At 62.5% G+C, this 57109-nt stretch carries 53 protein-coding genes (2 of these 53 only partly in view); 30 read left to right on the forward strand and 23 right to left on the reverse strand.

What is annotated here, in order from left to right:
- The 5 genes from ACN50D_RS06600 to ACN50D_RS06620 form a co-directional block, all read right to left on the reverse strand.
- A protein-coding gene (locus tag ACN50D_RS06600) for an MMPL family transporter (protein WP_211920949.1) crosses the window boundary here: on the reverse strand, positions 1–1971 show its 5' portion. It extends 255 nt beyond the left edge of the window; the window shows 1971 of its 2226 coding nt (coding positions 1–1971); the start codon lies at positions 1969–1971; its stop codon lies beyond the left edge, outside the window.
- A gap of 102 nt (positions 1972–2073) precedes the next feature.
- The gene (locus tag ACN50D_RS06605) at positions 2074–3624 is read right to left on the reverse strand and encodes a bifunctional 3'-5' exonuclease/DNA polymerase (RefSeq protein ID WP_211920947.1); all 1551 of its coding nucleotides are present in this window, start codon (positions 3622–3624) and stop codon (positions 2074–2076) included.
- 46 nt (positions 3625–3670) lie between these two features.
- Positions 3671–4534, reverse strand: coding sequence for a biotin-dependent carboxyltransferase family protein (locus tag ACN50D_RS06610; protein WP_058037623.1), 864 nt, complete (start codon positions 4532–4534; stop codon positions 3671–3673).
- On the reverse strand, positions 4531–5163 hold the full coding sequence (locus ACN50D_RS06615; protein WP_003940006.1) for a 5-oxoprolinase subunit B family protein: 633 nt from the start codon (positions 5161–5163) through the stop codon (positions 4531–4533). Before ACN50D_RS06615 ends, ACN50D_RS06610 begins: the two co-directional genes overlap by 4 nt.
- On the reverse strand, positions 5160–5639 hold the full coding sequence (locus ACN50D_RS06620) for a MarR family winged helix-turn-helix transcriptional regulator (protein ID WP_083056610.1): 480 nt from the start codon (positions 5637–5639) through the stop codon (positions 5160–5162). The genes ACN50D_RS06615 and ACN50D_RS06620 overlap by 4 nt, the downstream gene beginning before the upstream one ends.
- A 249-nt stretch (positions 5640–5888) precedes the next feature.
- Between ACN50D_RS06620 and ACN50D_RS06625 the strand changes: the two genes are divergently transcribed.
- On the forward strand, positions 5889–6548 hold the full coding sequence (locus tag ACN50D_RS06625; protein ID WP_249342803.1) for an alpha/beta fold hydrolase: 660 nt from the start codon (positions 5889–5891) through the stop codon (positions 6546–6548).
- A gap of 4 nt (positions 6549–6552) precedes the next feature.
- On the opposite strand, the gene ACN50D_RS06630 is transcribed toward ACN50D_RS06625, so the two are convergent.
- Positions 6553–6996: a hypothetical protein gene (locus ACN50D_RS06630; RefSeq protein WP_064074241.1), complete on the reverse strand. Its 444-nt coding sequence runs from the start codon at positions 6994–6996 to the stop codon at positions 6553–6555.
- Positions 6997–7045: 49 nt separating this feature from the next.
- On the opposite strand from ACN50D_RS06630, the gene ACN50D_RS06635 reads away from it, so the two are divergent.
- Positions 7046–7324, forward strand: coding sequence for a hypothetical protein (locus ACN50D_RS06635; protein WP_003939940.1), 279 nt, complete (start codon positions 7046–7048; stop codon positions 7322–7324).
- 118 nt (positions 7325–7442) lie between these two features.
- Here the strand turns inward: ACN50D_RS06635 and ACN50D_RS06640 are convergent, their stop codons facing one another.
- Entirely contained in the window at positions 7443–8819 is a 1377-nt protein-coding gene (locus ACN50D_RS06640; RefSeq protein WP_211920945.1) for an NAD-dependent succinate-semialdehyde dehydrogenase, read from the reverse strand.
- A gap of 99 nt (positions 8820–8918) precedes the next feature.
- Positions 8919–10232: a YhgE/Pip domain-containing protein gene (locus tag ACN50D_RS06645; RefSeq protein ID WP_030537210.1), complete on the reverse strand. Its 1314-nt coding sequence runs from the start codon at positions 10230–10232 to the stop codon at positions 8919–8921.
- A gap of 171 nt (positions 10233–10403) precedes the next feature.
- On the opposite strand from ACN50D_RS06645, the gene ACN50D_RS06650 reads away from it, so the two are divergent.
- The 9 genes from ACN50D_RS06650 (at position 10404) to ACN50D_RS06690 (ending at position 20311) form a co-directional block, all read left to right on the forward strand.
- Positions 10404–11036: a DUF4178 domain-containing protein gene (locus tag ACN50D_RS06650; RefSeq protein WP_050654601.1), complete on the forward strand. Its 633-nt coding sequence runs from the start codon at positions 10404–10406 to the stop codon at positions 11034–11036.
- Positions 11033–11533: a DUF2617 family protein gene (locus tag ACN50D_RS06655; protein WP_211920943.1), complete on the forward strand. Its 501-nt coding sequence runs from the start codon at positions 11033–11035 to the stop codon at positions 11531–11533. Before ACN50D_RS06650 ends, ACN50D_RS06655 begins: the two co-directional genes overlap by 4 nt.
- A 26-nt stretch (positions 11534–11559) precedes the next feature.
- A complete protein-coding gene (locus ACN50D_RS06660; protein WP_044480673.1) occupies positions 11560–11937 on the forward strand; it encodes a DUF4247 domain-containing protein in 378 nt (125 codons plus the stop codon).
- Positions 11934–12437: a DUF350 domain-containing protein gene (locus tag ACN50D_RS06665; protein ID WP_042448576.1), complete on the forward strand. Its 504-nt coding sequence runs from the start codon at positions 11934–11936 to the stop codon at positions 12435–12437. The genes ACN50D_RS06660 and ACN50D_RS06665 overlap by 4 nt, the downstream gene beginning before the upstream one ends.
- Positions 12437–14011 carry a polyamine aminopropyltransferase gene (locus ACN50D_RS06670; RefSeq protein WP_211920941.1) on the forward strand — a complete coding sequence of 525 codons (1575 nt, stop codon included), beginning with the start codon at positions 12437–12439 and terminating at the stop codon, positions 14009–14011. Before ACN50D_RS06665 ends, ACN50D_RS06670 begins: the two co-directional genes overlap by 1 nt.
- Before the next feature lie 150 nt (positions 14012–14161).
- Positions 14162–15715: an acetolactate synthase large subunit gene (locus ACN50D_RS06675; RefSeq protein ID WP_249342802.1), complete on the forward strand. Its 1554-nt coding sequence runs from the start codon at positions 14162–14164 to the stop codon at positions 15713–15715.
- Positions 15716–15764: 49 nt separating this feature from the next.
- Entirely contained in the window at positions 15765–16442 is a 678-nt protein-coding gene (locus ACN50D_RS06680; RefSeq protein WP_030537205.1) for a GAP family protein, read from the forward strand.
- Between the two features lie 18 nt (positions 16443–16460).
- Positions 16461–18353 (forward strand): SEC-C domain-containing protein, encoded by a 1893-nt coding sequence (locus ACN50D_RS06685; RefSeq protein ID WP_211920938.1) that lies wholly within the window; start codon positions 16461–16463, stop codon positions 18351–18353.
- A gap of 35 nt (positions 18354–18388) precedes the next feature.
- Positions 18389–20311 (forward strand): SEC-C domain-containing protein, encoded by a 1923-nt coding sequence (locus tag ACN50D_RS06690; RefSeq protein ID WP_307850431.1) that lies wholly within the window; start codon positions 18389–18391, stop codon positions 20309–20311.
- A gap of 36 nt (positions 20312–20347) precedes the next feature.
- Here the strand turns inward: ACN50D_RS06690 and ACN50D_RS06695 are convergent, their stop codons facing one another.
- Positions 20348–21778: a coniferyl aldehyde dehydrogenase gene (locus tag ACN50D_RS06695; protein ID WP_007729546.1), complete on the reverse strand. Its 1431-nt coding sequence runs from the start codon at positions 21776–21778 to the stop codon at positions 20348–20350.
- Between the two features lie 109 nt (positions 21779–21887).
- On the opposite strand from ACN50D_RS06695, the gene ACN50D_RS06700 reads away from it, so the two are divergent.
- The 5 genes from ACN50D_RS06700 to ACN50D_RS06720 all read left to right on the forward strand — a co-directional run bounded on the left by ACN50D_RS06700 (position 21888) and on the right by ACN50D_RS06720 (position 27590).
- Positions 21888–22685, forward strand: coding sequence for an enoyl-CoA hydratase (locus ACN50D_RS06700; RefSeq protein ID WP_003939812.1), 798 nt, complete (start codon positions 21888–21890; stop codon positions 22683–22685).
- Between the two features lie 45 nt (positions 22686–22730).
- Positions 22731–24251, forward strand: a complete 1521-nt coding sequence (locus tag ACN50D_RS06705; protein WP_211920936.1) for an acyl-CoA synthetase — start codon at positions 22731–22733, stop codon at positions 24249–24251.
- Positions 24252–24371: 120 nt separating this feature from the next.
- Complete coding sequence (locus ACN50D_RS06710; RefSeq protein ID WP_007729538.1) at positions 24372–25538, forward strand: acyl-CoA dehydrogenase family protein; 1167 nt, start codon at positions 24372–24374, stop codon at positions 25536–25538.
- 42 nt (positions 25539–25580) lie between these two features.
- On the forward strand, positions 25581–26321 hold the full coding sequence (fabG, locus tag ACN50D_RS06715) for a 3-oxoacyl-ACP reductase FabG (protein WP_003940214.1): 741 nt from the start codon (positions 25581–25583) through the stop codon (positions 26319–26321).
- 72 nt (positions 26322–26393) lie between these two features.
- Positions 26394–27590 (forward strand): CaiB/BaiF CoA transferase family protein, encoded by a 1197-nt coding sequence (locus ACN50D_RS06720; protein ID WP_007729534.1) that lies wholly within the window; start codon positions 26394–26396, stop codon positions 27588–27590.
- Positions 27591–27595: 5 nt separating this feature from the next.
- Here the strand turns inward: ACN50D_RS06720 and ACN50D_RS06725 are convergent, their stop codons facing one another.
- The gene (locus ACN50D_RS06725; protein WP_211920934.1) at positions 27596–28816 is read right to left on the reverse strand and encodes an acetyl-CoA C-acetyltransferase; all 1221 of its coding nucleotides are present in this window, start codon (positions 28814–28816) and stop codon (positions 27596–27598) included.
- 310 nt (positions 28817–29126) lie between these two features.
- Between ACN50D_RS06725 and ACN50D_RS06730 the strand changes: the two genes are divergently transcribed.
- Positions 29127–30317: an acyl-CoA dehydrogenase family protein gene (locus ACN50D_RS06730; protein WP_007729528.1), complete on the forward strand. Its 1191-nt coding sequence runs from the start codon at positions 29127–29129 to the stop codon at positions 30315–30317.
- 50 nt (positions 30318–30367) lie between these two features.
- Here ACN50D_RS06730 and ACN50D_RS06735 read toward each other — a convergent pair whose 3' ends face one another.
- Positions 30368–32038 (reverse strand): chitobiase/beta-hexosaminidase C-terminal domain-containing protein, encoded by a 1671-nt coding sequence (locus ACN50D_RS06735; RefSeq protein ID WP_211920932.1) that lies wholly within the window; start codon positions 32036–32038, stop codon positions 30368–30370.
- A gap of 182 nt (positions 32039–32220) precedes the next feature.
- Between ACN50D_RS06735 and ACN50D_RS06740 the strand changes: the two genes are divergently transcribed.
- On the forward strand, positions 32221–33111 hold the full coding sequence (locus ACN50D_RS06740; RefSeq protein WP_007729523.1) for a LysR family transcriptional regulator: 891 nt from the start codon (positions 32221–32223) through the stop codon (positions 33109–33111).
- Here ACN50D_RS06740 and ACN50D_RS06745 read toward each other — a convergent pair.
- Positions 33045–33989 (reverse strand): LysR family transcriptional regulator, encoded by a 945-nt coding sequence (locus ACN50D_RS06745; RefSeq protein ID WP_052416969.1) that lies wholly within the window; start codon positions 33987–33989, stop codon positions 33045–33047. The genes ACN50D_RS06740 and ACN50D_RS06745 overlap by 67 nt on opposite strands.
- Positions 33990–34176: 187 nt before the next feature.
- Between ACN50D_RS06745 and ACN50D_RS06750 the strand changes: the two genes are divergently transcribed.
- Genes ACN50D_RS06750 through ACN50D_RS06775 form a run of 6 tightly spaced genes read left to right on the forward strand, consistent with a single transcriptional unit; the run spans position 34177 to position 40220 of the window.
- A complete protein-coding gene (locus ACN50D_RS06750) occupies positions 34177–35736 on the forward strand; it encodes a long-chain-fatty-acid--CoA ligase (protein ID WP_211920930.1) in 1560 nt (519 codons plus the stop codon).
- Positions 35733–36779 carry an MBL fold metallo-hydrolase gene (locus ACN50D_RS06755; protein ID WP_042448546.1) on the forward strand — a complete coding sequence of 349 codons (1047 nt, stop codon included), beginning with the start codon at positions 35733–35735 and terminating at the stop codon, positions 36777–36779. Before ACN50D_RS06750 ends, ACN50D_RS06755 begins: the two co-directional genes overlap by 4 nt.
- Before the next feature lie 37 nt (positions 36780–36816).
- Positions 36817–37578, forward strand: coding sequence for a crotonase/enoyl-CoA hydratase family protein (locus ACN50D_RS06760; protein WP_047272107.1), 762 nt, complete (start codon positions 36817–36819; stop codon positions 37576–37578).
- Positions 37575–38387, forward strand: a complete 813-nt coding sequence (locus ACN50D_RS06765) for an enoyl-CoA hydratase/isomerase family protein (RefSeq protein ID WP_030537193.1) — start codon at positions 37575–37577, stop codon at positions 38385–38387. Before ACN50D_RS06760 ends, ACN50D_RS06765 begins: the two co-directional genes overlap by 4 nt.
- A 30-nt stretch (positions 38388–38417) precedes the next feature.
- The gene (locus ACN50D_RS06770; RefSeq protein ID WP_007729501.1) at positions 38418–39320 is read left to right on the forward strand and encodes a LysR family transcriptional regulator; all 903 of its coding nucleotides are present in this window, start codon (positions 38418–38420) and stop codon (positions 39318–39320) included.
- 3 nt (positions 39321–39323) lie between these two features.
- Positions 39324–40220, forward strand: a complete 897-nt coding sequence (locus ACN50D_RS06775; protein WP_003939949.1) for a LysR family transcriptional regulator — start codon at positions 39324–39326, stop codon at positions 40218–40220.
- Here ACN50D_RS06775 and ACN50D_RS06780 read toward each other — a convergent pair.
- The 5 genes from ACN50D_RS06780 to ACN50D_RS06800 all read right to left on the reverse strand — a co-directional run bounded on the left by ACN50D_RS06780 (position 40217) and on the right by ACN50D_RS06800 (position 46420).
- Entirely contained in the window at positions 40217–41122 is a 906-nt protein-coding gene (locus ACN50D_RS06780) for an NAD(P)H-dependent flavin oxidoreductase (RefSeq protein WP_202427117.1), read from the reverse strand. The genes ACN50D_RS06775 and ACN50D_RS06780 overlap by 4 nt on opposite strands.
- A gap of 53 nt (positions 41123–41175) precedes the next feature.
- On the reverse strand, positions 41176–42831 hold the full coding sequence (locus tag ACN50D_RS06785) for a class I adenylate-forming enzyme family protein (RefSeq protein ID WP_166503000.1): 1656 nt from the start codon (positions 42829–42831) through the stop codon (positions 41176–41178).
- Between the two features lie 41 nt (positions 42832–42872).
- Positions 42873–43637 (reverse strand): SDR family NAD(P)-dependent oxidoreductase, encoded by a 765-nt coding sequence (locus ACN50D_RS06790; protein ID WP_003939944.1) that lies wholly within the window; start codon positions 43635–43637, stop codon positions 42873–42875.
- 54 nt (positions 43638–43691) lie between these two features.
- On the reverse strand, positions 43692–44822 hold the full coding sequence (locus ACN50D_RS06795; protein WP_211920928.1) for a thiolase family protein: 1131 nt from the start codon (positions 44820–44822) through the stop codon (positions 43692–43694).
- A gap of 134 nt (positions 44823–44956) precedes the next feature.
- The gene (locus ACN50D_RS06800; RefSeq protein ID WP_174519483.1) at positions 44957–46420 is read right to left on the reverse strand and encodes an MFS transporter; all 1464 of its coding nucleotides are present in this window, start codon (positions 46418–46420) and stop codon (positions 44957–44959) included.
- Between the two features lie 195 nt (positions 46421–46615).
- Here ACN50D_RS06800 and ACN50D_RS06805 point away from each other — a divergent pair, with 195 nt between their 5' ends.
- Entirely contained in the window at positions 46616–47773 is a 1158-nt protein-coding gene (locus ACN50D_RS06805; RefSeq protein WP_003940617.1) for an acyl-CoA dehydrogenase family protein, read from the forward strand.
- A 66-nt stretch (positions 47774–47839) separates the two neighbouring features.
- Here the strand turns inward: ACN50D_RS06805 and ACN50D_RS06810 are convergent, their stop codons facing one another.
- Genes ACN50D_RS06810 through ACN50D_RS06820 form a run of 3 tightly spaced genes read right to left on the reverse strand, consistent with a single transcriptional unit; the run spans position 47840 to position 50962 of the window.
- A complete protein-coding gene (locus ACN50D_RS06810; RefSeq protein ID WP_054188392.1) occupies positions 47840–49060 on the reverse strand; it encodes a CoA transferase in 1221 nt (406 codons plus the stop codon).
- A 31-nt stretch (positions 49061–49091) separates the two neighbouring features.
- A complete protein-coding gene (locus tag ACN50D_RS06815) occupies positions 49092–50090 on the reverse strand; it encodes a MaoC family dehydratase (protein ID WP_042923986.1) in 999 nt (332 codons plus the stop codon).
- Positions 50087–50962 (reverse strand): HpcH/HpaI aldolase/citrate lyase family protein, encoded by an 876-nt coding sequence (locus ACN50D_RS06820; protein ID WP_030537187.1) that lies wholly within the window; start codon positions 50960–50962, stop codon positions 50087–50089. Before ACN50D_RS06820 ends, ACN50D_RS06815 begins: the two co-directional genes overlap by 4 nt.
- 200 nt (positions 50963–51162) lie before the next feature.
- Between ACN50D_RS06820 and ACN50D_RS06825 the strand changes: the two genes are divergently transcribed.
- From ACN50D_RS06825 to ACN50D_RS06845, 5 genes are all read left to right on the forward strand, one after another.
- A complete protein-coding gene (locus tag ACN50D_RS06825) occupies positions 51163–52314 on the forward strand; it encodes an acyl-CoA dehydrogenase family protein (RefSeq protein WP_003940468.1) in 1152 nt (383 codons plus the stop codon).
- Between the two features lie 31 nt (positions 52315–52345).
- Positions 52346–53092 (forward strand): GntR family transcriptional regulator, encoded by a 747-nt coding sequence (locus ACN50D_RS06830; RefSeq protein ID WP_042448526.1) that lies wholly within the window; start codon positions 52346–52348, stop codon positions 53090–53092.
- 67 nt (positions 53093–53159) lie between these two features.
- Positions 53160–53612: a MaoC family dehydratase gene (locus ACN50D_RS06835; protein WP_003940415.1), complete on the forward strand. Its 453-nt coding sequence runs from the start codon at positions 53160–53162 to the stop codon at positions 53610–53612.
- 40 nt (positions 53613–53652) lie between these two features.
- The gene (locus ACN50D_RS06840) at positions 53653–54849 is read left to right on the forward strand and encodes an acetyl-CoA C-acetyltransferase (RefSeq protein WP_063315757.1); all 1197 of its coding nucleotides are present in this window, start codon (positions 53653–53655) and stop codon (positions 54847–54849) included.
- Positions 54850–54909: 60 nt separating this feature from the next.
- Positions 54910–55299 carry an ArsR/SmtB family transcription factor gene (locus tag ACN50D_RS06845; RefSeq protein ID WP_003940184.1) on the forward strand — a complete coding sequence of 130 codons (390 nt, stop codon included), beginning with the start codon at positions 54910–54912 and terminating at the stop codon, positions 55297–55299.
- A gap of 7 nt (positions 55300–55306) precedes the next feature.
- Here ACN50D_RS06845 and ACN50D_RS06850 read toward each other — a convergent pair whose 3' ends face one another.
- The 3 genes from ACN50D_RS06850 to ACN50D_RS06860 form a co-directional block, all read right to left on the reverse strand.
- On the reverse strand, positions 55307–55804 hold the full coding sequence (locus tag ACN50D_RS06850) for a hypothetical protein (RefSeq protein ID WP_003940625.1): 498 nt from the start codon (positions 55802–55804) through the stop codon (positions 55307–55309).
- A gap of 111 nt (positions 55805–55915) precedes the next feature.
- Positions 55916–56566, reverse strand: coding sequence for a pyridoxamine 5'-phosphate oxidase family protein (locus ACN50D_RS06855; protein ID WP_003940212.1), 651 nt, complete (start codon positions 56564–56566; stop codon positions 55916–55918).
- A 17-nt stretch (positions 56567–56583) separates the two neighbouring features.
- Positions 56584–57109 carry the 3' portion of a DNA-3-methyladenine glycosylase family protein gene (locus tag ACN50D_RS06860; protein WP_193594923.1) on the reverse strand. It continues 428 nt past the right edge of the window, so only the last 526 of its 954 coding nucleotides appear in the window; its start codon lies beyond the right edge, outside the window; it ends in the stop codon at positions 56584–56586.

Below are 57109 nucleotides of genomic sequence, written 5' to 3' on the forward strand. Positions count from 1 at the left end.
GAATTCTCCGGTCTCCTCCCGGACTCTGGTCATCAGGAAGATGTTGTAGTCGATACCCAGCGCGACGAGGAAGACGAAGGCGAACAGCGGGAACGATTGATCCGCCCCGGCGAACCCGAATACGTGTGTGAAGAAGAATCCGCTCACACCGAGGGTCGCCGCGAATGAAAGCACCACGGTGACAATGAGAATCACCGGGATCAGCAGAGCACGGAGCAAAGCGGCCAGAACCAGGAAGATCACCACCAGCACGATCGGGATGATCAGGTTTCTGTCGCGGACCGAGGCCGCCTGGACATCAAGGGTGGTGGCCGTGCTGCCGCCGACGAGCGCGTCGGCGCCGGGCACGTCGTGGACGGCAGTCCGCAGTTGCTTGACAGTTTCGAGTGCCTCCGGCGAATCGTAGGAGTCGGCGAGGGTTGCATTGATCATGGTTCGGCCGTCGATCGGTGCAACGGTGAAAGCCGCAGGGGCGCAACCCGCAGCGGCGGCTTGTGCGACGGCAGCGGGGTTGGTCTTGATCAAATCGCTGACCTTCGCGACGTCCACCTGGGTGCAGACGGCGCCGGGATCCTGCGAGATACCTTCGACGCCGCTGGCTGCTTTGATGACGGCGTCGGCCTGGTCGGCGTTTGCGGTGATCACGGCCGGTGCGCCGGCTCCGGGATCGAACTTCGAGTCGTAGAGTTCTTGTCCGACAACGGCGTCGGGACGATTGGTGAAGCTTTCGGTGGATGTCAGGCCATCGGTTTTGAGACTGCCGATCCCGGCCGCGAACAGGATGATCAACAACACTGTGGCGCCGATCCACAGTGGGCGGTCCTTGCTACCGACGGCCTCGGCGATCTTGCCCCACATCCCGTGCGTCGTAAGGTCTGCGGCGTGATCGACCTTGGGCTTGCGCGGCCAGAAGACCCACCGTCCGGTGGCGGCCAGAGCGACCGGCATGAACGTCATCATCACCAGATAGGTGCAGGCGATCCCGATGGCGGCGACGGGTCCGAGGCTCTTGTTGGAGTTGAGTTGAGAGAACGTCAGGCAAAGCAGACCGAGAATCACGGTGACAGCCGAAGCGGTGATGGCCGGCGCAGACTCGCGCCAGGCCTTGATCATCGCGTCGAAGCGGTTGGGATACGTGTGCAATTCTTCGCGATAGCGAGAGATCAAGAGTAGGGCGTAGTCGGTACCGGCACCGATCACCAACACGAAAAGGATGCCTTGAGACTGTCCGGTCAGAGTGAGTAATTCGGCTTTCGCGAGAAAATAGATCACCATCGACGACAAACCGATGGCGAGGAGCGCGGAGAACAGCGGGAAGAACCACAACACCGGCGATCGGTACACGACAAGCAGGATGAGGATCACGACCAGGAGTGCCGCGCCAAGGAGCGCTCCGTCCAGACCGGCAAAGGCGTCGATGAACGCAACGAGTAGCCCACCTGGCCCGGCTGGGAGTACCTCGACATCACCAGCTGCTTGTTTTGCTGCGTCGATGACGTTCTGCTCGGTGGTCGCCAGGACATCGCCTGCCACGGATGTGTCTCCGTCCTTGGCGACGAGTGGCACGAAGATCGACGCAGTTGTGCCGTCGGCGGAGTACTGAGTGGGCTGCATACCGTCGGCGTCTACCCCGGAGATGCCGGCAATGGCGCCGTAGGCCGAGTTGATTGCAGATTTGTCCGCCTCGGTGAGGGCCGAATCTCTATGGAACAGAACAAATCCAGGGATCGTCTCGACTGCGAGGAAGTTCGCGGATTGGTTGCTGACGATTGTCGATTCGGCGGAACTCGGGAGGTACGAGGCGTTGTCGTTCTTTTGAACCTCGGCGAGTTTGCCCTGGAAAGAACCGCCGAATCCGCCTGCGACGAAGGCGAAGATCGCAAGGGCGATCACGGTGAAGATCGGCACGCGAAGGCGCTTCACGGCTCCGCTGTCGTTCCGTTCTGCGTCAGTTGTGTCCAGCTTGGTCATGGTTCTCCTCGAACGCAGTCGACCAGCACCAACAAAGCAACGTTTTCCAGTAGAACACGCAATACGGGCGCGGTGGAACCACTTGGCGTGGAATTGACGACGCTACGAAGTGCCTTTGCCGTAAGTCTCGCGGGCTGCGACGTCCATGGGAAAACGGACGACTGTGTCGCCGAACAACAATCGAGTTGCCGAAGCCGCGGCGGCCAGCACGTGGGCGGTACCTGACTCGGGATTTCGGGTATGCACGACTACCTCGTCGTGCTGGAAGAAGACCAACTCGCCGTCCGGATCTTCGGCGAGGCGGCGCCTGAGGTCGGCCAGGAGGCACAGCGCCCACTCGGACGCAGTGGCCTGCACGACGAAGTTGCGCGTGAAACGACCGCGGGCGTGAGCGTCGCCGTGGGAGTAGAAGTCGGGAGACGGTGGGGGACAGGCCCGGCCGAGCAGTGACTTCACCACCTCGCCGCGCTCACCTGCCTTGGCAGCTTGCTCGACGTACTCGACGGCGACCGGGAATCGCTTCCGCAACAAGACGAGCAGTGCTTTGGCTTCACCCGCCGTCGCCCCGTACAGGACTCCGAGGATTGCGACCTTGGCTTTTGCGCGATCCCCGCCGAAGGCTTCTGCACCGACAAGTGCGTACAGATCGTCGTCGCCGGCGGCAGCCATCATGCGGCGGTCGCCGGACATGGCGGCCAGAATTCGGGGTTCGAGCTGACCGGCGTCGGCGACGACGAACACGTGGCCCGGATCTGCGACGACGCTCGAGCGCATGGTCTTAGGAATCTGGAGGGCCCCGCCGCCCCGGCTCGCCCACCTGCCGGACACGACACCACCGGGAACGTAGATCGGGCGGAATCGATCGCCCCGCACCCAACTGTCCATCCACTGCCAACCGTTGGTGCTGTACAGCTTGGCGAGTTCGCGGTGACGTAGGAGCAGCGGCACAGCCGGATGATCGATTTCCTGCAGAAACCACTTGCGCGTCGACGGTAGTTCGATGCCCTGACGTCCGAACGCCTCGGTGATCTCCACCGAAGACGAAGGATTGACGGTGCGCCCGAAGACCTCACTGATCTGTGCGGCAAGTTCCTGCATGCGTGCGGGGAGGTCGTATCCCGTCGGCCGCGGCCCCAGCCGTTCTTCGAGGAGTTCGCGATGCTTCTGCGTCGAGAACGGAAGGCCCGTGTGCGTCATCTCGGCGGCGCTGAGAGCGCCGGCCGATTCTGCTGCGATCAACAAGTCCAGTCGAGCGTCCGCGCCGATGGTTGCGCGCTGCTCGGCGAATTCGGTGACGACGGCGAGGGGATCGAGAACGGGTGCAGTGTCGAAGAGTCCGAGTCGATCGTCGTCGAACTCGTCGGCGGGCGGTGACGGTTTGCCGGCGCGCATTCCGAGTATCGCGCGGGTCAGGGAGATGTCGTGGCACCGTTGAACCCGTACGCCTGCCCGCAGTAGAGGTGGGTACACGGTCGCCGTACTCGGCCACACCCACCGCGGGTGCTCGGCTTCCTCGATGGTGCGTACCGCTGCGATCAGGTCGGGGTATTCGACGGGATCGGCGAGCGGCGTTCCAGCGGGATCGGTCCGTAGGACAGTTGCCGTCACAGCTCCCGTGGACGTCGTACTACCGGGGACCAGGACAACTCGCACGACATCAGTGTGACGGCTGGGTCCGACACGCCATCGCTCGGCGTGCTCAGGCCCTGACGAACCGGATGTGTTGACCCGGGCGGGCTTGGCCGAGTCGGTCGATATCTGCGTCCGCGACCACTCCCACCACCGGATAGCCGCCGGTGATGGGGTGATCGGCGAGGAACACGACAGGTTGGCCGCTGGGTGGGACCTGGATCGATCCGAGTGCCACGCCTTCGGTGGGCAGTTCGGTGTCGTCTGTTCTTCGAAGTAGTTCGTCGGCGCCGACGCGATCGACGCGTGCGCCGATTCGGTCCGAGTCGGTCGAGATCGCCCATCGGCCATGGAGGAGTGTTTCGGGGTTGGTGAATCGATCTGCGCGAGGACCGAACACCACTCGAATGGCGAGAGTCTCGTTTGCCATCGGCGGCACCGGTGCGAGGTCGACGGCTGAGAACGTGGTCGGCGATGGCCCGATCGGGAGAAAAACACCAGGCTCGAGAGGCGCCGGACCGATCCCGGACATCGTGTCGGTGCTGCGCGATCCCAGGATCTCGGGAACCACAATGCCGCCTCGGACGGTCAGATACGTCCGCAGTCCACTCGGTGCGTAGTCCAGGCGGACGGTCTGCCCAGCCCGCAGATCGATCACGCTCGAATGCCCGACCGGAATGCCGTCGCGGTAGGCCTGTGCAGGCGCACCGGTGAACGCGATCGTTGTCGGTTGCTGCGCCCGAAGACTCAGCCCGCCCAGGAGGACCTCGACACCGGCTGCGCCCTCGTTGTTGCCGACGAGCCGATTGCCAAGCCTGAGAGATCGCCTGTCTGCCGCACCGGAAACCCCGACACCCGAGCGAAGATGACCTATCCGTCCGAGGTCCTGGATCAGGCTCAGCGGCCCGGTGTCGAGTATCTCGAGGCCGTTCATCGTTGTTCCTCGTTCACGAAGCGCACGCGTCTGCCGGGCTGAACGGTGGCCGGTGGTGTGGCGTTCAGATCCCACATCACGGCATCGGTGCTCCCGATGATCTGCCAGCCACCCGGTGATGCACGCGGGTAGACCGCGCTGTATCCAGCGGCCAGGGCGACGGAACCGGCAGGCACAGCGGTTCGTGATTGCGTTCGACGCGGAACGTCGAGCCGAGTGTCGCCTGAAGTCAGGTAGGCGAAGCCGGGTGCGAATCCGATGAAGGCGCAACGCCACATTGCCCCGGTGTGGGCCGCAACCACCTCGGATCGGCTCATACCAAGTGACTGTGCGACGTCGTCGAGGTCGGGCCCGTCGTACCTGACGGCGATGGTGAGTGCATCCGTCTCGAAATGCTCGTCTGTGGTCGCGGCAGAATCGGTCTGCTCGAGATCGTTCAAGCGCTTCCGGACGTACGTGAGATCTGCCGCCGGGGTGCACGTGACCAGGACCGTGCGAGCTGCGGGGAGGAAGTCTTCGACCCCGACCGGGGTGTTACGCGTCAGTGCTTCGGTGAACGCGAGAACGCCAGCTTCGGAATCGAAGTCCACGAGCAATGCGCGTTCTCCCGCGGGAAGTATGCGAGTCACCGGGAGGGCTCCCTATCGACTCGAGTCCGCTCCACGTCCGTTCGCATCGCGGCGATGAAACTCGCGATGGTGGCTCGCTCTGTGGCGGTGTAATTGCCGAGGGTGCTCACCGCCCGTGAAATGAGTGGGCCGAAGTAACTCTCGCCGAGTGCGGCTGCGGTTGGTGTGACCTGCAAGAGCACCCGCCTGCGGTCTGCTGAGTCTCGCTCCCGAGCTACGTGGCCCGCTTTGACCATCCGGTCGACGAGCGCGGTCACCGACGCCGAGTTGATACCCAGCTGTGCGCCGAGCCAGCCTGGTGTCGCCGGTGTGTCCGAGCGCTCGGCATCGAGAAGGCAGATCAACGCGCGCACGTCGGTGGAGTGCATTTTGTACTTGTTCGCAAAGCCGGAAACCGCCACGTTCAAGTCGACGGTAAGTGCGCGAAGCGAGTGGACGATCGCCATCGCTTCGTCTTCTGCATCGCCGACGCTCAAGGATGCCTCCAGCCCTGGTGTGTTGTCTCTCGATTGTCTACTATCTCGATAATCGAGAGAAATGGGGGTGGGGGATGGACTTCAATCGCGCATACGACGCTGTACTGACCAAATGGCCGCAGAAACCGCTGGGTGTGGATCTCGCGGGGCGGTTCGGTAGCACTCACGTGAACGTCTGTGGACCTGCAGACTCGCGGCCGTTGATCCTTCTGCCTGGGGGAGGTGCCACTTCGACGGTGTGGTTCGACAATGTTTGGGGCGCTGTCGAAATCCCGGCGTGTTTTTGCCGTCGACACGCTGGGTGATGCCGGACTCAGCATTCCGAATGGTGATCGGATGAAGTCCGTCGACGATCTGATCGAGTGGATGGACTCGATAGTTGATTGCACCGGGGCCGACACCGTCGATGTGATCGGACATTCCTACGGCGCGATGATTGCGTTGGCCTTTGCGCTGCATCGACCTGATCGTCTCGGCAAACTTGTTCTGCTCGACCCTAATTCGAGTTTCTCCGGCATGAAGGCGGGCTACCTTCTGCGTGCGCTTCCGCTGTTGCTCTCCCCGTCGCGAGCGCGCCGACGGCGACTGTTGGATTGGGAGACAGGTGAGTTGAGTATCGACTCCGACTGGCTGTCTCTTGTGGAAGTGGGCACTTCGGATCTACCGCGACCCGATCTCGTAGTGCCTCGACGTCCTTCGAAGGAGGCCTTGAGCGCACTGGATGTCGAGTTGCTGGTGGTCCTCGCACAAGACGGACGGGTGCATGATGCGGAATCCGTGTCGAAGTCAGTGCGGGAGAGGGTTCCCGCAGCGCGTGTCGAGGTGCTGAAAGCTTCTTCGCATCACAGCATTCCGATGGTTCCCGCCGATGAAATCAACCGGGTGCTCGTCGACTTCTTGGAGGGCTAGCGGATCAGGGTGCGACGACGCACCCCGGACCGATCGGTGTCGCCGGATTGACATCGACCGTTGTGACCGGCCCGCCCGCGGACGTCTGGTAGGCCATCAGAGAGTGTTCGCCCGGTGCAGTCGGAGTCCACAGCGTGACGGCGTGGCCGAGTACGACCGGCAAGGTGAAGTAGGGATTGACGGTGTCCCAGATCAGTTCCTGCGGGAACATGGTCGACGCCCGGTTCATGTCGACAATCGAGACGTTCGGCTCGTTCAACGCTGCTGTCCTGGCAACCACCAGATACGTGCAGCCCGCTCCGTACGGCGTCGTCGGTCCGCTGCTGAGACCCGGAAGGATCGTGACGTCGACTACGTCCGCGGAAGCTGACGTCGCGGAACAGATGGCTGCGCCCGCGCAGAGGGCGGCGGCGATCACGGAAGTGCGAGCGATACGTGAAAGTGTCATACCAGCAGGTCGGTTTTATCTGGGTGGGTGTTACAGGCAGACTGACCGGATGCGCGCACTTCACGTTCTGCTGGCCGGCTTCGGCTTCCTGCTGGGGTTCCTGATTATTGTTGTCTCCGGCCTGATCGAGTGGGCGTCCTTCGCCTCCCGAACCGATTTCGCCTTCGTCGGTGACTCCGCCGTGTCGGTTGGTGTTTCCAACGAGGCGATCTACACCGCCGTCGCTGCTCCACTGGTGGGTGCACTGTTGGGCTGGGTGTCAGCTGTCATCGCGACGAGGTTCGGGTGGAGCCTCACTCGTGGGGGTGCCACGCCGGCAAGCGAGTGACCAGGCAGCGGACCCGCTTGCTGGTCCGTGGGTTATGAGGAAAGGCCCCGACCTCCATCGAGGTCAGGGCCTTCCTTTGCGCCGAGCTACTTCTGTGTCGAGCTACTTCTGTGTCGAACTACTTCTTCGAGACGCGGAGCAGCTTCTTGTTGACGAACTCGTCCATTCCCCATGGACCCAGCTCGCGGCCGACTCCGGAGCGCTTGACTCCGCCGAAGGGCAGACCGGGCAACGTCGTTCCGTGCTCGTTGACGAACGCCATTCCCACGTCGAGATCTGCAGCGACCGACCGGGCGGAATCGAGATCGCTACTCCAGACGGATCCGCTCAGGCCGTAGACCGACGAATTGGCAAGTTCCACAGCCTCGCTGGCCGACTTGACCTTGTAGACGACTCCGGCAGGTCCGAACAGTTCTTCGCTGTAGGCCCGCATGTCCGGTGTCACGTCTGCGAGCAATGTCGGTTGAACGTAGGCGCCCGGGCCGTCGATCTTCTTTCCACCGGTCAGCAGCGTGGCACCCTTGGACACAGCGTCGTCGATCTGCTCGATCAGAGTGTCTGCCGCGCTCTGCGAAGAGAGCGGACCCAAGACTGTGGATTCGTCCAACGGGTCACCGGCAGTGACGGATTCGAAGGACGTCGCCAACTTGTCGGTGAAGTCGTCGTAGAAATCTTCGGTGACGATGAAACGCTTGGCCGCGTTGCAGGCCTGGCCGGCATTGGACAGACGTGCCTTGGTTGCGGACTTGACGGTGGCATCCATGTCGTCGGAATCGAGGACGATGAACACGTCTGATCCGCCGAGTTCGAGGACGACCTTCTTGAGATTGCGTCCGGCAGTTTCGGCGACGCTGGTTCCGGCGCGTTCGCTGCCGGTCAGTGACACACCTTGAACTCGGGGATCGGCGATCATGTCCGCGATCTGCTCGTTGGTCGCGAAGACGTTGACGTAGGCGTCGTCCGGCAATCCGGCTTCTCGCAGAATCTCTTCCATCAGCAGCGCCGACTGCGGACAGTTCGATGCGTGCTTGAGAATGATCGTGTTACCGAGCATCAGATTCGGTGCCGCGAAGCGGGCGACTTGGTAGTACGGGAAGTTCCACGGCATGACGCCGATGAGAGCGCCGATCGGTCGCCGGTACACAACCGACTCCTCGGCCCCGGGAACGTCGAGTCGTTCTTCCTCGAGCAGTGCCGGACCGTGGTCTGCATACCACTGATAGATCGCGGCCGAGAGTTGTACTTCGCCCTTGGCCTCGCGGACCGGCTTACCCATCTCCAAGGAGATCATTCGGGCCAGTTCGTCTGCGCGCTCTGTGTACAGTTCGGCGGTCTTGCTCAGGACTGCCGCACGCTGCTGTGGCGCACTGTTGCGCCAGGTCAAGTAGCCGCGATGCGTGTTCGCAAGTGCGGCTTCAACTCCGGCGTCATCCAAAGTATCGAATTCCCTGACGGTTTCACCTGTCGCGGGATTGACTGTTTTGTAATTAGCCATAGTTGTACAACGTGCGGAAGGGGCTCGAAGATTCCCGAAACGCGCAATCACATTGAATCGGCTCAACAGGTTTCGATCAAATCCCGGCTGGGTACCATGTCACGCCACCTTGCGGCGATGGGTGCGCTCGTAGCCCTTGCGGTCGTAGAAACGGGTGGTCACGATGCCGAGTACGACGCCGATCAGTAGACCCACCAACGTCATCCAGACGGCATGCAGCAGGCCTGCCTCACCGCGTGCGCCGAAGAACAGGATCGATCGCGTGCCCATGTAGATCTGGTGCATCGGCTCGAATTGCGCCAGCCAGGCATACAACCTGGGGCTGGCTTCGAGGGGGATGGTGCCACCGGACGAGGGCAGCGCGAGAATGACGAACACGAACAGGTTGATCAACATGCCCAACGAGCCGAACGCGGCCATCACCGACATCGCCGTGATGCCCACCGCTGTGATGACCAGCGCGCCGTACTCCCACAATGCAAGCCCGTGAGTGACCGGCATTCCGAGGGCGCGACTGATCCACTGGAACAACGCGGAGACTATGCCGGACAACACGATCATGAATGCCCATTTGACGAGCAGCGTTCGAAACCTGTTGATACCCACAACGTCGTTCTGAACGAAGAGTGGACCGAATTCGGTAGGCGCGTATCCGAGCATGCCGTCCACCAAGGAATTGACCACGGTTGCTCCGGTGAATCCCGCAAGGACCAACAGCAGCGCGAAATAGAATGCCACCAAACCGAATCCGGTTCCGTCGGGAAGTGGATCGTGGGCAACCGTGAGTACGTTCACCGGGTTTTCGAGCAGCAGGCGGCTCGCTCCGGAGATCTGGGTTCCGGTGCCTCCCGCTTCCAACTGCGCGGTGACAAGGGCGGTGAGTTGCTCGCCCATGTTCTTGTTGACTGAGGCGAGGGCTGTGGTTCCGATCGACTGGACCAGCGATGCCGAGACGGAACCGGCGCGAGGATTGGTGTAGATCGTGATGATCGGTTGCTCTACGTCACCGGCGACGACGCTGGCCTCCGCCAGGATGATCGTCCTCTTCGTGAAATCACTGGGAATCACGATCGCGCCGTACAGCGTGCCGGAGTTCAACCGCGATTGGGCTTCGGCGATACCGATCTGCTGCAGGTCGATCTTCTGGTGGTCGATTCCGCTTTCGAGGCCGGCGACGATGTCGTTTCCGAAGTTCTTGCGGTCGGCGGGGTCGCCACCGGGGAGGGTGTCGCCCTCGTCCTGGTTGACCAGGGCGATCGGGAACTGGTCCAGGTGTTTCTTGGGGTCGAGTATCCCGCCCATGTACAACGCTGCCAGCGCAGACATCAAGAGGGTGACCACTATCAATGGTGTCAACCAGAATCGTGGTGTGTGCATGACGGTGCGGGCAGACGGCTCCGTGTTCTTGCTCATCGTCAGTCGACCGGCTTTCGTTCGCGCGGAGTTCCTCGGGCTGAGCGTAAACGCAAAGGTGCGCCGGGGCAGTCTTTCGATCTGCCCGCGGCGCTGGAGACCTGTCCGGTCGGCGACAGGCCGGATTGCCGGCAGTCTCATCCGAAAAGGCTGAGAACGGATCGGTAGGGTATGGCCCGCGGCAACCCTGCCGAGACGATTTCGGAGAAACCGTTGACCAACGTGCTGATAGTTGTCCTGATACTCGTAGTGATCGCTGCCGTCGTGTTTGTGGTCCTGCGTGGACGCCAGGGCAAGCCGAATGCTCGCGTCGACCCGCTCGCCGACTATCCCGAGGTGTACGACCCCCACAAGATCGGGGTCGGCGACATCATCACGTACGCGGGTATCGACCATGTTGTTCGAGGGACCATCACGCTCGACGAAGAGGGGTACATCTGGCGTGAGCACCTTCTCGACGGTTCGACCGGTCGTCGTTGGCTGACGGTCGAGGACGACGAGGGCGAATTGGAGATGACTCTCTGGATGCGTCGAGAAGGAACCAACCTGGTCCCGAACGGCGACGTCATTCTCGACGACAAGGTTCACCGCAAGATCGAAAGTGGAACGGCGAAGTTCACGGCCGAGGGTACGACGGGTACGGCCCCTTCCGGCTCGATGGAATACGCGGACTATGCGACCGCAGACAAGACCGGCCTGATTGCATTCGAGAAGTGGGCGCGCGGACAGTCGTGGGAGGTTTCCACGGGACGGGCGGTCACTCGCAGCGAACTCACTGTCATCCACTCGGGCCCCCCGGAATGAGCCTGTATCTACTCGACGTGGAGCCGACCGACGTGGATGCCTCGGCACTGGGGTTGGTACTGGGAGCTCCTGCGCCACCGACCCTCGCCGAGTTGGTGATCGGAACTTCCGACGCGACGCTGACCCTCGGAGTGCTGGGGGCTTCGCACGTGGTGACGGCCTGGGCGTCGGGAAAGAAACTGACCGAACAGGTTTCGTGCGATGCTCTTGCAGTCGGCGGTGAACCACTGCCGGCAGTGGAGTCCACGGAAAACTACCGGTTCGAGTCTTCCTCGCTGATCCTGGACCGAGTCGAATTCGATTCGGAAGCTGCATCGTTGAGAGAGTCCGCCGGCCAGGACGGTTGGATCTGCGGATCCTTTCCCGGCGACGACACAGCGTTGACCGCGTTGTGTGGCGTGCGAGACCGCCAGGGGTGGAGTTGGCAGAGTTGGCATTTGTACCCGGGGGAGGGGACAGGAGTGATCGTGAAGACGCGCAGTAGGTGGCGCCCGTGAGGGGGCGGACGTGGTTTGCTCCGGTGATGGTGGCGGCCGCAATTATGTTGTCGGCGTGCGGTGGTGGAGCCAAAGACTTCATCGCGGACAACTATTCCAAGACGTCCCAGGATGGCGACGTCGTGTTGTACTCGTCGAAAGATCCAGTGGGCACGACCGTCTCACGGATTGTCGACGCGGACGAACCAGCGGCGCGAAGTGCTGACGGCGGCAACGAATACCTGCGCTACGACGACGACATCGTCACTGTCAGTTCGGCTTCGGGCGGTGGCAGCACCATCAAGGTAGAGGACATCGACGGCACGTATCGCAGCGGCGGATACGCGTACCTGGGACCGGGTTTCAACCCGGGATCCCCGGCGGGTGGAAGCAGTGGCAGCGGCGGTTCGGGTAGTGCCAAATGACGGTAATGCTCAATGAGAAGGAGAACGGCGTGACGAACATCTTTGCATCCACTTCCGTCGAGATCGGGACGGTGGATCCGGCATTGCTCGTCGGTGGCGTTCTCGGCACCCTCGCCTACTTCGTCGTCGGTGCAGCGGTTCTGGCGACGGGATTCCTGGTCCTCGACCTCATGACACCCGGAAATCTCCGCCATCAGGTTTACGTCGACAAGAATCCGAACGCCGCGATTCTGTTGGCCTCCAATCATCTTGCGCTGGCGATCATCGTGGTGACGGCAATCCTGACCAGTTCGGACGGCTTTGCTCAGGGACTCGCCGACTCCGCGGTGTACGGACTGTTCGCGATCGTGTTGCAAGCGATCGCGCTGCGATTGATGAACGCATTCCTTCCCGGCAAGCTGGTTGCGCTGGTGCAGGATCCGAAGATGTGTGGCGCCGCGTGGGCTGTGGGTGTGAGCTTGCTGTCCATCGGTTTGGTGAACGCCGCAGCGCTCACCTGATGGTTGCCGCTGATCCCGATGTGACAGTTGACGAGCGTTCGACGATGCTCGGCCCGCGCGCACGCGTCCTTCTCCTTGCGGCGGTTGCGGCGTGCGCTGCGTGTGGCCTGATCTACGAGCTGGCCCTGTTGACACTCAGCGTGAGTCTGACCGGCGGCGGCATCACCCAGACGTCGTTGATCGTCGCGGGATTTGTTGCGGCTCTGGGTATCGGAGCGCTGGCCGCCAAACCTCTGCTGGGACACGCTGCCGCTTCGTTCGTGACGGTCGAGATACTGCTCGGGCTGATCGGCGGATTCAGTGCCGTCACGCTGTACGTGACCTTCACGTTCTTCGGTTCCAGCGCAGCAGTTCTGGTGGCGGCGACCGCGCTGATCGGCATCCTCGTCGGTGCCGAAGTGCCTCTGCTGATGACGCTCTTGCAGTCCGGTCGCAGCGACAACGACGCACAGAGCACCGGAAAGGTACTGGCCAACCTCAATGCCGCCGACTACCTCGGCGCATTGATCGGTGGTCTGCTGTGGCCGTTCGTACTGTTGCCGTGGGCGGGAATGATTCGCGGTGCCGCACTCACCGGCATGATCAATCTCGTGGCTGCGGCAGTGGTCGCGCTGATACTCCTTCGGTGGCAGCTCAGCCTGCGCGCACGATCGATCGCCGTCGTCGCAATGCTGTTGGCAGCAAGTTTGATCGGATGGTTGCTGATCGCAGCGTCGGACATCGAGACCACATCGAGGCAGCGGCTCTACACCGATCCCGTGGTGGCCGCCGAGCGATCGGTGTACCAGGAAATCGTCGTCACCGAGCGGGGGAACGACGTGCGCCTGTTCCTCGACGGAGACCTGCAGTTCTCCAGTGTCGACGAGCATCGGTACACGGAGTCGCTGGTGTATCCGGCCCTGGTGAACGACCCCCGGCGCGTGCTGATTCTGGGCGGCGGTGACGGCCTCGCTGCACGGGAAGTGCTGCGAATGAACAGCGTCGAGCAAATCGTTCAAGTGGAACTCGATCCGGCAGTCATCGAGTTGGCCAACACGCGTCTTCGTGATCTGAACGAGGGAGCGCTCGAGGATCCACGGGTGGACGTCGTACTCGACGACGCGTTTCGGTGGCTGCGAGAGCGTCCGGAACCGGGTTTCGATGCGGTGATCGTCGACCTCCCGGATCCCGACACCCCCGCACTCGGCCGCTTGTATTCGATGGAGTTCTACGGACTTGCCGCTGCCGCGATGAATCCGGGCGGGCTGATGGTCGTCCAATCCGGCAGCCCGTACTCGACGCCGGATGCGTACTGGCGAACGGTGTCGACGGTATCGGCTGTCGGACTGAGTGTCTCGCCCTATCACGTTTTCGTGCCGAGCTTCGGTGACTGGGGATACGTGCTCGCGCAAAGAGGTTCCACGCCGGCGGAGCTTCGTCTGCCCGCTGATGTGCCGAATCTGAGGTTCCTCGACGAGCCCACCCTGGCGTCGGCCTCGGTGTTTCCTCGCGATCGCCCGAGGCGGGAGTTGGAGCCGTCAACACTCGACCGGCCGCGCATCGTCGACGATATGCGCAAGGGCTATGAACGCTGAACTCCCGACCGAGTAGCTTGAATCGAGACTCTCGGCCACGACGGAGGTACGGATGACTGTTCGGATCGAGGAGCACGCACCGGGAGTTCGGTTGCTCACGATGAAGCGCAGGAAGCATTCGCAGCTTTTCATGAAGAAGAGGTGATCGAAATGAACGGTGCACAGTCGCTCATCCAAAGCCTGGTCGACTCGGGCGTCGAGGTGTGCTTCGGCAATCCAGGAACGTCCGAGATGCATTTTGTCGCCGCACTCGATTCCGTTCCGCAGATGCGTGCGGTACTCGGCTTGTTCGAGGGCGCCGTCACCGGTGCCGCGGACGGGTACGCGCGTATCGCCGGAAAGCCTGCCGCGACGCTGCTTCATCTCGGCCCCGGAATGGCGAACGGACTGGCGAACCTTCACAACGCGCGCCGCGCCCACACCCCCATCGTGAACATCGTCGGGGACCATGCGACCTACCACCACGGTTTCGACGCTCCACTCGAATCGAATATCGACGCGCTGACCGAGTGGCTGGAGGGGTGGAGTCGACGTTCCGAATCCACCGCGACCGTCGGTAGCGACGCGGCCGACGCCGTTGCCGCCTCGATGAATCCGCCCGGGCACATTGCCACACTTGTCCTCCCTGCCGACGTCTCGTGGGGCGAAGGTGGAGTTCTTGCGGGTCCTCGGGACATACCGCCGCGGGCGGAAGTTTCTGCAACACAGATCGACTCGGTGGTGGGCGCGCTCAATGCCGAGGGTCGCGCCACGCTACTGCTGGGCGGCGCAGCCTGTTCCGAAGCTGGGCTGCGCGCCGCTTCCCGAATTGCGGTCGCGACCGGTGCACAGATTCTGATCGAGACTTTTCCAGCCAGGCTTCAACGAGGCGCGGGGCTACCGTCATTCGAGCGCTTGGGATACTTCGCCGAGCACGCCACCGAACAACTTCGCGGAACAACTCAGCTGGTTCTGGCCGGAGCGGTTTCGCCGGTCTCGTTCTTTGCGTATCCCGGAAAACCGAGCGATCTGGCACCGGAGGGTGCTGCGGTGACAACGCTGGCAAGCGTCGGCGACGATGTTGCCGGTGCACTGGAGACAGTGGCCGAACTCGTGGCACCGGGAGTCGAACCTGTTGTGCAGGAAGCGAATCGGCCGGCGCTGCCGAGCGGGCCTCTGGACGTTCGAAATTGGGCCGACGTGATCGGCGCCCTGCTGCCAGGCGACGCCATCATCTCCGACGAGGCGGCGACTTCCGGTTGGGCGATCCCGATTGCCCTTGCCGGAGCGCCGCGCCACGACGTGCTCACGCTCACCGGAGGTGCCATCGGCCAGGGCATCCCGGTGGCGACGGGCGCCGCTGTGGCAGCGCCGGAGCGACCGGTGATCAATCTCGAAGCCGACGGAAGCGCGATGTACACCATCACGGCGTTGTGGACGCAGGCGCGAGAGATGTTGAACGTCACGACGATTCTGCTCAACAATCGCGCATACGCCATCCTGCGTGGCGAACTGCAACGAGTCGGCGCAGAAGGTGGCGGCGTCGTCGCACAGTCGATGTTGGATCTGTCATCTCCGAACATGGACTACGTCAAGATCTCCGAGGGGTTGGGAGTGCCCGCGTCGCGGGCGAACACAGCGGAGGAGTTGGCCGAACAGTTTGCCGCAGCGCTGGCGGAACCCGGCCCGCATCTCATCGAGGTCATGCTGCCTCCGACGTCGTGATTTCGACCTCGAATCGATCGTCGATCGTGCATTCAACTGGAGGTTTTCGGTGCTAGCTGCGATCGGTCTGTCTCTTCCGATTGCCCTCGGCCTGCTTTTCGTCTCGATGCCCATGGCGGTGATCGTGCTCGTCATGATCACCGCTGGAGCACATCGAGGGGCGGCATCTTTTCTACTCGGGTGGGTCCTCGGAATCTCGGCAGTCGTCGCGGTGACCATCGTGATCGCGGACTATTCGTTTGCGGAGTCGGAGTCGTCGCAGACTTCGGTGTGGTCGAGCGTCGTACGAATCGTGTTGGGTCTTGTCCTGTTCGGCTTGGCATACAAGCAGTGGCGCGCGCGTCCGCGAAACGGGAGTGAGCCGACAGTTCCGAAGTGGATGAAGAGCGTCGACGGGTTGACTCCGCGGAAGGCGTTCGGGTTGGCGTTCTTGTCCGCGGCGGTCAATCCCAAGAATGCAGCGCTGGCGGTATCCGGTGCGGCCACTATCGCGGTCGCCACGAATGTCGTTGCCCAACAGATTGTTGCCGCGGTGATCTTCACGGTCATCGCGAGCGTCGGCATCGCGTCGCCGATCCTGGTGAAGGTGTTCTCCGGCAAGCGTGCCGACGAGATCCTCGCGTCCGCGAAGGCATGGATGACCGCCAACAACGCGGTGATGATGACGGTCATCCTGACGATCCTCGGTGCGACCGTGCTGGGCGAGGGGCTCAGTGGGCTGCAATAGGTCGCCTACCATTGGCGGGTGACTGATTTCGACGACGACGCTGCCGGTTCCATTGCCTCCGCTGCTTTGGCTGTTCTGCGCGAGCAAGGCCCGCTGAGTCTCGAAGAGTGGGCGACCCATCTCGAGGAGTACGGAACTGCGACCGAGTTGGCCGATGTACTCGAGTACCTGTCCGAACCGATGCTCGGGTACCTGCCCAACGGAAAGTACGTCGCTCTCGACACGGTCCTCGAAGGGCTCGTGTTCACTCACCGGCTCAGCGAAGTCGAAATTGCGTCGGACATCCTTGACGCGAGCCCCGACCTGGAACCGATCTTGGCATTCGGCGACGACGACGGGGCGATCCGGGTGGCCCTGGCGGAAGAAGCAGCCTCCGAACGCGGAGCTGCTCCCTTCCGGAGTCGACGAGTTGTGGTACTTCCGGCCGGAACCCTCGGCGAGTGCGCCGACGGTGATCTCGTCGGCTTGGCTGTCGAAGACGGAACACTTGCGTTTCGTCTGGTCGAGATCGAGGACGAACCCGATCTTGCTCCGGCGCTCGGCGAACTCTTCGAGGAGGACGGAGTCGAGGCCCTGGATTCTGTGTGCTGGCAACTCCTGATCGAGGATCCGTCACTCTTCACGGTTCCTGTTGCGCCGCTGGGTGAGATCTTCGAGGTGGCAGGTTACGAGCACGAGCGTGAGCTACTGGCTCGGCGGGGATTCGACTTCGACGCCTACGACCTGCAGATTCGGACAGCCTTGGTGGCCAGTACCTACGACCTGACCCACGACGAGGCAGTCTCTGCCGTTGCGTTTGTCGATCTGGCGGACCGCGGATACACCGACGCGGTCATCGCCGACTTCGATATCGCGGACTGGGCCCACCGTCATGTGAGCGCTGCTCCGGACTCTTTTGTCTCACTGGCAGATCCGGGTGCTGCAGTGGCCGTGTTCGATCTCGGATTTCGGAATCAGGACCCGGTGACCGACGCAATCCTCGAAGCGCTTGCCTCCGAACTGGCCGAGCGAGGGCCACGGTCGGTCAGGGCGGCGGCTCATTGGCTCGCCGGTAAGGCCGTCGATCGGCTGGGGCGCGTCCTCGAAGCGGAGGCGCACTACGAGAAAGCTGTCCTTGCCGAATCCGGTTGGGGTCCGGCTTTGTTCGAGCTGGCTCAGTTCGCGTCGGACCGCGGCGATGCGACCCGGGCGCTGTCACTGCTCGGGCGGATCGACGGCGGAACCGAAGAGAATCTCTACGCCGTACTGCAGGACTTCGTCCCAGCCGATCACCCGGAACTCGGACGAAACGACAAGTGTTGGTGCGGTTCCGGCCGCAAGTACAAGGTCTGCCACCTCGGAAAGGCCGATGAATCCGTCAAGGCGGACGGTCGGTGGCTGTACAAGAAGGCATGCCTGTTTGCGTTCGCCTCCGAATTCGTCGACATCGTGACCGGGCTCGACGATCTCGAAAACGAAAATCTCTCCGAGGACGAACTGATCGCGGCCACGATCTTCGACGGCTCGGCACTGGACGTCGCTCTGTTCGAGGGTGGAATCTTTGCCGAATTCTTGGCCAGACGCAGCGAACTACTTCCGGAGGCGGAAGTTGTGACAGCCGCACAGTGGCTCGGAATCCGGAGGTCGGTGTACGAGGTGATCGAAACGTCCGACACCGGCGTCGTGCTGCTCGATCGTGGGTCCAAGGAGACCGTCACGGTTGCTCACTCGGTCGAAGGCAAGCCAGGTGATGTGATCAGTGCTCGGGTCCTGACGGCCCCCACTGGAGCGTTTGCGGTGGGTGTTGTGGTCATGGCAATGGAATCGCAGGCTGCGAGGGTGCTCGAGGTTCTCGCTTCCGAAGATCTCGAGGCCGAAGAACTGGTGCGCGAGTTGCGTGGAGGCGCCGATCACTCGACCGATGACCGGTGACGATGTATCGAGTCGACCCCGTTAAAGTTGGATAGGTGAACGAACCGATGGATGCCAATGACTTGATCGCCGAAGCCGCGATGGAGTTGTTGCGTGAGCACGGCCCGCAGACAGCGGCGGACTGGGGCACCCTGTTGGCTGACGCCGGGCACGGTACAGCCGAGGACATGACCGAATTCGTCGAGTACGTCGAGGACCCGTTGCTCGGATACTTGAGTGAGGAGCGGTACGCCGCACTCGACACGTTGTTCGAGCATCGAGTGTTGACCCATCGCCTCACCGAAGCGGAGATCAAGTCCGGCGTTCTCGACGCGAACCCCGATCTGATGATGCTGCGGGTTTTCCTCGATCGTGACGACGACGAAATCCACGGCATCAGCGTCGTGCACCGCGGGACCGACGACGATCTTTTGGCTGATCGTGGGATCGAAGATCCGGAGTTCCCACACGACGAAGGCTTTCTGCTCGACACCGACACCCTTGCCGAGTGCTCGGTAGGTGACTTGATCGGATTGTTCGTCGCTGACCGTGAGCTGACACTCTGCACCATCCCCGAGGTACTGGATCCCGCACCCGGATTCGGCGAGAGTCTGGGGACGGTCCTCGCAGACACCGGTGCTGACACCCTCGATGCCATTGTCTGGCAATTGATGCTCGACGAGCCGTCGCTGTTCCGTCAGCCGACCGCACCGCTGGGCGAAATGCTCGAGGCGGCAGGTTACGTCCGCGACGGTGATTACGTTGCGGTCGACGGATTCGATTTCGAGGCGTACCACCTGGCGAACCGGGCTCGCATGCTCGAGGTCCGCGAGAATCTGCACCCCGAAGAAGCCGCGTCGGTGATCGCCTTCGTCGATGTGGTCATGGCCGCGAAAGCCGAAGGCGTCGACGATGTCTCGGACTGGGCGCGCAAGAAGATCAAGGAGGATCCGCAGGCCTTCGCAGGCCTCGCCGAGCCGCCCGCGGCTGCGGCAGCGTTGGAGCTGTTGTCCGAACTCGACGATCATGATTCCGTATTGCATTCTGTTGCAACTGCTCTCGCCGAAAAAGGGTCGCGTCGTGTCAAGCCGGCAGCGCACTGGCTGGCGGGCAAGGCTTCGGATCGTCTCGGCAAGATCCTGGCCGCTGAGGCGTCGTACGAATCAGCGCACGATCTCGATCCCGACTGGACTCCCGCGATCTTCGATCTGGCGCTACTGGCCGCCGATCGAAGCGATGTGACGCGCGCGCTGGCTTTGCTGGGCCGAATCGAGGGTGGCGAGTCCGAGGTTCTGCACGAGGTTCTTCAGCGCTACGCCCCGGCCGAGCACCCCGAACTCGGACGAAATGACAAGTGCTGGTGCGGTTCCGGTCGAAAGTTCAAGGTTTGCCATCTCGGTAAGTCCGAGGTGACGTTCGACGACCGGGCCAGCTGGCTCTACGTCAAGGCTCAGTTGTTCTCGCGCACGCCGGAGTACTTCGACGCCGTGTTCGATCTTGCGCTCATCCGTGCCGAGCAGTTCAACAGCGAAGAAGCACTGACGCTGGCCGTCGAAGGTGGTTTGGCCGTCGACGCTGCCTTGTTCGATGCGGGTATTTTCGCAGCTTTTGTCGAGCGCCGCGGAGAACTGCTGCCTGCCGACGAACGCGAACTGGCCGATCAGTGGTTGTCGATTCCGCGCTCGGTGTACAAGGTCGCCTCGACGGAGCCGGGACAGTTGGTGACCCTCAGCGACGTCCGCAACGGGCATCTGGTGAAGGTCACGGACGAGTGGGGCTCGCTGAACCTCGAGCCAGGCACACTCGTGTGTGCTCGTGTTCTTCCGGCCGGGTCCACGATGCGCACGTTCGGTGGCATCGAACCGCTTGCGGTAGAAGACAAGAAGGAGGTGATCCAACTGATCGAGTCTGAGGACACCGAGCCGGGTCAGCTGGTGGAGTTCCTCAGCCGCGGCCTTGCCGGTGCGCCTTTCCGGTAGCGCGAACTACCAAAAAGGCGCACGGGGCCGGAGGCCCTAGGGCGTTACCTGAGCCAACATCATCTGCTCGAAACCCTCACCGTACGGCGGGAGCATTCCCCATTCACCGCGTGGGTCATGCTGCGCTGCTTCGAATACCGTTCGCGCGTGACTGAACTCCAGGAAACCCTCACGGCCGTGGTAGTGCCCGATGCCCGAAGCCCCGACGCCGCCGAAGGGTGCGTCGCTCAGCCCGGGGTGAGACATCGCGTCGTTGATGGTGACGCCGCCCGAGACGGTGCGTTCGAGTACGGATTCCTTCTCGTCCAGATCGGTTCCGAAGTAGTACAGCGCCAACGGTTTCGGTCGTGAATTGATGTCGGCGACGACGTTGTCGAGTTGGTCGTACGGCAAGACGACGACGGCCGGCCCGAAGATCTCCTCCTTCATGATCTGCGCGTCGGTCGGAGGGTCGACCACGATTCGCAGTGGGCGACGACGAGTGTCTGCGGAGAGTTCTTCGTCGGGAACGGTGATGATTCGTGCCCCACGTTCTTCGGCGTCCGCGATGTACCCCTCGATGCGTGCGAGGTGACGATCGCTGACTATCGAGACCATGTCTTTGTTGTCGGCAATCGTGGGAAACAGTCCCGTGAACTGGTCGGTGAACGCGTCGATGAATGCTTCCGTGTTCTCGCGCGGAACGTAGATCAGATCGGGAGAGACACAGAGTTGACCGGCGTTGGTGGACTTCGCGATAGCCAAACGCGAAGCAGCAGAGCTGATATCGGCACTGCGGCTCAAGACGCTCGGTGACTTGCCGCCGAGTTCGAGGGTGACCGGCACCAGGTTCTTCGCAGCATTGGCCATGACCAGCTTTCCGACGGTCGTGCTGCCGGTGAAGACGAGGTGGTCGAAAGGCAGCGACGTCAGCAGATCAGCGACTTCCGGGCCGCCGGTCACCACCGCGACCTCCACGGGGTCGAGAGTTCGACGCGCCGCCTCGGCCAGGACGGCCGCAGTATTGGGCACGATCTCCGACGGTTTGAGAACGGCGCGATTTCCTGCTCCGAGGGCGCAGGCGAGCGGGCTCAGGAGAGTGAACAGGGGAGCATTCCAGGTTCCGATGATGCCGATCGAACCCTTCGGCTGGTACGACACGTACGCCGTGGCACCCAACTGGTCCTGCATCGCTCCGGTAGCTCTCGGTGAGCGAATCATCCACTCTTCGAGCGAATCACGAACGTGCTTGAGTGAAACCATCGACCCGAGAACGTCATTCATCACCGAGTAGGCCGGGATTCGGCCGCCGAAGTCTTCGTTGATCGCCTCGGTCAGATCCTTGTGGTTTGCCACCAGGAGATCGACGACGCGTTGAATGCGCTCGCGTCGTGTCTGCGCGGACGGAAGACCAGCGGCTCGAGTTGCTTCCTGCTGAGCGCGCAGAATCTCTTCGAGATCAGTGGTGACGGCGGCATCGGTGCTCATGGGCACTCCTCGTAGTGGCGAAGTATTGACCGGACCGTATCGACGCGGTGCGAGTGGATGCCCTTTTCGTCTCGTTGACCGGGACGGATTCGATTGGTAGAGAGAACACATGTCGCAGACACAGGTAGAAGACACTGCAGTGAAGATTTCCGTCGAGGAATCGGTGGGACTCGGTTTCCTGACGCTCGATCGGCCGGCGCGGCGCAATCCGCTCTCGGCGGAGACCATGCGTGAGGTGACGGCTGCCCTTGTCGAATTGTCTGTAGACGAGCGCGTGCGGGTAGTGATCGTGCGCGCCGAAGGCCCGGTGTTCTCCGCCGGACACGATCTGACGGAGATGATCGGGAGAACCCTCGAGGACGAGCGGGCGATCTTCGACGGCTGTACCGAGATGATGGAGACCGTACAGCGGATTCCGCAGCCGGTGATTGCCGCAGTACAGGGCCCGGCTATCGCGGCGGGCTGCCAACTGGCCGCGTCGTGTGATCTGGTTGTTGCTGCGTCGAATGCTGTCTTCGGCACGCCGGGCGTCAAGATCGGACTGTTCTGCTCGACGCCCATGGTGGCGCTGAGCAGGGCAGTAGGGCGCAAGCGCTCGATGCAGATGTTGCTCACCGGGCAGACGATCGACGCCGACACCGCTGCGGACTGGGGTCTGGTGAACTTCGTCGTCGCGCCCGAAGACCTGGACCGAGAGGTGCGCGAACTGGCCGCCAAGATCACGACGGCCAGCCCCTTGACGGTGAAGATCGGTAAGCAGGCGTTCTATCGCCAGATCGATCTGCCGCAAGCGCAGGCGTACGAGGCGATGGCGGAAACTATGGCAACCAACGCCGTGACCTGCGACGCTCAGGAAGGTATGCAGGCCTTTGTGGACAAGCGAAAGCCCGAATGGCGCAATAAGTAACGATCGCTCTTCCGGTTTAGTTGGACGTCCTATAACCTGAGGCGCATGAGCCTGGATCCACGCACCAACACTGTCGACGGAGTGCTTCGGCGCTCGGCAGCCAAGTACCCCGACCGTGTAGCCGTCGTCTTCGAAGATCGCACTCGCACCTACCGCGAACTCGACGGCGCGGTGACGCGGGTCGCCGCCTACTTGCTCGGTCTGGGGCTCGAACACGGCGACCGCGTCGCGGCATACGGAACCAACTCCGACGCCTATGCAATCGGATTTCTTGCCTGTGCACGAGCAGGTTTGGTGCATGTTCCGGTCAATTACGCACTGAAGGGGGAGGAACTCCGGTACCTCGTGGCGCAGTCAGGCGCCCGCGCGGTGTTGGTGGATCCGGCATTGGCGCCGACGCTCGACTCGGTACGCTCCGACCTCGATCTCGATCACGTGATCGCACTGCGGGACGCGGAACTGTCCGTCGTCACGATCGGTGAGGCAGGCGAGGTGCCGGTCTTCGAACCGCGTGCGACGTCGACCGATCTGGCGCAACTCCTGTACACCTCGGGCACCACCTCGAAGCCCAAGGGCGCCATGATGTCTCACGGTGCACTGGTTCACGAGTACGTGTCCTCGGTGATCGCGCTCGGCCTCGACAAGAACGACAACCCGCTGATCTGCATGCCGATGTACCACTCCGCGGGCATGCACGTCTTCATGCTGCCGTACCTGTCCGTCGGCGCGACGGTCAGTCTGATGCAGGCGCCGGACATCCCGGAAATCCTGCGCCGTGTCGAAGCCGAAAAGATCGGATCGCTGTTCCTGGCGCCGACCGTGTGGGTACCGCTGGCCAACCATCCGGACCTCGAGACCCGCGATCTGTCGTCGCTGAAGAAGGCGCAGTACGGCGCCTCGATCATGCCGGTCACCGTGCTCAATCGTCTGCGCGAGCGCTACCCGGACATCGGTTTCTACAACTGCTTCGGCCAGTCCGAAATCGGCCCACTGGCAACAGTTCTCCAGCCCAGCGAGCATGCTGATCGCCCGTCTTCCTGTGGTCGCGCGGTGTTCTTCGTCGAAACCCGCGTCGTCGACGCCGACGGAAACGATGTCGCCGACGGTGAGTCCGGCGAGGTTCTCTACCGCTCACCGCAGCTGTGCAACGGCTACTGGGAGAATCCGGAAGCCACCGCCGAGGCCTTCCGTGACGGCTGGTTCCATTCGGGCGATCTGGTCGTGCGGGACGAAGAAGGTTTCATCACGGTCGTCGACCGGATCAAGGACGTCATCAACACCGGCGGCATCCTGGTGGCGTCACGCGAGGTCGAAGATGCGGTCTACACGCACCCCGCCGTGGCAGAAGTTGCCGTGATCGGTACGCCCGACGAGAAGTGGATCGAGGCCGTCACCGCGATCGTCGTGCTCAAGGACGGCAACGACGAGTTGACGCCCGAGGCGTTGATTGCCCACGTCAAGGAGCGAATCGCTCCGTTCAAGGTGCCCAAGCATGTCCGTTTCGTGGCCGAGCTTCCGCGCAACCAGAGCGGCAAGCTACTGAAGCGGGAACTGCGCACCGTCTGAAGCTTGCTATAGGTTCTGCCTTACCTTCGGTTCGTTTTCAGGTCTTTGACTCCGATTGCCTCACGGTATTGACTTCGGGGGACGGCATGGACTTCGGAAACAGCAAGGTGAGTGGTGGGAATGCAGGTCGACGCAGATGACTTCGCAGATATCTTGGCGACTGCGCGGGAGTTCATCCGTAAGGAAGTAGTTCCGCGTGAGCAGGAGATAGCCGACACCGACGCCATTCCTGAGGACATACGCAAGAAGGCCGCAGCTATCGGGCTCTTCGGTTACGCGATCCCTCAGGAATGGGGTGGGCTCGGACTCGACCTCACCCAAGACGTCGAACTGGCAATGGAATTCGGCTACACGTCTCTGGCGCTGCGTTCGATGTTCGGTACCAACAACGGAATTGCCGGGCAGGTGCTGGTCGGCTTCGGTACCGACGAGCAGAAGGCTCAGTGGCTCGAGCGCATCGCCTCCGGCGACGTCGTGGCTTCCTTTGCTCTCACCGAACCCGGCGCGGGCTCCAACCCGGCCGGCCTTCGGACCAAGGCCGTTCTGGACGGATCCGACTGGGTGATCGACGGCAACAAGCGGTTCATCACCAATGCTCCACTGGCGCAGCTGTTCGTGGTGTTCGCGCGCACTCGCCCGGCGGATTCCGATGGTCCGGGAATTGCAGTGTTCCTGGTTCCGGCTGACACGCCAGGTGTCACGGTCGGTCCCAAGGACAAGAAGATGGGTCAAGAAGGTGCTTGGACCTCCGAGGTCACCTTCGACAACGTCCGAGTTCCCGAGTCGGCCCTCGTCGGTGGCGACCAGGACACCGGATACCGCGCAGCGATGACGTCTCTCGCGCGCGGACGAGTCCATATCGCGGCGCTCTCGGTGGGAGCAGCACAGCGAGCGCTCGACGAATCTGTCGCGTTCTCCGTGGTCACGGAACAGGGCGGCACCGCGATCGGCGACTTCCAGCTGGTTCAAGCGATGTTGGCAGACCAGCAAGCCGGTGTGATGGCAGGGCGCGCGATGGTGCGCGAGGTGGCCGCGCGGTACGTCAGCGGTGAGGATCGCCGTCTCGGGCCTTCGGCGGCAAAGCTTTTCTGCACCGAGATGGTGGGCAAGGTCGCAGATCTCGCCGTGCAGATCCACGGGGGCAACGGGTACATGCGCGGTGTTCCGGTCGAACGCATCTACCGTGAAGTTCGCCTGTTGCGCCTGTACGAGGGAACCAGCGAGATCCAGCGTCTGATTCTCGGTGGTGGGCTCGTGGCGCAAGCGAAAAAGCAAAACCAGCGCTGACACATTTTCCAGACGAGCTTTAACCTCACGAACGGAGTGGACATGGGATTGTTGGACGGCAAGGTTGCGGTAGTGACCGGTGGAGCCCAGGGCATCGGGCTCGAAATTGCGCGCACCTTCATCAAGGAAGGCGCGACCGTCGTTCTCGGCGACATCAACGAAACCGTGGGAACGGCTGCGGTCGCCGAACTCGGTGGAGAGTCGGTCGCCCGTTTCGCTTCCTGCGACGTGCGTGACTCCGGACAGGTCGAGGCCATGCTCGATCTGGCCGAAAGCGCTTTCGGTCCAGTCGATGTCATGGTCAACAACGCCGGCATGACGCGCGACGCCACGATGCGGAAGATGACCGAGCAGGACTTCGACGACGTGATCGCAGTTCACCTCAAGGGCGCCTGGAACGGAACACGCGCTGCCGCCGCCCGCATGCGCGAGCGTGAGACGGGCGCGATCGTGAACATCTCGTCGATCTCCGGCAAGGTGGGCATGCTCGGGCAGACCAACTACTCGGCCGCGAAGGCCGGGATCGTCGGTCTGACGAAGGCCGCGGCAAAAGAGGTCGCGTTCAAGAACGTTCGCGTCAACGCCGTTCAGCCCGGACTGGTCCGCACGGCGATGACCGAGGCGATGCCCGAACGGATCTGGAACGAGAAGCTTGCCGAGATTCCGATGGGGCGCGCAGCCGAGCCTTCGGAAGTTGCTTCGGTTGTGCTGTTCCTCGCGAGCGACCTCTCGAGCTACATGACCGGCACGGTTCTCGAGATCACCGGCGGCCGCCACATCTGATCCGTCCTGTTCGAGTGCAAGAATTCAGAGTGTGAGAATTCTGGGTGTAAAACTTCTGGGGTGACTACTGACATGGGACAGCCGAACTCGGATCTTCCGCTCGACGGAATCACCGTAGTTGCACTCGAACAGGCGGTGGCGGCACCGCTCGCCACCAGACATCTCGCGGACATGGGTGCGCGGGTGATCAAGATAGAACGCGTCGGCGAGGGTGACTTCGCGCGTCACTACGACCAGGCGGTTCACGGTCAGGCATCACACTTCGTGTGGCTCAACCGTTCCAAGGAATCGATCGCCGTCGATGTGAAGTCGGAAGCCGGCCGGCAGATCCTTCTCGATCTGGTCGCGCGAGCCGATGTGTTCCTGCAGAACCTGGCTCCCGACGCAGCCGCGAGACTGGGGTTCGGCGCGGAGGAACTGCGCGATAAATACCCACGGCTCATCGTGATCGACATGTCCGGCTACGGCAGTGCCGGCCCGCGGCGCGAGCGCAAGGCCTACGACATGTTGGTCCAAGCCGAGACCGGAATGATCTCCGTGACAGGCACACCGGAGACGGCCACCAAGACCGGCATCCCGGTCTCCGACATCGCGGCAGGAATGTACGCGCTGACTTCGATTCTGAGCGCCCTGTTCCGTAGAGAGCGAACGGGCAAGGGAGCGCTCGTCGAGGTCTCGATGTTCGATTCCACCGTCGAGTGGCTGGGCCATCCGATGTACATGAAAATGTATGCGGACAAGCAGATTCCACGTGTCGGTCTCGGCCATGCCGCGATCGTTCCCTACGATTCGTATCCCACGGCCGACGGCGAAATCCTGATCGGCGTCCAGAACGATCGTGGATGGCGAGCGCTGATGGTGGACGTGTTCGAGCGAGAGGATCTGGTCGATCATCCGCGTTACCGCACCAACATCGTGCGCGTCGAAAACCGTGGCGAGGTAGACGAATTGGTGGGCTCTCTGACGCGTCTGTACTCGACGACAGATCTGGATCAGCGTCTGGCCGCCGCTGGTGTTCCGGCCGCGGCACTCAACGACATGGCCGGTCTGCTGGAACATCCGCAGCTGGAGAAGCGTGCCAGGTGGCGGTCCGTGGGCACCGAGAACGGTCCGATCGATGCCGTGCTGCCTCCGATGACGTATTCGGATGTCGAAATGCGCATGGGTGACGTTCCAGCACTCGGCCAGCAGACGGATTCTCTGCTGGCCGAGTTGGGACTTACGGGCGACCGGATCGCGGAACTTCGCCGCGACGGATCGATCGGTTAACGCTTCTAGCGTCGAAGGTTCTCGAACACCGCGGCAATCCCTTGTCCGCCGCCGATGCACATGGTCTCGATCCCGTACCGTCCCTGGCGCCGGTCGAGTTCGCGCAGCAGATTTGCAAGGATCCGCCCACCGGTAGCGCCGACAGGATGTCCGAGCGAGATGCCGGAACCGTTGACGTTGAACCGTTCCTCGATGTCCTGGGCGCTCAATCCCCAGGCCTTGGCGCACGCGAGAACCTGGGCCGCGAAGGCCTCGTTGACTTCGATGAGGTCGATGCGGTCGAGTGACAGGTCGACCCGGGAGAGTGCTTTCGCCACGGCAGGAACCGGGCCGATGCCCATCCGGTTCGGCTCCACACCGGCCACACCCCAGCTGACCAGTTTCGCGAACGGTCGCAGGCCCAGCCGTTCGGCGTTGGCAGCAGTAGTGACGATGGCGGCTGCGCCGGCGTCGTTCTGGCCGCACGCATTACCGGCGGTGACAGTGGCTTCGGGATCGACGCGACCTCGAATGGGGCGCAGTGCAGCGAGATCGGCCAACTGAATCCCTCGGCGCGGATGCTCGTCGCGAGTGACCACCGTCTGCTCACCACGGCGTCCGGGCACCGAAACGGGAATGGTCTCGTCGTCGAAGTACCCACTGTCTTGGGCGTGAACGGCCCGTTCGTGCGATCGCACCGCGTATCGGTCCTGCTCGTCGCGGGTGATCGAGTACTCCCGGCGCAAGTTCTCAGCGGTCTCGATCATGCCGCCTTCCACCGGAAAGTTGACTCCGCCGGAGTTCGTGCGCGGTTTGGCCAATCGGTCGTGGAACTCGACGGAAGGGCGCTTTGTGCCCCAACGCATGTCGGTGGAGTAGAACTCGGTTCCGCTCATGCTCTCCGCGCCGCCGGCGATGACCAGATCACTCATCCCGGTCTGTACCTGCATCGCGGCGTAGATGATCGCCTGCAATCCCGAACCGCAACGGCGATCGAGTTGTATTCCGGGAACGGACACGTCGAGACCGGCGTCGAGTGCCGCGATTCGCCCGATGGCCGCGGCCTCTCCGTTGGCGTACCCCTGACCGAAGATGACGTCGTCGACATCGGTGGACGCAATGCCGGTTCGTTCGACGAGGCCACGCACAACAGTGCCGGCGAGTGTGGTGACGGGAACGTCCTTGAAGACTCCGCCGAATCCGCCCACCGGGGTGCGAACGGGTTCACAGATGACTGCGTCGTGCATGGAATGCGCCTGTCTCGAGGAGAGGTGGGGAATGCGTCGCGTGAACGGGCCGATCGAAGGGCCCGTCGCGACCTGGCCACTCGAATATCCAGCACGCGTGGCGCGGTTGTCAACAGCAGGAACGACCTGTTCGGACATAGTTTCCGCCATACGGTTCGTATGCGAAATCGACTTTGACACATATACCGTTCGGGGATTGAATGGATACAGCGTCTCTGCCGCACACACGTCGCGGCGGGATGAAAGTTCCTGGAGTCGAATCAATTTCGTCGACCGGGAGGGCACGAAGTACCGACTGACAGGTGGAACAGTGACTCGTTTGGCGCAGACGGCGGGATTGACCGAAACTCAGACCGATATCGTCGGGGCGGTACGCGAGTTCGTCGATCGTGTGGTCATCCCCGCGGCGCAGGAACTCGAACACTCGGATACGTACCCGACCGACATCGTCAAGCAGATGAAGGACATGGGTCTGTTCGGACTGACCATCGACCCCGAGTACGGGGGTATCGGCGAATCATTGCTCACCTACGCGCTGTGCGTCGAAGAATTGGCCCGTGGATGGATGAGCGTGTCCGGTGTCATCAACACGCATTTCATCGTGGCTCACATGATTTCGGCGCACGGGACGCCGGAACAGAAGGCGAAGTACCTGCCGCGTTTGGCTTCCGGGGAACTCACCGGTGCATTTTCCATGTCGGAGCCTGCCCTCGGTTCCGATGTTGCTGCCATATCGACCAAGGCGAAGCGGACGGACTCCGGCGATTACGTGATCACCGGCCAGAAGATGTGGCTGACCAACGGGGGTTCCTCGACCTTGGTGGCAGTCCTGGTCAAGACGGACGAGGGCGCGGAGAAGCCGCACAACAATCTGACGACGATATTGATCGAGAAACCCGCAGGTTTCGGCGAGGTACTCCCGGGCCTGACCATTCCGGGCAAGCTCGAGAAGATGGGGTACAAGGGAATCGACACCACGGAGATGATCTTCGACGGTTTCGAGATCGGAGCCGAGGAGGTTCTCGGTGGCACCCCTGGCTCGGGATTCCGGCACATGATGGACGGCGTCGAGGTCGGCCGGGTCAACGTCGCCGCGCGTGCCTGCGGAATTGCCCAGCGCGCTTTCGAACTGGCTGTCACCTACGCCAAGCAACGCGAGACTTTCGGCAAGCCGATCGCCGAGCATCAGGCCATCGCGTTCCGGATCGCCGAGATGGGCACCAAAGTCGAAGCGGCACATCTGATGATGGTCAACGCTGCCAGGCTCAAGGACTCGGGTGAGCGCAACGATGTCGCCGCGGGTATGGCGAAGTATCTGGCGAGTGAATTCTGCTCGGAGGTCACCCAGGACAGCTTCCGTATCCACGGCGGATACGGCTATTCCAAGGAATACGAGATCGAGCGGTTGATGCGTGAGGCGCCGTTCCTTCTGATCGGTGAAGGCACCAGCGACATCCAGAAGCAGATCATCAGCAAGGGCCTGCTTCGCACGTACAACTGAGCCGAGAAGCGGCACCGCGAATATGCGCGGTGCCGCTTAGTCGTGTCGGGTCAGCGGGTGAAGGCCAGGGTTGTCACCGGTGACCGGTTGCCGTATGCGTCAACGGCTTCGACGCGGGCTTCGTATGCGGTGCCCGCTGCGGCATCGGGAATCGGAATGTCGAGGCTGTTCGGCCGCGGCATGAAGTAGAAGTCCGAGAGCACCTTCGACGAGACCACCTTCGCTCCGGTGGCTGTGTCCGTGACCTCGACGGCGTAGTGGTGCACCATCTGATCGTCCTTGGCCTGCGCGATCCTCAGTGCGGTCGCACCGTTTTCGCCGGTCGTCACCGAGAGCGGAGTGCTCGAGGTGAACTCCGGCGCGTGCGTGTTCCGTGCGCCCGAGGTGTAGCGGAAGTTGTCCTTGATCTGCTGGTTGGTCGACCCGTCGAGTTCGACCGTCCACCCCGAACCGCTCAGCGTGCCCGCGCTCGAGTACGGCGGCTGCCAGTTGGCTGACCACGCGCCACCGGCGTAGATGTCGTGCTTGTCTGCCGCCATGTTGATTCGGTTGATTTCCGTGCGGTCCTGGTAGACCTCGACGAAGAGCGCTTGGGCAGTGGGTGATTCGAAACGGTTCGCGAGACCGGACTCGGTCACCATCTGGTAGCCGTGATCGATTTCGATGTACGACATCGAGCCGTCGTTGACCGACGTGAAGTCACGCTGATGGATCGACCGGTCGTCGTTGTTGTTCAGATGTGAGTGCCCGGAGAAGAAGATTGCCTGAGGGAAGGCACTCAGGTCTTCGGTCAATCGAGGGTTCGACGCCTGCTGGCCGTCCATGGCTGTGTTGCTTGCCGGCCGGTGTCCCTGGACCAGGATCGGCTTGGTCAGGTTCCCGGACTCCGCGGTGATTTCGGTCAGGCGGGACTTCAGCCAATTGCGTTGCGCTGAATCATTGTTGTAGGTTTCGGTGTTGACCGTGAAGAGATGGACACCACTGACGTCGGATTCGTAGTATCCGCCACCGGAATCCGGAAACCACTCCGCCGGATATCCGGCTCTGATCGCCGCGAGACTTGCATCGTGATTGCCGTTGGAGATCAGGAGTTGTGTGTCGTTCATGCCCTTTCGGGCGAGGTTTGCCTGGAAGATTTCTGCGACGATCTTGTGGTCGGGCCCCTTGCCGTCTCCGTTGTCGTTGATCATGTCCCCGTTGGAGAGGATGGCGTCGGGTTTCGGGTAGATGGAACCGATTGTGTCGAAGAAGCTTTCGTACTTCTTGTCGTTGTTCGCGTGATCGCCGACGTGGACGTCGGACATCACGACGACCTGAGCCAGCGGCTTTTCCGAGGTCTTGATCAGGTAGCCGAACGAGACGGCCGCGCTCGCGTGATCGCCGCGGAAAGCTGCGACAGTGACGTTGGTGTCCTGTGCGATGTGCAGCGGACGTCCCGGCGTGGCAGCTTGGCTGTCGGTGGTGGGTGTCGTTCCGTCCACGGTGTAGCGGACGGTGGCGCCGCGCTCGGCGGTGAAGGTCAGGTCGACGGGGTGCTCGTACCGTCCGCCGGGGACGCTGACGCCGGGCGCTGCGGGCGGCGTGTTGTTCTCGCCCGAAGAGCTGCCCCATTCGAAGGACGAACTGCCCCAGCCGGGTTCGGCGTGGGATTCGGCGGGGGCGATGCCGGGAACGGCGAGAGCCGCTGTCACGGCTGCTATCGCGATGGTCGTACGTCTCACGAGGATTCCTTGTCTTCGACGCGGTGGTTCAGACCTATCCGTAATTGGTCTGGACCAATTACGGTAGGTGGCGCCGGGTAGAAGAAGGTGTGTCCTGAATGTCCGATTAATGAAGCGTGTGTGAACACCCTGCAGTGCTTGGTACCGGTATACCCGGCTGCGTTTATGGCAAAGTCGATGGAGTGGACCTACGTCAGATCGAGTACTTCCTTGCCGTTGCCGGTGGTGAGTCCTTGTCGACGGCTGCGCAGAATCTGTCGGTCACCAAGCCGTCGCTGTCGCAGGGTATTCGTGGCCTCGAGCGTGAACTCGGAGTCGAACTGTTTCACCGTGTCGGTCGCGGTTTGGTGCTGACGGCAGCAGGTCGGGCGTTGGTAGGGCCGGCGAGGCAGATGACTCGCAGCAGCGCGGCCGCGTTCGACGTCGCGATCGGTACGGCCGACGAACCTCGTGGCCGGCTCGACATCTGCTCCGCGGCACATGGTCTCGAAGGTCCGATCGCACGCATCGTGGCGGACTTTCGTGAGCGGTGGCCTGCTGTGACCGTTCGGGTCGGTGAGTTGCCGCAGGGTGCAACGTCTGAGCAGGTGTTGGCAGACGGCGCGTGCGAGGTGGTCTTCAGTTACTGGCCACCCGACATGTCGGCGCTGTCCACGAAAGTGTTGGGGGTGAACGAGTACTGGCTGGCAGTGCCGTCGGGGGTTCATCCCGACGTCTGGCCGAATGGTGTGAAACCCGCTGCGGGAGAGCCGGTGTCATTGACGGCATTGCCCGATCTCCCCGTGGTGGGTGTGCTCAAACACTCGCGGGCTCGCCTTGCCATCGAGTCGTCTCTGCAGGCCGCCGGGGCCCGGACTCGGATGTCGACGGAGTTGGCGCAGCGGGAGACCGTCGGCGCGTTCGTCTTTGCTGGTTTGGGCATGGCATTCATGGAGCGTTCGTTGGCCGAGAGATCGGTCGCGTCCGGCGCGGAGATATTTCCGGTGGAGCCGCCGATCTCACTGAATTACGGCGTCGAGTTCGATCCGGAGACGCTCTCGCCGTTGGGCAGGCTGTTCGTGGAGGGCTTGTGACGCGGGGAGATGTTCTCGATGTACGCAGACCCGGCCGGTGAGAGCGGGCCGTCGCGGTAGACCAAGATCGTCTGCCGGGTGATCGGTGGGAAAAGCGAGCGAACCTCAGATGCCGGTGAGTCTTGTTCGGCGATCGATCTGGGCAGCAGCGCGGCGCCTACACCTTGCCCGACCATTTCCCGGACAGCAAGGCGATCTGGCACTTCCACGACGACGTCGGTGAGTTCCAGATCGTCGTCGATCGAGTGCCCGCGCCGAACTGCGGATGCCTCGACCACCATCGGCAGGCGCGCGACCACGGTGCGCGGAACCGGATCGGGGAGGTCTGTGGCCAGGCGAATGGGGATCGACAAGACCGTTTCCTGGGTGCTCACGGCAATTTCTCGAAGCCCGTCGGAGACTTCGGTACCCGGGTGGGTCTCGAGAAACCCGAGTTCACACGTACCTGCTCTGACGAGCGCGCGCACGTCCTGTGCGTTGGCGGAGGCGTTCGTGGAGAACCGAATTCCGGGTGCCGTCAGATGGAGGCGTCCGGCGACCTCTGCAACAGGGTCGATGGCGAGATCGGACTGAACTGCTATGGCGAGTTCCCCGGCGCGCAAAGCGGTTACCGCAGCCACCGCGGCCTCGGCCCGAGCAACGTCGGCGAGCAACGTACGGGCAGAATCGGCAACTGCCAGTCCGACCGTGGTGGGAGCCAGACCGCGAGTGGTGCGCTCGAAGAGTGTGGCTCCGAGAGTTCGTTCGAGGTTGCGCACGGCCTGCGAGAGGGACGGTTGCGAGATACGCAGGACGTCCGCGGCGGCAGTGACGCTGCCGTGATCGACGACCGCGACGAGATATTGCGCGCTGCGTATGTCCATCCCGGGTGCCTGCATCTGACGAATTCTCCCAGATGACGGAGCCTTGGCGGCGGTGACTTGCTGCGACCTGCTGACATAGGTCTGAGCTATGGCTCTGTGCGCCTTCTCGTCTTTGTGGCGCAGGCCATAGCGATGGTCGACTGTTCCAGTACCACCGACCGCGGTTCGTGCTCGGTGAGTACCTGGAACACAGGAGCGTGATGTGAGCGAGCTTCACCTACCCAACCGGATACGTCACTCGGCGTCGACACGGCCGTCCGATCCGGCAATCACGTGCGGCGACCGAATGTTGACTTGGGCTGAGCTGGATGGCGAGACCAGCACCTTGGCGAGTGCGCTGGCAGAAGTGACCACAACGGGTGCTCGTGTCGGTGCGCTACTGCGTATGGGGCTCGAAGGTGCGGAAACCTTCATCGCATGTGCGAAGGCAGGCGCTGTGTTCATACCGTTGAACTGGCGGCTCAACCCACTCGAACTCGTCGACATCGCCGAGGACGCGGAGCTCGACGTCTTGATCGTCGATGACGAGTTCGCCGCGGGGGCGGCGGCGATGTCCGCAGCGTTGCCGGACATCGAGGTCATAACCGTGGGAGCTGCAGGGGTCCTGCCGGATTCGCGAACCTGGGCGGAGTTCGTGGCATCAGGGACCGGTGTCGACCCCGGACACGGGCACGATCCGGACGCAGCAGTTCTGCAGCTGTACACGTCCGGGACAACCGGCCGGCCCAAGGGCGTCGTGGCCACGCACCGGAATCTGTACAACGAGCCCGAGGGGTTCGATGTCTACGAATTCGGTTCGAATGCAGTCGCACTCGATGCACTTCCCCTCTTTCACATCGCCGGTGCCGGCTGGATGAGTACATGCTTGTCGGCCGGAGTGCCTTTGGTGCTGCTCGGAGACATGGCGCCGGCTCGGGTCGCTGATGCCATCGCGACCCACCGCGTCACCCACGCATTTCTGGTGCCTGCAGTCATTCAGACGCTGGTAGATCTGCCGACTCTCGACAGTTTCGATCTGACCAGCCTGGAGGTGGTCGCCTATGGGGCGTCACCGATCACTCCGGCGCTCCTCGCCCACGCGATGACTGTCTTGAACTGCAAATTCGTTCAGCGATACGGGATGACCGAGACGACGGGTTCGGTATCCGTCCTTCGTGCTTACGACCATCATGTGAGCGGGCCGCGTTCGGAGTTGCTTCGCTCTGCGGGCAAGCCGATGATCGGCGTCGAGATCTCGATTCGAGACGTCACCACTGGTGAGGAATTGCCGCCCAATAATTCCGGTGAGATCGTCGCGCGCAGTAGAAACAACACTCGCGGATACTGGCGACGTGACCGTGAGACCGCCGAATTGTTCACCCACGACGGTTTCCTCCGAACGGGGGACGCCGGCCATCTGGACGACGAGGGGTATCTGTTCGTCACCGATCGACTCAAGGACATGATCATCACCGGCGGAGAGAACGTCTATCCGATCGAGGTGGAATCCATTCTGGCCGAGCACCCCTCGGTCGCCGAGGTCGCGGTGGTCGGGGTTCCCGACAAGCGCTGGGGTGAATCCGTGACCGCAGTGGTCAAACTGGTCGACGGTGCCGACGTGCCGAGCGTCGACGAGTTGATCGCTTTCAGCACAGCGAAGTTGGCGTCGTACAAGAAACCTCGCCAGATCCATTTCGTGGACTCCCTACCTCGCAACGCGAGCGGAAAACTGCTCAAGTCGAGCCTGCGGACCATGCTGAACGCGAGCGGAGAAGCATCATGATCGTGACCGAAGACGTCGGTGTCGCACAACGTGAGGCATGGGCGAACAAAGTCCTTCCACCGGTCGAACAGGTGCGGGACGGATTGTGGTCGATCCCCGTTCCCATGCCGGACAACCCTTTGCGTTACGTACTCGTCTACGCACTCGCGCTCGACGACGGACTTGCCCTCATCGACGTCGGTTGGGATCACGAACAGTCCTGGCAGGCTCTCGTCGACGGCATAGCATCGATCGGATACCACGTTTCCGAAGTGCGCTATGCGGCAATCACGCACCTGCATCCCGATCACTTCGGCCTGGCGCCGCGTCTTCGGCAGGTCAGCGGCGCAACGCTTGCGATGCATGTGGCCGACGCGACGCTCCTCGGATACCACGGTCCCGAGCAGACCCGCGACGACATCAGTGGCTGGAACCTGCAATTGTCCGAACTCGGCGCACCGGCCGAAGTGCTCGACGCGTCTCGGGTCGACCTGGTGCGGTTCGCCGAGCACGAAACCATCGACATTGTTCTGGGAGATGGGGATTCACTCAACCTGCCCGGTTGGAATCTCCGCGCCCAGTGGACACCGGGGCACACTCCCGGACATCTCTGCTTCGTGGAAGAGGCCAGAGGCTTGTTGTTCAGCGGCGATCACATGCTGCCGAGGATCAGCCCGAACATCTCCACGATTCCCGGTGAACTCGAGAACCCACTTCATCGTTATCTTCTCTCGCTCGAGGCGACGACAACACTGGGCGAGTGCGAAGTGCTTCCGGCACATGAATATCGATTCCGTGGGATCGCCGATCGTGCACGTCAATTGATGGGGCACCACGAGGAGCGATTGGCGGAGATCGTGGCTGCGGTGCAGGATGAGCCTGAATCCACGGCCTGGGAACTCTCACGCACGATCTCCTGGTCTCGCCCGTTCGAACAGATGTCGCCGCGACTACTTCGCTTGGCAGTCCGCGAAACCCATGCTCATCTTGTTGTTTTGGCCAAGCGGGAGATCGTGACACCGTCCGGCGGCACACCCGTGCGCTGGAGCATTCGCGCGCAGTGACCTTTCAAGAATCTCATCACGGAAGTAGGAACCGAACATGAGCGTCGTGCTCACCGACTTCGCCGACGGCGTTGCCGTCATCACCCTCAATCGTCCCGAGGCCAAGAACGCGGTCAATCTCGAACTTGCCGAAGCCTTGGCTGCGGCCATCGACGAGTTCGAGGAACGCTCCGATCTCACCATCGGCATTCTGACCGGAGCTGGTGGAACCTTCTGCGCCGGTATGGATCTGAAGGGATTTGCGCGCGGAGAGCGGCCATCGCTACCGGGTCGTGGTTTTGCCGGTCTGACCGAGGCTCCGCCGTCGAAGCCGCTGATCGCAGCCGTCGAAGGTTGGGCACTCGCCGGCGGTTGCGAACTGGCCTTGGCGGCCGACTTGATCGTGGCGTCCACGGACGCGAAATTCGGCCTGCCCGAGGTGAAGCGGGGACTTGCCGCGGCCGCCGGCGGACTCCTACGTCTGCCGAAAATTCTTCCGTATCAGTTGGCCATGGAAATCGCGATCACGGGGGATCCGCTCAGTGCCACCGTGGCGCACCATCACGGCTTGGTCAATCGGCTCGCCGAACCGGGACAGGCGCTGACCGTCGCACGCGAGCTTGCGGCCCGAGTAGCGGCTAACGGTCCACTGGCTGTTCGCGCGACCAAGCAGGTACTGGCAATGTCCGCCAAGTACACCGATCCGGATGCCTTTGTGGCGCAACGCGAATTCATCGATCCGGTCTTCACCTCTCGTGATGCCAAGGAGGGCGCCACGGCATTTGCCGAGAAGCGCTCTCCCGTGTGGAGTGGTTCATGAGTGCCGAGACGATCGAGCGTGCGGCCGTAAGCATCGAACGAGACGGTGCTGTCGCGACGATTGTTCTCTGTCGGCCGCACCGCCGCAACGCTCTCGATCTCGACGCCTGGATCGCTCTACGTGAAGCAGTCCTCGAACTTCAAGAGGACGCGCAGATTCGCTCGGTGATCCTGACCGGCGCGGATGGGACCTTCTGCGCGGGCTCCGATCTGGACAAGCGTGGCTCGTCGCACCCGCTCGATCGCATGCGTGTCATCAACGCAACGGCAATCGCACTGAGTGAGTTTCCCAAACCTCTGGTGGCGAAGGTCGACGGGTTTGCCGTCGGAGCCGGATGGAACATGGCGTTGCTCTGCGACTTCGTCGTGGCGGCCAAGGGTGCGAAGTTCAGCCAGATCTTTGCCAAACGGGGGTTGTCTGTCGACTTCGGTGGTTCGTGGATCCTGCCGAGACTGGTCGGCCTCCAACAAGCCAAGCGACTGGTGATGCTTGCCGAGACGATCGACGCACAGGAAGCCTACGAGCTCGGGTTGGTGACTTATCTGGTCGAACCGGCCGAGCTGGACGAACACACGTCAACACTGGCGCAGCGGCTCGCCGCCGGCCCGCCGGCCGCACTGAGTCAGTCTGCCGCCATGCTCGAACGTCACACCTCCCTCTCGTTGCGGGAGGCCTTGGACAACGAGGCGAGGGCGCAAGCGGTCAATTTTGCGACGGATGCCACCGACGCGGTTCGTGCCTTCGTGGAAAAGCGGGAGCCGATCTTCACCGGAGAGTGGGCCGTACCAGGGGCAACTCGGGTGGAGTGAGCGACGGATCGCTGGTCGTATGATGGATGAGTGGATCTGCACTTCGTCACCTACTTCGTCGCTGTTGTCGACCACGGTGGGATAACGAAGGCCGCTCAGGCTCTCTACATTTCGCAGCCCTCTCTGTCACAGGCAATTCGTACGCTCGAGCGTCGACTCGGCGCCACGCTGTTCGACCGGACGGGCAGGCGGTTGGTTCTTACCGACGCGGGCCGCACGTTCGATCTCGCGGCCAGGAGAATCCTTGCCGACGTCGAGCGCGCGAAGGCGAAAGTGACCGCCGTTCGCGAACTCGAGTTCGGTCGTGTCGACGTCGTCTCGTACTCGGCGTTCTCGATCGATCCGATGGTCGAGTTGGTCCGGCGATTCCGGGCCAACTTCCCGAAGATCGTCGTGCGTGTTCTCGACACGTACGGCCCGGCCGGGGTCGACAATGCGTTGCGGCGAGGGTCGGCCGAGGTCGGCGTCACCGATCTGAGTATCGGGTACGAAGGTTTGGTCACGGCTCCGATTGCCACTCAGGAGTTGGTGCTCGCCACCCATGCGTCGTTGTCCGGCCGACTTGCAACGCCGTTGGCGGATCCGGTTCCGCGAGCGCTCTTGCACAGTTTGCCGCTTGTGGTCGATCTCGGTGATCAATCGAATCAGTTCCGGGGCTTGCTCAGCGAAGGCGCCGAGAACGTAGTCGTGGACTGTGTCCACCCTGTGACCACGTGGGAACTCGTGCGTCGAGGAATCGGCGCCACTGTAGTGCCGAGAAGGGTTGCACAACAGCAGATGACAGACGTCTGCGCCTTCTCCTTCGATCCGCCGCTGACACGCGACGTCGGTATCGTCTATCGCTCGGGCGAGCAATCCCCGGCGGCCGCTGCATTCATCGCGACGGCTGCGGAAATGGCCACCTCCGCCGTTCCGTCCACGGAAGAGGAGTGAACTGTGGAGTTCCGGCAGATGGAGTACTTCCTCGCAGTGGTCGAGAACAAGGGGATCAACGGCGCCGCAGCGGCTCTCGGCGTTGCTCAGCCGACCGTGTCACAAGCGTTGCGCGGGCTCGAACGTGAACTGGGAGTGAGGCTGTTCCACCGCATCGGGCGCGGCATGGTGCTCAGTGCTGCCGGTCGCAGTCTGGTCGGCCCGAGTCGACAGGTTTTGCGAGACGTAGCTGCGGCGGCTGAACAGTTGACGGCATCCGATGGCGCCATCGTCGGTCGCCTCGACATCATGGCTTTCCCTGCACTGACCTCGGGGACGATCGTCGATCTGATTGCGGAGTTCTGTCGACGGTATCCGCAAGCACGAGTCAGATTCTCGGAACTCGAGCGTGAGGACAATCTGGAAAGTCTCATCCGGGACGGCCACTGCGAATTCGCGGTGGCTCATCTGCCGCTCGAGGCGGGCGAAGGGCTCGAAATCGTCGAATTGGGGGAGCAGGAATACCGCCTGGTCTACCCGGCGGGAACGGAACTACCCGAGGGGCCGGTACGCCTTTCGGAAATGCCGGACATTCCCATGGTATTCGTTCCTCGCGGGGCAGCGATGGGTGACGCGATCGAAGATTCGATCCGAAAGGCCGGTACCAGAACGGAACTCGCGGTGGTGACCGAGCAACGGGAGTCGCGGCTCCCGATGGTCATCGCCGGACTCGGCGGTTCGTTGGTCGAGCGCTCGGTGGCGAAATCGATGCCTGGTCAGGTGGTGGAACGGGCCTGCGAGCCGAGATTCCTGCGTGCGTACGGTCTCGCCTTCGACCCCTCGACGTTGTCGCCGGTGGGACAGGTATTCGTGAACCTGATCCACGAGTACCTGTCCGACGAACGCCGGTCACAGCACTAGAGTCGGCAGATTCGTTCTCGCGCGGCAGAGTACTCGGCGGCGAGACGCTCTACTACTGCATGCGTCGGAAGGACTGCATCGATCGCTCCGATGCCCTGTCCGGCGCCCCAGATGTCACGCCAGGCCTTGGTATCGGTGTCGTTGGTCGCGAAACTCATTGCGGATGGATCGGATTCGGCCAGGTTGTCGGGGTCCAAGCCGGCGGCAACGATGCTGCCCCGCAGGTAGTTTCCGTGTACTCCGGTGAACAGGTTGGAATAGACGATGTCGGAGGCCCCTGAACCCACGATCATCTCCTTGTACGCAGGATCCGCGTTAGCCTCTTCGGTTGCGATGAAAGCTGATCCGACGTATGCCAAATCGGCCCCGGCCGCGAGCGCAGCGAGAATCGAATCACCATGAGCGATGGCACCTGACAACAGCAGTGGACCGGCGAACCACTCACGAATCTCCCGAATCAGGGCAAACGGCGACTGCCTACCGGCATGACCACCGGCCCCGGCAGCTACCGCGATCAGTCCGTCGGCGCCCTTCTCGATCGCCTTGCGTGCAAAGCGATTGTCGATGACGTCATGGAGAACGATTCCGCCGTATGCGTGGACTGCGTCGTTGATGTCGGTGCGAGCGCCGAGGGACGTGATGACGATCGGAACCTCGAACTCGGCGATGGTCGCCAGATCCTCTTCCAGGCGGTTGTTGGACCGGTGGACGATGAGGTTGACGGCAAATGGCGCCGACGGATTCTCCGGGTGCTCACGATCATGTTCCTCACGAGCCACGGTGATCAGTTTGAGCCAATCCCGAAGTGCCGACTGCGGACGAGCATTCAGTGCCGGGAAGGACCCGATGATGCCAGAGGTGCACTGCGCGATGACGAGGTCAGGAGTCGAGATGATGAACATCGGTGAAGCGAGAACCGGGACACGCAGTTGCGACGTCAGGTCTGCGAAGGTCGTCACCTGGAACCGCCTTTCTGATCGACGGATTCGAGAAGTCTCGAGCGGAGGTCGGTCTTGAGGACCTTACCGGCAGCCGATGTCGGAAGGAGTTCTACCTCGACGACTTCGCGAATCTTCTTGTACGGCAGCACCTGCTCGGCGACGAACGCCTTGATCTGCTCGGCGTCGAACTCGGCGCCCGGAATCATCACCACGAAGGCTACGGGCTCCTGGCCGTTGCTCCCCACTTCGCGGCCGACAACCGCAGCAGTCGAGATCGCCGGGTGCGAAACCAGAATCTCTTCGAGTTCCCGCGGATAGACGTTGTACCCCTTGTAGATGAGCATGTCCTTGGCCCGGTCACAGATGAAGAGGTATCCGTCCGAGTCCAGGTACGCGATGTCTCCCGTGTCCAACCAGCCGTCGACGAACTGTTCTGCGGTGGTTTCCGGGTGTCCGAGATAGCCGTCGGTGACCTGAGGCCCACGCACCCACAGTTCGCCGCGTTCGTTCTCGCCCAGAACGGTCTTCCGGTCGAGCTGATCGCGAATCTGGATTTCGGTGTCGAAGATCGGGAGGCCGACGCTGCTCTGCCGATATTCCGAGCCGTTGATCAGCGGAGCGGCCGTGACCACACAGGTGGCCTCGGTCAGCCCGTACCCTTCGACGACGAGCGCTTTGGGAAATGCCCGGCGGAGTGCGGCGAGCGTGACACTGTCGATCGGGGCGGCACCCGAAGACACGACGCACACGCTGTCGGTGTTGCGCACCGTAGCGTCGGGATGAACCGACAGTGCGTGCCACATGGCGGGAGACCCGGTGAGATAGGTGGCCTCGTGCTTTTCGATCAGCTCGAGCATCCGGCCGGGTTCGAACCGACCGGCGAACACCTGGGTGAGACCGGAAATCAACAGGAACGACGTGTTGAGCAACGAATGTGCGTGGAAGAGAGGGGAGACCACGATGGTCGCCCCGGTCCCGGGCGTCGGACCGAGCACGTCGAGGCCGTCGATGCGTCGAGGCGTGACGAGACCGTCAGGACCTGCTTCCAACTCGTGACCGGTTCTCCACCCACACATCTGCGTGATGTTGCCGACGACGTTGCGGTGAAGAACACGAACACCTTTGGAGACTCCGGTGGTTCCGCCGGTGAACGCGATGTGTGCGATGTCGTCGCTACGAACCGAGGCAGGGGTGAATTCGGTGGGTAGATCGGCGATGAAGGAGTCGAATGCGACGACCGACTCCGGTGTGTCGAGCGCGCCCTCGGTGTCCTGGACCATCACGATCGTACGCACGGAGGTTCCTGAAGCGGCCGCGAGCAGTACGTGCAGCTGCGAACTCTGAGTCACTGCAGCAACGGCGGACGTCTCTTCGATCTGCTTGCGCAGGCCGAGCTCTGGCTGCAGTGGGTTGACCAATGTGACTGTCGCCCCGGCCTGTAGGCATCCGTAGTAAGCCTGGAGGAACTCGACGCAGTTCCCGAGGTGCATCAACACCACGTCGCCGACGCCCACCCCGGCTTGCCGCAGTGCGCCGGCGAATTGCGCACTGCGCTGACCGAGTTCGCGGAAGGTGCACGTACGCTCGCCGTCCACGACGGCGAGGCGGTCACCGTAGAGCGCCGCCATGCTGGGCGCCCAGTACGCCATGGTGGTATCCGGGTATTGCATGTTGTGCCGCAGTTGTGGATTGGCGATCACGCTGGTGCCCGTCACCGGGGAGCCATTCGGATAGCGCCGTCGAGTCTGATGGTCTCGCCGTTGAGGTAGCCGTTCTCGAGCATCGAGACGGCGAGCTGGCCGAACTCGTCCGGACGACCCAGTCGTGAGGGATTGGGAACAGAGGCTTCGAGGGCCGTGCGCACGTCTTCGCGTAGGCGCGCCAGCAGGGGAGTGTCCATGATGCCGGGAGCAATGGTGTTTACGCGGATTCCGCGGCTGGCGAGATCGCGGGCAGCGGTGACCGTCATACCGACGATGCCGGCTTTGGACGCTGTGTAGTTGATCTGACCGATCTGACCTTCGAATGCTGCGACCGACGCCGTCATGACGATGGCACCTCGCTCACCGTCCACGGCGTCGAGTTCCGCCATCCGCTCGGCGCCGAGACGGAGTGCGTTGAACGAACCGACAAGATTCAGCTTGACGACGAACTCGAAATCTTCGACCGATCCGGCTTTTCCGTCCTTGTCGAGAATGCGCATACGACGCCCGGCACCCGCGCAGTGGACGACGCCGCGGAGGCCGCCGCGCTCGTGCGCCGCGTCGAGTGCTTCGGCGAATTGTTCGCTGTCGGTGACGTCGGCCGGGGCGAATTGTGCGGCAGCACCGAGATCGGCCGCCACCTGCTTACCGTCGGACGAAGGCAGATCGATCAACGTGACCTGCGCTCCGGCGTCGAGCAGCCGTCGAGCGGTTGCCAGGCCGAGGCCTGAAGCGCCGCCGGTGATCGCGGTGGAAAGTCCCTCGAGTTTCATGGATCAATTCTTCTTTCCTGCTGGATGACGTGTCGGCCCGAAAGCGTTGTCGGGTCAGATCAATTCGAGAATGGTCGCATTGGCCATGCCGCCGGCCTCGCACATCGACTGGAGACCGTAGCGAATTCCGTTGTCGCGCATGTGATGTGCCAGGCGAGTCATCAAGATCGCACCTGATCCGCCGAGTGGGTGGCCGACCGCGATAGCGCCGCCGAGCGGATTCACACGATCGATGGCTGCGCCGGTTTCAGCCTGCCAGGCAAGCGGGACGGGGGCGAATGCCTCGTTGATCTCGAAGGCGCCGATGTCGTCGATGGACAATCCGGAGCGGTCCAATGCCTTTGCGGTGGCGGTAATCGGACCGGTGAGCATGATGACCGGGTCGTCGGCTGCGACCACTGCGGTGTGAATACGAACGAGCGGCTTCCACCCGCGTGCCCGGGCGTACTCGCTGGTCGTGACGAGTGTGGCGCCCGCCCCGTCGGAGATCTGAGAAGAGTTGCCGGCGTGGATGGCACCGTCGGTGTCGAAGGCCGGGGGCAACTTCGCGAGCGACTCCACACTTCCGCCTCGCCGAATGCCTTCGTCCTGGGACAAGCCCGCGATCGGAGTGATCTGCCCGGTGAATGCCCCTTCATCGGTGGCACGGGCCGCGAGTTCGTGTGAGCGGAGGGAGTATTCGTCCAGAGCTGTTCGTGTGAGTGCCCATTTCCGGGCCATCATCTCGGCGCCGGTCCCCTGGCTGAAACCGTCCACCCCGTAGCGTTCGAGTACCGAAGCCGGAAAATGCTCACCGTTCTTGCTGGCGGTACCCATCGGTACTCGTGACATCGATTCGACGCCTCCGGCTACGACCACGTCGTTCTGACCGGAGATGACGGTGGCCGCAGCAAAGGAAACTGCCTGCTGGCTCGATCCGCAGGCCCGGGTCAGTGTGACGCCGGGAACGCTGTCGGGCCAGCCGGCAGCGAGTGCCGCTGTGCGGGCGATGCTTCCGGCCTGCTCGCCGACCTGACTGACGCAACCCCAGATCACGTCGTCGACCGTCGCCGCGTCGAGTCCGGTCCGTTCAGCGAGCGCACGCAGTACACGGGCGGACAACTCGGCCGGATGGATCTCCGAGAGGGCGCGGCCGCGACGGCCGATCGGTGTACGTACTGCGTCGACGATGACGGCATCTCGCATGTATCTCTCCTGCTGTTCGTGCCCGGTTCTGCGACTGTGCGGTCGGGGCGTGTCTCGAGTCGATCACGAGCGGGTCGACCCGGCAATGTCTTTCGGTGAATGGCTTTGTTAGCGAATGGCTATACGTGGAGTACTCAGCCTCGGATGAGCTTGCGATCGCGCTCGGGATTGGCGAAGACGAGGACCAGAACCGCGGCGATCACTCCGATGACGCCGATTGCCTGGAAGGACTGGGCGTAACCGTCGGCCGGGGTTGCAGCGTTGTCCACGATGACTCCCGTTGCGTAAGGAGCAATCAGGCCACCGATCGACATGATGGCGAGGAAGAATCCCATCGTTCCGGCAGTCTGCTGCGGCGGGCACAGCTCCGAGATCGCAGCGTTGATGAGCGGGAAGGTGATTGCCGAGAACCCGTAGCCGATCGAGACCATGGCGACAGCGACGATGGGGGTGGAGATCTGTGGCAGGAACAGGAGAATCGATCCGCAGATCAGAACGCCGACACAGGGAACGATGACGCGAACCGTACGAGAGGTGAAGCCGCGGCCGATCAACTTGTCCGTGACGGAACCGGAGGTGATCATGAGGACGAGACCGACGATCGAGGGCAGCGCGAACATCGAACCGGCCTGCATCGCACTGTATCCGAGGCCGACCTCGAAGTACGACGGCAACCAGGTGAGAACGACGGTGGTCAGCGCGTAGATGGTCGCGATGAGGAAGCAGCAGCTGACGAAGGTGCGGGAGAGCAGGATCTTGCGCCACGGAACATTGGGCTCGGTGACCGCCTTCGTGGCTGTCCCGGCTGCCTCGGTTGCTTCTGTATCTGCAGTCTTGGTCGCCTTGACGGCCTTGCTCGTGTACGGGCCCTCGGACCAACCGGCCAGCCAGCAACCCATCCACACGAGACCGAGAACGGAGAGCGAGAGAACCGCTGCGCGCCAGCCGTAATGAACGGCGATGAAGGTCAGTACCGGCGCGAGGGCGATCTTTGCGACAGAGGCGGATCCGGCGAGCATTGCGCCGGGAAGGCCGCGCTTGGCCGGCGGGTGCCACGAGTACGCCGCGGTGTGCATCAGCGCCGAACTGGGGCCTTCGGCAAATCCGAGGAGCATGCGCGAGACGATCAACATCGCGAGGCTGGCGCCGAGAACGAGGGGGAGCATGACCACGGACCAGATTGCGGCCAGGATCAACAGCGCCCAACGCAGGGTCAGGTACTTGTTGAGCGGTCCGGCGAGGAATCCACCGATGCAGAACATCAGGAAGAAGAGCGAGCCGACCATGCCGATTTGCGAAGACTTCAGTCCGAGCTCACGAGCGAGGGGCTGAGCGATGATTCCGAGGACTGCCTTGTCCGCGTAGTTGACGATGTAGAGGAAAACGACGAGCCCGGTCATCGTCCACGCACGCTTGCGGGTACCGAAGACGGGAACTGCTGACGAATCTGGCGTTGCTGTTGCTTCGGGCTGGACGTCGTTACGCTGTGGCGCGATGGGGGTCACGTGGCGTCCCTTCGAGACTGGTGGGCGGATGCGATCGTGCTCGAAGCGCGGCCTCGAAGCGATCGATGGTGGTGTGTTTGCCGGCTGACTCATTCAACGTGTTCTGGATCACTTTGAGCAATGTCGCGTCGATGATCGGAACGATAGCGGTTGCCTATGTATCGCAGGTCAGGCCATATTGGTACGCCCTATCGGACGCATAGCCGATGAGTGTTGGATCGAATGCGGAACATTGAGGCAAGGTGAGATCAGGATCACCCTGTCCCCTTGACCGACTGGAGTTCATACATGCAGCGCACCGTGTTCAACGAGGATCACGAGGCATTCCGGGCAACCGTTCGCGATTTCATCGCGAAGGAAGTAACCCCGGTCCACGAGAAGTGGGAAGAGGACGGTCACCCGCCCCGTGACTTCTACCGACGACTCGGAGAGCTGGGCGTACTCGGAATTCAGGTGCCGGAGGAATACGGCGGAGGCGGCGAGAAGTCGCTCAAGTTCAACGTCGTCGTCGCCGAGGAAGTTGCTGCCGCCGGGGCGTCGTTCGGCTCGCAGTCGGTGCATACGAACCTGATCCTGCCCTACCTACTCGAGTACGCGAACGAAGAACAGAAGAGCCGCTGGTTGCCGGGCTTCGCTTCCGGAGATCTGATGTTCGCGATTGCGATGACCGAACCGGGAACAGGATCGGATCTGGCGAACATCGCGACCACGGCCAAGCTGTCGGAGGACGGTACGCACTACGTGGTCAATGGTTCCAAGACGTTCATCACCGGTGGAGTACTTGCCGACCGCGTCCTGGTGGTGTGCCGTACCGCGCCCAGCACAGCGGAGAACCGGCGCACGGGGTTGTCGATTCTGGTGATCGATACGTCGTCGCCCGGATACTCGGTGGGGCGCAAGATCAACAAGATCGGGCTCAAGACCTCCGACACTGCGGAGCTTTCGTTTGTCGACGTCAAGGTGCCCGTCGAGGACCGACTCGGAGAAGAGGGCGACGGCTTCAGCTATCTGACCCACAACCTGGCTCAGGAGCGGTTGACCATCGCGTTCGGAGCGGCCGCCACTGCCAGTGCAGCGCTTCGCTTTGCCATCGACTACGTCAAGGACCGCAAGGTGTTCGGCAAGCCGGTCGCGGCCTTCCAGAACACCAAATTCGTTCTGGCCGAATGCGCTACCGAGGTTGATGCCATTCAGCTGGTGTCCGACAACGCACTCGAATGTCATGACCGCGGCACTCTGACGATTCCCGACGCAGCGAAGGCGAAACTGTTCTGCACCGAGGCGGCAGGTCGAGTGATCGACAAGTGCCTCCAATTGCACGGCGGGTACGGCTACATCACCGAGTATCCCATCGCGCGTCTTTACGCAGACACGCGTGTCACACGAATCTACGGTGGCACAAGTGAAGTCATGAAGACCATCATCGCGAAGGATCTTGGTCTCTGACGCACTCTCGACATGTTGTCGGCCTCGGAACAAGTGTTCCGAGGCCGAAAACATCTTCCGGGTAGGTCAGTTCGCCGGAACCCCGACCACGCCGTCCGCGATCAGCGTCGAGGCGTGATCGGCGTTGGTTCCGAGGATGTCGGCGAGCACCGCGATCGAATCGCCGCCGACCTCGGAGGCGGGTCCGGTACCCAGGTGTGCGCCGTCGAACGAGGCAGGATTGGCGGCAGCCAGGTAGCTTCCGATTCGAGGTTGATCGAGTGCGGAGAACATCGGGTTGTTCTCCAGTTCGCCAGATTTCACCACTTCCTCGAAACTGCGGTACCTCTCGAACAGAACCGACGATGTGTCCAGCGCTGCAGCGATCTCGGCGCCGCTGTGTTCCCGGAACCAATGTGAGAACAGAGCAGTGAGTACCTCTCGATGACGGTAGCGATCCGCTTCGGTGGAGAAGTCGGCTCCGAGCGCAGCTTCGACAGCGTCGACAGCCGCCGTGGTGCCGGTGACCGACGCAAGGTCGCGGAAATGGCGGGTAGTGAGTGCAACGATCATGAACCGTTCGTTGTCGCTGGAGACGAAATCGATTCCGTACGTGCCGTAGACGGCGTTTCCGCCGGACTCGCGACTGCGACCGTTCACTTGTACCTCGGTGAGGTAACCGAGGGTTCCCGCGGTGGCCAATGCGACGTCTTCGAGTGGGAGCGTGATCCGAGATCCATGTCCGGTCGAGTCACGTTGGCGCACTGCGGCAGTGATCGACAGGGCGGCGTAGAGCCCGCATGCGACGTCCCAGGCGGGCAGTGCGTGGTTGACAACTCCGGCGTAGTCGGCGGGGCCGGTGATCTGTGGAAATCCCAAGGCGGCGTTGACCGTGTAGTCGACTCCGGGGCTGCCGTCGCGGCGTCCGAGGATCTCGAGGGTGATGACGTCGCTACGCAACTGGGCCAGGGAGTCGTGGCTCATCCACTTACGGCCGCCGGCGTTGGTGACCAGGATTCCGCCGCCAGGTCCCGGCGCCGTGACCAGTTGGCGTATCAGTTCTTGGCCGCGTTCGGCGCGCATGTCCACTGACAGTGACCGTTTGCCTTTGTTGAGTCCGGTCCAGTAGATGCTCTCGCCCTTGTCTGTGACGGGCCAGCGATTGTAATCGGAGGCACCTCCGATCGGGTCGATCCGGATCACCTCGGCGCCGAGTTGGGAGAGCGTCAGTCCGCACAGCGGCGCGGCGACAAAGCTCGAGACCTCGACGATGCGAAGCCCGGACAGCGGGCCTGGGCTCTGAGTCATGTGTGGTCCTCCGTGATAGAAGAGTGTGTGCTCATGCCATCAACACGGTGAAACGCCAGTCGAGAACCGGAGTTTGTGTTGCAGAAGCATTGTGGGAGAACACGAGCGAACGCAGTTGCACTGCGGTTCCGTGTTCGAGGGGCGACGAGTTTTCGACGTGCAGTTCGCTCGTGAGGGTATCGCCCTCGTGAACGGGTCCGGTGTGATCGCACGAGTGCCACCCGAGAACCGTCACCACGTTGGGCAGAGCGCGAGTCGCCTGGGCGAGTGCGATCCCGATGGTGTGGCCGCCGTAGACGAGGCGACCGTGGGCGCCGACGCGATCGTCGTGGTGCGTCGCTGCGATGTTCAAGCTCAGCCGGGCAAGTTCGGGTGCGCTGGAGACGACGTCGCCGCTGCTGTGGAAGACGGAGCCCACCAAATCGGAATCGAAGTGCCTGCCGGGTACCCGCTCTCGATACGTGTCGAGGTCCCAACCGTCAGGTGATACGTACGGAGCCGGTTCGGACGGACCGATCGCCCCGAGGTCGTCGGCGTGGCGAGTTCTCGCCTCGATCGGGTCGGGGCTCAGGGGGAGCATGGCGCAGCGGTAGAAGTCGAGGACCGTGTTGCCGTTCTGATCAGCAGACGTCATCCGTAGCGCGGCAAGTCCGGTGGCGCCGCGTCCCGGCTTGGCCGAGTTCTCGCGTAGACCGACAACCTCGGTGCGCGTGTACAGGGTGTCGCCGAGTACCGGGAAACGGTGGAATCGCAGTCCACGGTAGAAGAGGTTCGCCTTGACGTGGTGTGTGACCACGGTTGACTGACCGATGGCGATGTCGGTGACCAGTCCTGGATTCGCCACTGGTGCAACGGAACCCGTGACGCTCGACGACAAGTGTGCGTCGAGAGGCAAGCGCATGCGGTCACCGAGGATCGCCTGATGGGAGGCGGCGAGTCCACTGGTCAACGTCACCGCGGGGGCTTCGTCGAAGATCTGACCATGGGTGAGCTCGTCGAAGTACGGGCCTCCCACGTAGTGCTCGCTCATACGGTGACTCCTTCGGCTCGGGCAAGCGTACGACGCGCTGCCACGGCCACAGCTTCGTCGAGCATCTGGCCGTCGAGTTGGGCGGCACCCGAACCCAGGGTTTCGGCTTCTTCGAGTGCGGTCAGTACCCGTCGGGCGTCATTGACGGCGTCGTCCGAAGGAGTGAATGCGGTAGTGGCCGAGTCGATCTGCGCCGGGTGGATGACCCATTTGCCGTCGAACCCGAGAGCGCTGGTCCAGTGCGCGGCGCGGCGGAAAGCGTCGTCGTCGGTGATGCCGAGAAAGGGCCCGTCGATGGCTGCGACGCCGGCTGCGCGGCAGGCGATCAGGATTCTGTCCTGGACGGCAAGCCAGTGTTCAGGCAGTGCCGAGCGTGAACGGCCGAGCGCTGCACCGAGATCGGCGTATCCGATGATCGCGGCTTGGAGACGAGGAGTCGCGCGGGCGATGGAGTCGGCATTCTGGACGCCGAGCGGAGTTTCGATCAGGGCTTGCAGGGTGGTGTGGTGCCCACCGGCAGTGAAGAGGATGTGCTCGGCCTCGAGTAGTTCGTCGGCGGACTCGACCTTCGGGACGATCACGCTCGTCAGCGATTCTCCGAGGGCGCCACAGGCGATCAGGTCGTCGCGGGCCCATGGTGTGGTCAGGCCGTTGATTCGGACCGAGATGGTGCGCGCCCTACCGAACTCGTGCACCAAGGTGCTCACGAGGGTTCGCGCCAGGTCCTTGTTCGCCGAAGTGACGGCATCTTCGAGGTCGAGAATCACCTCGTCTGCGTTCGAGAAGAGTGCTTTGCGTGCCTTGCGCTCGTCTGAACCCGGCGCGACCAGGGACGCGCGACGTCTGGTGGCGCGGTAGTGGTTCTCGTCCATAGTGTGTCGATTACCTCGATCTGGAAATCAAATGTACGGCCAGTTGTGAAGTGGATGAGCTGCCGTGAACGGCGTTGATGTGCACCGAACTGCCTCGATGCTGGCAGTTGCTGCGTATCGATGTCAAGGCGCGGTATTGACATTGCGCGAACAATATCGAAATATGGCCGTACAAACTTATTTCAAGTCGAGGCGGATTCATGCTCAAGCTCAACGACGAAGAGACATTCCTGATCGAAACCGTGCGCCGGTTCGTCGACCGAGAGGTCAAGCCCACGGTCCAGGAGGTGGAGCACGCGAACGAGTATCCCGAGAAGTGGATCGATCAGATGAAGCAGATCGGGATCTACGGGCTCGCGATTCCCGAGGAGTACGGCGGATCGCCGGTGTCCATGCCCTGTTATGCGCAGGTGACGCAGGAACTGTCACGCGGATGGATGTCCCTGGCGGGGGCGATGGGCGGTCACACGGTGGTCGCGAAACTCATCTCGCTGTTCGGTACCGAAGAGCAGAAGGTGAAGTACCTGCCGCGAATGGCAACCGGCGAGATCCGGGCAACGATGGCCCTCACCGAGCCCGGCGGAGGTTCCGATCTGCAGGCCATGACAACCAACGCCAAGAGCGACGGCACAGATCTGGTCGTCAACGGCGCCAAGACATGGATCACCAATGCCCGCCGATCCGGCGTGATCGCCTTGCTGTGCAAGACCGATCCAAGCGCAAGCCCTCGTCATGCGGGCATCTCGATCGTTCTCGTCGAGCACGGCGAAGGGCTGACCGTCTCCCGCGACCTCCCGAAGCTCGGATACAAGGGCGTCGAGAGTTGTGAACTGTCCTTCGACAATTACCGCATCTCCGAGTCGGCCATTCTGGGCGGTACTCCCGGAAAGGGTTTCGGTCAGATGATGAAGGGGCTCGAGACCGGCCGTATCCAGGTGGCTTGCCGCGCACTGGGCGTCGCCACGGCCGCACTCGAGGATTCACTTGCCTACGCGCAGCAGCGCGAGAGCTTCGGCCAGCCGATCTGGAAGCACCAGTCGATCGGCAATTACCTCGCCGACATGGCAACGAAGCTGACGGCCGCACGGCAGCTGACGTGGCACGCGGCGCAGATGTACGACAGTGGGGAGCGGTGCGACATGGAGGCGGGCATGGCCAAGCTGTACGCCTCCGAGGTGGCGATGGAAATCGCTTTGTCCGCCGTCCGCATCCATGGCGGTTACGGCTACTCGACGGAGTACGACGTCGAGCGGTATTTCCGTGATGCACCACTGATGATCGTCGGGGAGGGAACCAACGAAATTCAGCGCAACGTGATCGTTTCGCAGCTGGTTGCCCGCGGCGGTCTGTGACGGACCGGTGAGCAAGTAGGATCATGTCGCTATGAGCGGTAAGGAAAGAGAGACGGAGCCGGCGTACCAACGCCTCTCTCGTGAGCTTCGTCAGCAGATCTCTGCCGGTACCTACCGCGACGGCATTCAACTGCCCACCGAATCCGAACTGGCGCAGCATCACGGCGTGAGTCGGCAGACGGTCCGCCGAGCCTTTCACGATCTGGTTGCCGAGGGCATCGTGTACCGAGTACCCGGGCGCGGAACGTTCGTGACCGAGAACAGCGGCCGCTATCTCCGTCATCTCGGATCCATCGAAGATCTCATGAACCTTTCGCGGGACACGACGATGGAAGTGGTGTCACCGCTGCACCGGCGCGTGGACATCGAGGCGGCCAGTCGGCTTCGGCTCGACACCGACGTCGTGTACACCGTGGTCTTCCGGCGGATACACGAGGGAGTTCCGTTCGTGCAGACGACGGCGCATCTGCCGGAGGCGATCGCGCGGCAGATCATCGACCTGCCCGCCATGGCGGCCGGTGCGGTGAGCGCCAATACGGTGATCGGCTTGCTGGAACCGCTGATCGACAGTCCGATTGTCGAAGCAGCACAATCGATCACGGTGTCCCCGGCCACGGCGGACGTTGCCAGGGACGTCGATTGCGAAATCGGCCACGCCATGTTGCGGGTGGACCGTTTGTACTCCAACGCGCAGGGCGTTGCCAACGAGTTGTCGGTGAGCTATTTCTTGCCGGAGCAGTACACGTATCGGGTCACGCTGCGCCGCGGCGCACATTGACGCTGCGCCGCGGCGCACATTAGCGCTGCACTTTTCTTTGCTGTTCAACACCTTTCAGGAGAGAACTATGCGAATTTTCAACGGAATCGACGAAGTAGAGACGGCTGTCGGTGAGCACTTGGGCTACAGCGCGTGGTTCCCGGTCACACAGGATCGGATCGACAAGTTCGCCGACGCCACCGAGGATCACCAGTGGATTCACGTGGATCCCGAGCGCGCAGCGCAGGGTCCGTACGGCGGCACCATCGCCCACGGCTATCTGACTCTCTCGTTGTTGCCGGTGCTCGGCGCTCAGGTGATGCGTGTCGACGGAATCTCCATGACCGTGAACTACGGAAGCAACAAGGTGCGATTCCCCGAACCGGTCAAGGTCGGTTCTTCGGTGCGGGCAGGTGCGGAGATTCTTTCCTTCGAGCGCACCGCGAAGGGCGCGACGATAGTCGTGCGGTACACGATCGAAATCGAAGGAGCGGGTAAACCTGCGCTGGTAGCGGATACCGTGCGCCTGTTGGTCTCCTGAATCCTTTTCCATTCTTCCAGAACGAGATTCGAGGTCAGTTGTGAAACGAGCAGCATTGGTCGCGCCGGTCAGAACCGCGGTGGGCCGTTTCGGAGGGGCACTTCGTGACGTGCCTGCGGAAAGTCTGGCTGCCACCGTCGTCAAGGAGACCGTGCGTCGTAGCGGAATCGATCCGTCCCGCATCGACGACGTCGCGATGGGGCAGTCGTATGCCAATTCGGAGGCACCGTGCATCGGAAGGTGGGCGGCGCTCGAGGCCGGGTTGCCGATTTCGGTAGCCGGCTTCCAGACGGATCGCCGATGTGGAACGGGTCTGCAGGCCATCGTTTCCGCGGCCATGATGGTCCAGACGGGTGCGGCCGACGTGGTTCTCGCGGGTGGCGTCGAATCGATGAGCGGGATCGAGCACTACACCACCGGAGCGCGGTGGGGCACCAGATCCGGTGGGCTGCAACTGTTCGACCGCCTCGATCGTGGCCGCGAGCGCTCGCAACCCGAGTGGCGATTCGGTCGGATCAGCGGAATGATCGAAACGGCCGAGAACGTCGCGACACGCTGCGGGATCACGCGGGAAGAGTCGGACACCTTCGCCGTCGACAGCCACCGAAAGGCAACACTGGCAAGAGAATCCGGCCGCTTCGATGCCGAAATCGTCGCCGTCGAACTGACGGATCGAAAAGGGAACGTCACACAGTTTCGTGCTGACGAGGGGATTCGTCCGGATACCTCACTCGAAACCCTGGCACGGCTGCGTGCGGTGACCGAGGGAGGCGTCGTGACCGCCGGTAACGCCAGCCAGCAGAACGACGCTGCGGCAGCGATGTTGGTTGTCGCCGAGGATCGTCTGGACGAGCTGGGGCTGGAACCCATCGGGTTCCTCGACAGTTGGGCCGCGGCCGGTTGTGAACCGGCGCTGATGGGCCTCGGGCCGGTTGCCGCCGTCTCGAAACTGTTTGCTCGCACCGGTGCACGCTTTGCCGATTTCGATCTGGTCGAGCTGAACGAGGCGTTTGCGTGCCAGGTTCTCGGCGTCGTGAAGGAATGGGGATTCGAGGACCTCGATCGCCTGAACGTCAACGGTTCCGGCATCTCGCTCGGGCACCCCGTGGGAGCGACGGGTGCGCGTATGGCAACAACCGCGCTTCACGAACTCGGCCGACGCGGCGGCGGAAAAGCGCTGTTGACCATGTGTATCGGCGGTGGCCAGGGTATGGCGGCCGTGGTGGAGTCTGCCTGACGAGGTTCGCTTCTGGGTACACTTGCGGCGGGGGATCGGAAGTTCTACGGAGGCAGTCGGTTGACGAATGCAGGCGCAGCAGACACCAGTGGCGCGCTGAGCGTCGAGGATGTTCGTCGCGCCAGGGCCGCACTCGAGGGGCTCGATGTCACCAGTTGGTCCGGTCGCTTCGAGCTTCTCTCCGACACCAACCGTCTGCGTCTGTTGCTCTGCCTTCATCACGCACCGGGTATCTGCGTCACGGATTTGTCCGTGGCGCTGGGGATGAGCGGCACAGCCGTCTCACATGCGCTGCGGCTACTGCGTAGCCAGGGGTGGGTGAGCGCGACCCGCGACGGCCGATCGATGCGATACCAACTGGCGGACGACACCGTTCACCAGCTGCTGCATTCGATCGGCGCCACACATTTTCACGACGAGACACCCACCCCCGGGCACACGCACAGCTGAGCGCTACTCAAGGAGTCGCGAAGAACTTCTCGACGGCCGGCGCAGCGTTCGGGTTTCCGTTGGTGATTCCTGCGCCGACTCCGGCAACCGTGCCGATGACTCCACCGACGATGCAGCCGGCGATGAAGTTCGGGAAGATCGACAGGCAGCCGATTCCGACGCCGAGGTTGGCTCCGATCAGGGTCGACTGCAGACCACCGTTGTTCCAGCCGATATTGACCTCGTTGGCCATCGTGTCGAACGCGGCCTGCTTCGGATCGTTACCGGGGAAGAGCATCAACGCCGCCTGGCTGTTCGACTCTGCGGTCGGTGTCAGTAGGGGTTGGGACGGATCGAAGCCCGCATTCGGGGGCGCTGCGACCGCGGTGCCGGCTCCGGCGCCGACTGCGGCGACGACGAGTACGGACATGGTGAGAGTTCGGGACAGTTTCATGGGGACGGCCAATCTGTCTGTGTGGAACCAGTCGTGAATGGTGGCGGTGCAGTTCGTTAACCAGAACTCCACCGTCTGGATCGATCGTGCGGACCTCCTCGGGCACAACGGGACCCGTCGTCTCCGCGCGACGGGCCGTGTTTGGTGGCTACCCGACTCCGAGTGCCCTGAAACCGCCTAGTCTCATTCGTTTTTCGACAACCGCGCACGCAATTCTTCGACCTCGGCAGTAAGCCGATCTACCTCGGCTTGCAGGGGTTGGCGTGCCAGAGCGAGGGATTCGTCCATGCGCTCCTTGTCGAAGCGTGGCGTGATGTTTCGACTGCAGTTCCAGTCGAACGCTTCGACGTCGATGACGATGGAACGCTGGGCTTTTGCCGTCATGGTGCCGCCGGGGACTTGCAAGAGCTGTTGCAGTAGTGCAGGGTCCTCGTCCGCTTCGATCACCTGCGCACGCCCGTAGATCTTCAATCTCGTTCGCGTCGGGTAATCGATGACGAACAGCGAGATGCGATTGTTCTCTTCCAGATTGCCGAGCGTCACGAATTGCTGATTGCCGGGGAGATCGGCGAATCCGATTCGATTCGGGCCCAACACATGCAGGAATCCGCGCGGGCCGCCGCGATGTTGGACGTACGGCCAACCGTCGGGCGTCACCGTGGACATGAAGAAGGAATCCACGGATTTCACGAATCCCTGCGCGCGGAAATCGAATTCCATCGGGCCCTCGTCGGGCTGATCGAGTTTCGAACCGTACACGGTGAAACTTCCGGTCGACCGCTGACGCTCCACCGCAGCGGGGGAGAAGGCGATGTGTGCGTATCGGGTCGACATTTTCCAACTCCTGATGCTCAGTGCCAACGGTGGTCGGCAACGGCAGTTCGCGGACCGAACTTGGGTTTGACGGCTTGCCCGCTGACCTGCAGAAGCCTCACGGCGCGGTATCGATGCGGTTGAAGGGGAGCGAGGTACTGCACCATCTGGGCGTCGTCGATCGGTTCACCCAGCAGTGACCACCCGACGACGGCAGCGAGGTGGTAGTCGCCGACCGAGAGTGCATCTGAATCGCCGAATGCACGCTGAGCCACTTCGGCGGCAGTCCAGATCCCGACGCCGGGTACCGCTCGCAACCGTTTGGTCGCCTCGGTTCTGGGGAACGTGGATGCCTGCTCGAGGCGGTCGGCGACGCGAGCGCACTGAACGATCGTCTTGGACCTCGCTGGATCGACGTTCGCGCGATGGAATTCCCATGACGGCATTCGACGCCATTGGTCCGCGGTGAGTGGAACTCGCATTCCGTCGGGCGCGGGGCCGGGTGGGCGCTCCCCGAACTTGGTCAGCAGGCGGCGCCACGCGGCAAATGCGTCGATGCCGTGG

It is taken from the genome of Rhodococcus sp. SB1D (genome assembly GCF_048573875.1).
Taxonomy (GTDB): Bacteria; Actinomycetota; Actinomycetes; order Mycobacteriales; family Mycobacteriaceae; genus Rhodococcus_F; species Rhodococcus_F qingshengii.

What these genes read in the sequence shown, in the direction of transcription:
- ACN50D_RS06610 (WP_058037623.1), bottom strand. Translation starts at nt 4,534, where the DNA reads ATGAACGGCCTCGAGATACTCGACACCGGGCCGCTGAGCCTGATCCAG.
- ACN50D_RS06625 (WP_249342803.1), top strand. Translation starts at nt 5,889, where the DNA reads ATGTTTGGGGCGCTGTCGAAATCCCGGCGTGTTTTTGCCGTCGACACG.
- ACN50D_RS06630 (WP_064074241.1), bottom strand. Translation starts at nt 6,996, where the DNA reads ATGACACTTTCACGTATCGCTCGCACTTCCGTGATCGCCGCCGCCCTC.
- ACN50D_RS06635 (WP_003939940.1), top strand. Translation starts at nt 7,046, where the DNA reads ATGCGCGCACTTCACGTTCTGCTGGCCGGCTTCGGCTTCCTGCTGGGG.
- ACN50D_RS06640 (WP_211920945.1), bottom strand. Translation starts at nt 8,819, where the DNA reads ATGGCTAATTACAAAACAGTCAATCCCGCGACAGGTGAAACCGTCAGG.
- ACN50D_RS06645 (WP_030537210.1), bottom strand. Translation starts at nt 10,232, where the DNA reads ATGAGCAAGAACACGGAGCCGTCTGCCCGCACCGTCATGCACACACCA.
- ACN50D_RS06650 (WP_050654601.1), top strand. Translation starts at nt 10,404, where the DNA reads ATGGCCCGCGGCAACCCTGCCGAGACGATTTCGGAGAAACCGTTGACC.
- ACN50D_RS06655 (WP_211920943.1), top strand. Translation starts at nt 11,033, where the DNA reads ATGAGCCTGTATCTACTCGACGTGGAGCCGACCGACGTGGATGCCTCG.
- ACN50D_RS06660 (WP_044480673.1), top strand. Translation starts at nt 11,560, where the DNA reads ATGGTGGCGGCCGCAATTATGTTGTCGGCGTGCGGTGGTGGAGCCAAA.
- ACN50D_RS06665 (WP_042448576.1), top strand. Translation starts at nt 11,934, where the DNA reads ATGACGGTAATGCTCAATGAGAAGGAGAACGGCGTGACGAACATCTTT.
- ACN50D_RS06670 (WP_211920941.1), top strand. Translation starts at nt 12,437, where the DNA reads ATGGTTGCCGCTGATCCCGATGTGACAGTTGACGAGCGTTCGACGATG.
- ACN50D_RS06675 (WP_249342802.1), top strand. Translation starts at nt 14,162, where the DNA reads ATGAACGGTGCACAGTCGCTCATCCAAAGCCTGGTCGACTCGGGCGTC.
- ACN50D_RS06695 (WP_007729546.1), bottom strand. Translation starts at nt 21,778, where the DNA reads ATGAGCACCGATGCCGCCGTCACCACTGATCTCGAAGAGATTCTGCGC.
- ACN50D_RS06700 (WP_003939812.1), top strand. Translation starts at nt 21,888, where the DNA reads ATGTCGCAGACACAGGTAGAAGACACTGCAGTGAAGATTTCCGTCGAG.
- ACN50D_RS06705 (WP_211920936.1), top strand. Translation starts at nt 22,731, where the DNA reads ATGAGCCTGGATCCACGCACCAACACTGTCGACGGAGTGCTTCGGCGC.
- ACN50D_RS06710 (WP_007729538.1), top strand. Translation starts at nt 24,372, where the DNA reads ATGCAGGTCGACGCAGATGACTTCGCAGATATCTTGGCGACTGCGCGG.
- fabG (WP_003940214.1), top strand. Translation starts at nt 25,581, where the DNA reads ATGGGATTGTTGGACGGCAAGGTTGCGGTAGTGACCGGTGGAGCCCAG.
- ACN50D_RS06720 (WP_007729534.1), top strand. Translation starts at nt 26,394, where the DNA reads ATGGGACAGCCGAACTCGGATCTTCCGCTCGACGGAATCACCGTAGTT.
- ACN50D_RS06725 (WP_211920934.1), bottom strand. Translation starts at nt 28,816, where the DNA reads ATGCACGACGCAGTCATCTGTGAACCCGTTCGCACCCCGGTGGGCGGA.
- ACN50D_RS06745 (WP_052416969.1), bottom strand. Translation starts at nt 33,989, where the DNA reads ATGCAGGCACCCGGGATGGACATACGCAGCGCGCAATATCTCGTCGCG.
- ACN50D_RS06755 (WP_042448546.1), top strand. Translation starts at nt 35,733, where the DNA reads ATGATCGTGACCGAAGACGTCGGTGTCGCACAACGTGAGGCATGGGCG.
- ACN50D_RS06760 (WP_047272107.1), top strand. Translation starts at nt 36,817, where the DNA reads ATGAGCGTCGTGCTCACCGACTTCGCCGACGGCGTTGCCGTCATCACC.
- ACN50D_RS06765 (WP_030537193.1), top strand. Translation starts at nt 37,575, where the DNA reads ATGAGTGCCGAGACGATCGAGCGTGCGGCCGTAAGCATCGAACGAGAC.
- ACN50D_RS06780 (WP_202427117.1), bottom strand. Translation starts at nt 41,122, where the DNA reads ATGTTCATCATCTCGACTCCTGACCTCGTCATCGCGCAGTGCACCTCT.
- ACN50D_RS06785 (WP_166503000.1), bottom strand. Translation starts at nt 42,831, where the DNA reads ATGCAATACCCGGATACCACCATGGCGTACTGGGCGCCCAGCATGGCG.
- ACN50D_RS06790 (WP_003939944.1), bottom strand. Translation starts at nt 43,637, where the DNA reads ATGAAACTCGAGGGACTTTCCACCGCGATCACCGGCGGCGCTTCAGGC.
- ACN50D_RS06795 (WP_211920928.1), bottom strand. Translation starts at nt 44,822, where the DNA reads ATGCGAGATGCCGTCATCGTCGACGCAGTACGTACACCGATCGGCCGT.
- ACN50D_RS06800 (WP_174519483.1), bottom strand. Translation starts at nt 46,420, where the DNA reads ATGAGTCAGCCGGCAAACACACCACCATCGATCGCTTCGAGGCCGCGC.
- ACN50D_RS06805 (WP_003940617.1), top strand. Translation starts at nt 46,616, where the DNA reads ATGCAGCGCACCGTGTTCAACGAGGATCACGAGGCATTCCGGGCAACC.
- ACN50D_RS06810 (WP_054188392.1), bottom strand. Translation starts at nt 49,060, where the DNA reads ATGACTCAGAGCCCAGGCCCGCTGTCCGGGCTTCGCATCGTCGAGGTC.
- ACN50D_RS06815 (WP_042923986.1), bottom strand. Translation starts at nt 50,090, where the DNA reads ATGAGCGAGCACTACGTGGGAGGCCCGTACTTCGACGAGCTCACCCAT.
- ACN50D_RS06820 (WP_030537187.1), bottom strand. Translation starts at nt 50,962, where the DNA reads ATGGACGAGAACCACTACCGCGCCACCAGACGTCGCGCGTCCCTGGTC.
- ACN50D_RS06825 (WP_003940468.1), top strand. Translation starts at nt 51,163, where the DNA reads ATGCTCAAGCTCAACGACGAAGAGACATTCCTGATCGAAACCGTGCGC.
- ACN50D_RS06830 (WP_042448526.1), top strand. Translation starts at nt 52,346, where the DNA reads ATGAGCGGTAAGGAAAGAGAGACGGAGCCGGCGTACCAACGCCTCTCT.
- ACN50D_RS06835 (WP_003940415.1), top strand. Translation starts at nt 53,160, where the DNA reads ATGCGAATTTTCAACGGAATCGACGAAGTAGAGACGGCTGTCGGTGAG.
- ACN50D_RS06855 (WP_003940212.1), bottom strand. Translation starts at nt 56,566, where the DNA reads ATGTCGACCCGATACGCACACATCGCCTTCTCCCCCGCTGCGGTGGAG.